51 protein-coding genes and 3 pseudogenes (1 of these 54 only partly in view) are annotated in these 57,126 nt (G+C 60.5%); 17 read left to right on the forward strand and 37 right to left on the reverse strand.

The genetic code is table 11. The features are described 5' to 3' along the window. Window positions 1–168: 168 nt before the first annotated feature. From G9X64_RS13755 to G9X64_RS13785, 7 genes are all read right to left on the reverse strand, one after another. A complete protein-coding gene (locus G9X64_RS13755) occupies window positions 169–1,914 on the reverse strand; it encodes a glycerol-3-phosphate dehydrogenase/oxidase (protein ID WP_168315745.1) in 1,746 nt (581 codons plus the stop codon). 42 nt (window positions 1,915–1,956) lie between these two features. After that, window positions 1,957–3,486: an FGGY-family carbohydrate kinase gene (locus G9X64_RS13760; RefSeq protein ID WP_171376713.1), complete on the reverse strand. Its 1,530-nt coding sequence runs from the start codon at window positions 3,484–3,486 to the stop codon at window positions 1,957–1,959. A gap of 37 nt (window positions 3,487–3,523) precedes the next feature. Further along, window positions 3,524–4,366 (reverse strand): DeoR/GlpR family DNA-binding transcription regulator, encoded by an 843-nt coding sequence (locus tag G9X64_RS13765; protein ID WP_062941572.1) that lies wholly within the window; start codon window positions 4,364–4,366, stop codon window positions 3,524–3,526. 149 nt (window positions 4,367–4,515) lie between these two features. Continuing rightward, on the reverse strand, window positions 4,516–5,463 hold the full coding sequence (locus G9X64_RS13770) for a D-ribose ABC transporter substrate-binding protein (RefSeq protein ID WP_003550839.1): 948 nt from the start codon (window positions 5,461–5,463) through the stop codon (window positions 4,516–4,518). 112 nt (window positions 5,464–5,575) lie between these two features. Further along, window positions 5,576–6,628 carry an ABC transporter permease gene (locus G9X64_RS13775; protein WP_168315747.1) on the reverse strand — a complete coding sequence of 351 codons (1,053 nt, stop codon included), beginning with the start codon at window positions 6,626–6,628 and terminating at the stop codon, window positions 5,576–5,578. Between the two features lie 22 nt (window positions 6,629–6,650). After that, window positions 6,651–8,195, reverse strand: coding sequence for a sugar ABC transporter ATP-binding protein (locus tag G9X64_RS13780; protein ID WP_168309062.1), 1,545 nt, complete (start codon window positions 8,193–8,195; stop codon window positions 6,651–6,653). Continuing rightward, entirely contained in the window at window positions 8,192–8,848 is a 657-nt protein-coding gene (locus G9X64_RS13785) for a DUF2291 domain-containing protein (RefSeq protein ID WP_168315748.1), read from the reverse strand. Before G9X64_RS13785 ends, G9X64_RS13780 begins: the two co-directional genes overlap by 4 nt. Window positions 8,849–8,897: 49 nt before the next feature. Between G9X64_RS13785 and G9X64_RS13790 the strand changes: the two genes are divergently transcribed. From G9X64_RS13790 to ligD (G9X64_RS13830), 9 genes are all read left to right on the forward strand, one after another. After that, the gene (locus tag G9X64_RS13790; RefSeq protein WP_246270951.1) at window positions 8,898–9,101 is read left to right on the forward strand and encodes a hypothetical protein; all 204 of its coding nucleotides are present in this window, start codon (window positions 8,898–8,900) and stop codon (window positions 9,099–9,101) included. 539 nt (window positions 9,102–9,640) lie between these two features. Next, window positions 9,641–11,215: an FGGY-family carbohydrate kinase gene (locus tag G9X64_RS13795; protein WP_246270952.1), complete on the forward strand. Its 1,575-nt coding sequence runs from the start codon at window positions 9,641–9,643 to the stop codon at window positions 11,213–11,215. 32 nt (window positions 11,216–11,247) lie between these two features. Next, window positions 11,248–12,759, forward strand: coding sequence for a glycerol-3-phosphate dehydrogenase (locus G9X64_RS13800; RefSeq protein ID WP_171376714.1), 1,512 nt, complete (start codon window positions 11,248–11,250; stop codon window positions 12,757–12,759). Window positions 12,760–12,770: 11 nt separating this feature from the next. After that, a complete protein-coding gene (locus G9X64_RS13805) occupies window positions 12,771–13,703 on the forward strand; it encodes a sugar phosphate isomerase/epimerase family protein (protein ID WP_171376715.1) in 933 nt (310 codons plus the stop codon). A gap of 69 nt (window positions 13,704–13,772) precedes the next feature. Next, a complete protein-coding gene (locus tag G9X64_RS13810; protein WP_171376716.1) occupies window positions 13,773–14,708 on the forward strand; it encodes a sugar-binding transcriptional regulator in 936 nt (311 codons plus the stop codon). Window positions 14,709–14,810: 102 nt separating this feature from the next. Beyond that, window positions 14,811–15,587, forward strand: a complete 777-nt coding sequence (locus G9X64_RS13815) for a DeoR/GlpR family DNA-binding transcription regulator (RefSeq protein WP_171376717.1) — start codon at window positions 14,811–14,813, stop codon at window positions 15,585–15,587. After that, the gene (locus G9X64_RS13820) at window positions 15,584–16,354 is read left to right on the forward strand and encodes a triose-phosphate isomerase (RefSeq protein ID WP_171376718.1); all 771 of its coding nucleotides are present in this window, start codon (window positions 15,584–15,586) and stop codon (window positions 16,352–16,354) included. Before G9X64_RS13815 ends, G9X64_RS13820 begins: the two co-directional genes overlap by 4 nt. A gap of 11 nt (window positions 16,355–16,365) precedes the next feature. Further along, window positions 16,366–16,821 (forward strand): D-erythrulose-4-phosphate isomerase, encoded by a 456-nt coding sequence (gene derI, locus G9X64_RS13825; protein ID WP_003562478.1) that lies wholly within the window; start codon window positions 16,366–16,368, stop codon window positions 16,819–16,821. A 351-nt stretch (window positions 16,822–17,172) separates the two neighbouring features. Further along, window positions 17,173–18,222, forward strand: a complete 1,050-nt coding sequence (ligD, locus tag G9X64_RS13830) for a non-homologous end-joining DNA ligase (protein WP_168315752.1) — start codon at window positions 17,173–17,175, stop codon at window positions 18,220–18,222. Window positions 18,223–18,248: 26 nt separating this feature from the next. Here ligD (G9X64_RS13830) and G9X64_RS13835 read toward each other — a convergent pair. The 3 pseudogenes from G9X64_RS13835 to G9X64_RS13845 form a co-directional block, all read right to left on the reverse strand. Continuing rightward, window positions 18,249–18,419: pseudogene (locus G9X64_RS13835) on the reverse strand (YciI family protein); the annotation flags it as partial. 10 nt (window positions 18,420–18,429) lie between these two features. Beyond that, window positions 18,430–19,033, reverse strand: a pseudogene (locus G9X64_RS13840) (iron-containing alcohol dehydrogenase); the annotation flags it as partial. 1 nt (window position 19,034) lies between these two features. Beyond that, window positions 19,035–19,844: pseudogene (locus G9X64_RS13845) on the reverse strand (amidohydrolase family protein); the annotation flags it as partial. 269 nt (window positions 19,845–20,113) lie between these two features. On the opposite strand from G9X64_RS13845, the gene G9X64_RS13850 reads away from it, so the two are divergent. Both G9X64_RS13850 and G9X64_RS13855 read left to right on the forward strand, forming a co-directional pair. Then, window positions 20,114–20,347, forward strand: coding sequence for a BrnA antitoxin family protein (locus tag G9X64_RS13850; protein WP_168309054.1), 234 nt, complete (start codon window positions 20,114–20,116; stop codon window positions 20,345–20,347). 28 nt (window positions 20,348–20,375) lie between these two features. Next, window positions 20,376–20,768: a hypothetical protein gene (locus G9X64_RS13855; protein ID WP_171376719.1), complete on the forward strand. Its 393-nt coding sequence runs from the start codon at window positions 20,376–20,378 to the stop codon at window positions 20,766–20,768. Between the two features lie 113 nt (window positions 20,769–20,881). On the opposite strand, the gene G9X64_RS13860 is transcribed toward G9X64_RS13855, so the two are convergent. From G9X64_RS13860 to G9X64_RS13885, 6 genes are all read right to left on the reverse strand, one after another. Beyond that, the gene (locus G9X64_RS13860; protein WP_168315755.1) at window positions 20,882–21,781 is read right to left on the reverse strand and encodes a carbohydrate ABC transporter permease; all 900 of its coding nucleotides are present in this window, start codon (window positions 21,779–21,781) and stop codon (window positions 20,882–20,884) included. Window positions 21,782–21,821: 40 nt separating this feature from the next. Then, the gene (locus tag G9X64_RS13865; protein WP_064650712.1) at window positions 21,822–22,754 is read right to left on the reverse strand and encodes a carbohydrate ABC transporter permease; all 933 of its coding nucleotides are present in this window, start codon (window positions 22,752–22,754) and stop codon (window positions 21,822–21,824) included. Between the two features lie 83 nt (window positions 22,755–22,837). Next, entirely contained in the window at window positions 22,838–24,142 is a 1,305-nt protein-coding gene (locus tag G9X64_RS13870) for an ABC transporter substrate-binding protein (RefSeq protein WP_168309052.1), read from the reverse strand. A gap of 148 nt (window positions 24,143–24,290) precedes the next feature. Beyond that, complete coding sequence (locus G9X64_RS13875) at window positions 24,291–25,358, reverse strand: ABC transporter ATP-binding protein (RefSeq protein WP_168315757.1); 1,068 nt, start codon at window positions 25,356–25,358, stop codon at window positions 24,291–24,293. Window positions 25,359–25,525: 167 nt separating this feature from the next. Continuing rightward, window positions 25,526–26,512 carry a D-erythronate dehydrogenase gene (gene denD / locus G9X64_RS13880; protein WP_168309050.1) on the reverse strand — a complete coding sequence of 329 codons (987 nt, stop codon included), beginning with the start codon at window positions 26,510–26,512 and terminating at the stop codon, window positions 25,526–25,528. A 21-nt stretch (window positions 26,513–26,533) separates the two neighbouring features. Continuing rightward, window positions 26,534–27,262 (reverse strand): FadR/GntR family transcriptional regulator, encoded by a 729-nt coding sequence (locus G9X64_RS13885; protein WP_168309049.1) that lies wholly within the window; start codon window positions 27,260–27,262, stop codon window positions 26,534–26,536. A gap of 328 nt (window positions 27,263–27,590) precedes the next feature. Between G9X64_RS13885 and G9X64_RS13890 the strand changes: the two genes are divergently transcribed. After that, window positions 27,591–27,887, forward strand: a complete 297-nt coding sequence (locus G9X64_RS13890; RefSeq protein ID WP_168315759.1) for a PRC-barrel domain-containing protein — start codon at window positions 27,591–27,593, stop codon at window positions 27,885–27,887. A 73-nt stretch (window positions 27,888–27,960) separates the two neighbouring features. After that, complete coding sequence (locus G9X64_RS13895) at window positions 27,961–28,596, forward strand: hypothetical protein (RefSeq protein WP_168309100.1); 636 nt, start codon at window positions 27,961–27,963, stop codon at window positions 28,594–28,596. Between the two features lie 352 nt (window positions 28,597–28,948). Here the strand turns inward: G9X64_RS13895 and G9X64_RS13900 are convergent, their stop codons facing one another. Both G9X64_RS13900 and G9X64_RS13905 read right to left on the reverse strand, forming a co-directional pair. After that, entirely contained in the window at window positions 28,949–29,428 is a 480-nt protein-coding gene (locus G9X64_RS13900) for an LBP/BPI/CETP family protein (protein ID WP_171376720.1), read from the reverse strand. A 323-nt stretch (window positions 29,429–29,751) separates the two neighbouring features. Continuing rightward, complete coding sequence (locus tag G9X64_RS13905) at window positions 29,752–30,630, reverse strand: alpha/beta fold hydrolase (RefSeq protein ID WP_168309045.1); 879 nt, start codon at window positions 30,628–30,630, stop codon at window positions 29,752–29,754. A gap of 212 nt (window positions 30,631–30,842) precedes the next feature. Between G9X64_RS13905 and G9X64_RS13910 the strand changes: the two genes are divergently transcribed. After that, complete coding sequence (locus G9X64_RS13910) at window positions 30,843–31,397, forward strand: methyltransferase family protein (RefSeq protein ID WP_171376721.1); 555 nt, start codon at window positions 30,843–30,845, stop codon at window positions 31,395–31,397. Window positions 31,398–31,721: 324 nt separating this feature from the next. Here G9X64_RS13910 and ligD (G9X64_RS13915) read toward each other — a convergent pair whose 3' ends face one another. Further along, window positions 31,722–34,367, reverse strand: coding sequence for a DNA ligase D (gene ligD / locus G9X64_RS13915; RefSeq protein WP_171376722.1), 2,646 nt, complete (start codon window positions 34,365–34,367; stop codon window positions 31,722–31,724). A 143-nt stretch (window positions 34,368–34,510) separates the two neighbouring features. Beyond that, a complete protein-coding gene (locus G9X64_RS13920; protein WP_168315761.1) occupies window positions 34,511–34,822 on the reverse strand; it encodes a DUF982 domain-containing protein in 312 nt (103 codons plus the stop codon). Window positions 34,823–35,095: 273 nt separating this feature from the next. Between G9X64_RS13920 and G9X64_RS13925 the strand changes: the two genes are divergently transcribed. Beyond that, on the forward strand, window positions 35,096–36,862 hold the full coding sequence (locus tag G9X64_RS13925; RefSeq protein ID WP_168309041.1) for an SLC13 family permease: 1,767 nt from the start codon (window positions 35,096–35,098) through the stop codon (window positions 36,860–36,862). Window positions 36,863–36,923: 61 nt separating this feature from the next. On the opposite strand, the gene G9X64_RS13930 is transcribed toward G9X64_RS13925, so the two are convergent. The 7 genes from G9X64_RS13930 to araD form a co-directional block, all read right to left on the reverse strand. Then, on the reverse strand, window positions 36,924–37,985 hold the full coding sequence (locus G9X64_RS13930; RefSeq protein WP_171376723.1) for an Ldh family oxidoreductase: 1,062 nt from the start codon (window positions 37,983–37,985) through the stop codon (window positions 36,924–36,926). 70 nt (window positions 37,986–38,055) lie between these two features. Next, window positions 38,056–39,576, reverse strand: a complete 1,521-nt coding sequence (locus G9X64_RS13935; protein ID WP_171376724.1) for an ABC transporter substrate-binding protein — start codon at window positions 39,574–39,576, stop codon at window positions 38,056–38,058. Between the two features lie 184 nt (window positions 39,577–39,760). Continuing rightward, window positions 39,761–40,666, reverse strand: coding sequence for a 5-dehydro-4-deoxyglucarate dehydratase (locus G9X64_RS13940; protein ID WP_168309038.1), 906 nt, complete (start codon window positions 40,664–40,666; stop codon window positions 39,761–39,763). Between the two features lie 12 nt (window positions 40,667–40,678). Further along, window positions 40,679–42,196 carry an aldehyde dehydrogenase (NADP(+)) gene (locus G9X64_RS13945; protein WP_171376725.1) on the reverse strand — a complete coding sequence of 506 codons (1,518 nt, stop codon included), beginning with the start codon at window positions 42,194–42,196 and terminating at the stop codon, window positions 40,679–40,681. A gap of 60 nt (window positions 42,197–42,256) precedes the next feature. Further along, entirely contained in the window at window positions 42,257–42,967 is a 711-nt protein-coding gene (locus G9X64_RS13950) for a ribonuclease activity regulator RraA (protein ID WP_168309036.1), read from the reverse strand. Window positions 42,968–42,989: 22 nt separating this feature from the next. Then, on the reverse strand, window positions 42,990–44,180 hold the full coding sequence (locus G9X64_RS13955) for an L-talarate/galactarate dehydratase (protein ID WP_171376726.1): 1,191 nt from the start codon (window positions 44,178–44,180) through the stop codon (window positions 42,990–42,992). A 9-nt stretch (window positions 44,181–44,189) separates the two neighbouring features. Then, window positions 44,190–45,926: an L-arabinonate dehydratase gene (araD, locus tag G9X64_RS13960; RefSeq protein ID WP_168315769.1), complete on the reverse strand. Its 1,737-nt coding sequence runs from the start codon at window positions 45,924–45,926 to the stop codon at window positions 44,190–44,192. A gap of 143 nt (window positions 45,927–46,069) precedes the next feature. On the opposite strand from araD, the gene G9X64_RS13965 reads away from it, so the two are divergent. Then, on the forward strand, window positions 46,070–46,789 hold the full coding sequence (locus G9X64_RS13965; protein WP_168309033.1) for a GntR family transcriptional regulator: 720 nt from the start codon (window positions 46,070–46,072) through the stop codon (window positions 46,787–46,789). 24 nt (window positions 46,790–46,813) lie between these two features. Here G9X64_RS13965 and G9X64_RS13970 read toward each other — a convergent pair whose 3' ends face one another. The 7 genes from G9X64_RS13970 to G9X64_RS14000 form a co-directional block, all read right to left on the reverse strand. Continuing rightward, on the reverse strand, window positions 46,814–47,761 hold the full coding sequence (locus tag G9X64_RS13970) for a 2-hydroxyacid dehydrogenase (RefSeq protein ID WP_171376727.1): 948 nt from the start codon (window positions 47,759–47,761) through the stop codon (window positions 46,814–46,816). Further along, complete coding sequence (locus G9X64_RS13975) at window positions 47,758–49,392, reverse strand: ABC transporter ATP-binding protein (RefSeq protein WP_171376728.1); 1,635 nt, start codon at window positions 49,390–49,392, stop codon at window positions 47,758–47,760. Before G9X64_RS13975 ends, G9X64_RS13970 begins: the two co-directional genes overlap by 4 nt. Continuing rightward, window positions 49,385–50,311, reverse strand: a complete 927-nt coding sequence (locus tag G9X64_RS13980) for an ABC transporter permease (protein WP_027664341.1) — start codon at window positions 50,309–50,311, stop codon at window positions 49,385–49,387. The genes G9X64_RS13975 and G9X64_RS13980 overlap by 8 nt, the downstream gene beginning before the upstream one ends. A 3-nt stretch (window positions 50,312–50,314) precedes the next feature. Beyond that, a complete protein-coding gene (locus G9X64_RS13985; RefSeq protein ID WP_003550760.1) occupies window positions 50,315–51,229 on the reverse strand; it encodes an ABC transporter permease in 915 nt (304 codons plus the stop codon). Window positions 51,230–51,383: 154 nt separating this feature from the next. Next, complete coding sequence (locus G9X64_RS13990) at window positions 51,384–52,250, reverse strand: DMT family transporter (RefSeq protein ID WP_168309098.1); 867 nt, start codon at window positions 52,248–52,250, stop codon at window positions 51,384–51,386. 274 nt (window positions 52,251–52,524) lie between these two features. After that, window positions 52,525–52,806 (reverse strand): hypothetical protein, encoded by a 282-nt coding sequence (locus tag G9X64_RS13995; RefSeq protein WP_130670486.1) that lies wholly within the window; start codon window positions 52,804–52,806, stop codon window positions 52,525–52,527. A gap of 172 nt (window positions 52,807–52,978) precedes the next feature. Then, the gene (locus tag G9X64_RS14000) at window positions 52,979–53,443 is read right to left on the reverse strand and encodes an NUDIX hydrolase (RefSeq protein WP_171376729.1); all 465 of its coding nucleotides are present in this window, start codon (window positions 53,441–53,443) and stop codon (window positions 52,979–52,981) included. Between the two features lie 425 nt (window positions 53,444–53,868). On the opposite strand from G9X64_RS14000, the gene G9X64_RS14005 reads away from it, so the two are divergent. Then, window positions 53,869–54,549, forward strand: coding sequence for a peroxiredoxin-like family protein (locus G9X64_RS14005; RefSeq protein WP_171376730.1), 681 nt, complete (start codon window positions 53,869–53,871; stop codon window positions 54,547–54,549). Window positions 54,550–54,643: 94 nt separating this feature from the next. Here the strand turns inward: G9X64_RS14005 and G9X64_RS14010 are convergent, their stop codons facing one another. The 3 genes from G9X64_RS14010 to G9X64_RS14020 form a co-directional block, all read right to left on the reverse strand. Then, window positions 54,644–55,717: an ABC transporter ATP-binding protein gene (locus G9X64_RS14010; protein WP_171376731.1), complete on the reverse strand. Its 1,074-nt coding sequence runs from the start codon at window positions 55,715–55,717 to the stop codon at window positions 54,644–54,646. Window positions 55,718–55,784: 67 nt separating this feature from the next. Then, a complete protein-coding gene (locus G9X64_RS14015) occupies window positions 55,785–57,083 on the reverse strand; it encodes a D-tagatose-bisphosphate aldolase, class II, non-catalytic subunit (protein WP_171376732.1) in 1,299 nt (432 codons plus the stop codon). Next, window positions 57,080–57,126: the end of an SIS domain-containing protein gene (locus G9X64_RS14020; RefSeq protein WP_171376733.1), read on the reverse strand. 907 nt of this gene lie beyond the right edge of the window; the window shows 47 of its 954 coding nt (coding positions 908–954); its start codon lies beyond the right edge, outside the window; the stop codon is at window positions 57,080–57,082. The genes G9X64_RS14015 and G9X64_RS14020 overlap by 4 nt, the downstream gene beginning before the upstream one ends.

Here is a 57,126-nt window from a genome sequence, read left to right on the forward strand (position 1 = left end):
AGACAGTCTTGAATCTGATTTGCTCAGCTTTGGGAATCCCAAGAGTCCACGGCTCCTAGAGCATGATGCCGAAAAGCGTGAGCGTCTTTCGGACGACATCAAGCTCTAACTATATAATGTAGAACAGGATTCAGATTTTAGGCCGACCGGGCCTAAAATCATCCTGTTCTAGCCCAACGCCGGGCGGGGTGTCTTTTCCGGCTCGGCGGCGGCAGGCGTGCCCGTCAGCGTCTGGCCATGGAAACGGCTTAGCTGGCTGACAACCTCCTGGATTTCGCTTGCCGTGCGTTCGGCACTCCAGCCGAGCGCCGCCTCGGCAACGGCGGCGATTTCCCGCAGGCCTTCCAGCGTCAACCGGCCCTCGATCGCAAGCGTCGTGCGGCGCATCACGATGTCCGACAGATGGACAACGAGTTCGTTCCGGGCGATCCAGTCGATCTCCCGGAGACTATAACGTGCAGCACCCGTCAGACGCTGTTCGTCGGAATAGCTTGAAGGGAAAGAGAGCAGGGCCACAGCCGTCGTGCCATAGCGGCCGAGCAGTTCGCCGGCACGCTCGGCAGCAACGCCGCTGCGCGCCGCGGCATCGCCGATCCAAGCGTTACGCTGCTCGGCATCCGCCGGAAAGGCCTTGCCGCCGCCTATCGCCAGATAGCGTGTCGACTGGCTGCGGCGGCGTTGCAGCCGGGAGAGAACGGTGTCGGCGACCTCTTCCGCAAAGCCGCGGAACGTCGTCCACTTGCCTCCGACCAGCGAAATGACCGGAAAAGGTCTGCCGTCCTCGGGTTCCTTCACCGGCGCGGAGTGGTCGCGGCTGATCAGCCCCGGTGCGGTTGCATCCGAAGCCGGTAGCGGGCGGATGCCGCTATAGCTGTAAACGATCTGATCGCGATCGAAGCGCAGCGTCGGCAGCAGCGAGCGGATGCTTTCGAGGAAATACTCGGTTTCCGGCTCCTCGCAGGAAACATTGTCCGGATCACCTGCCGGAATATCGGTCGACCCGACCAGTGCCAGCCCGAGATAGTCGTAGACCAGGCAGATGCGGCCGTCGTCGGCCTCGAAGTAGATCATGTGGCCGTTGAGGCTTCGCACCAATTCGGGATGGTCAAGCAGGATATGGGAACCCTTTGTGCCGCCGATCAGCCGCGATGGAGCGCCGAGCAAAGTGTTGACCTGATCGATCCAAGGACCTGCCGCATTGACGACCAGCTTGGGAGCGACGCTGAACTCGCGACCGTCGGGGTGCCGGAAGGTCAAACGCCCTTCTGAAACGGCAGCCAGTGTCGCGAAATTTGCCGCGAGGCTCCTCGCATTCGTATCGAGACCATCGCTCACGAGCTCATAGACGAGCCGCTCCGGCCTGCTGATCTTGGCATCGTAATAGATGCCGCCGGCGACGATGGCGGGGGTAATATGCGGCATTTCCCTGCGCGCCTGTTTCTTCAGGATCAGCCGATGACGCGGCATGACCTGGTCGCGCGAACCGAAGAAGTCGTAGAGCCGAAGCCCGATCTTGATCAGAACCGCGCCACGGCTGCGTGGCGCCGTCTTCGACCCAAGGAGCGTCCGGATCGCCGCCCAGATGCCGCGGGTCCAGGAAAAGACCGGAATGAAAGTCGGCAGCGGTTCGACGCAATGCGGCGCATTCTTGAGCAGGAGGTTGCGCTCAAGCGTCGACTGCGCCACCAGTCCGAATTCGCCCGTCTCCAGATATTTCAGGCCGCCGTGAATGAGCCGCGATGGTGCGGCGCTCGTGCCGGAACCAAAGTCGGCCTTGTCGACGATCAGGCAATTGACACCCTGTAGCGAGAGGTCGCGGAACAGACCGGCGCCGTTGATGCCTGCCCCGATGATCAAAACGTCGATATTGTTCTCGCCGAGGTTCGAGAAGCGTTGCTGCAAATCGGGGGTCATGCTCGTCGTCCTAAATCGCCCGCCGCAGCAGGCATTGTCTTTTCAGTTTGCCGATTGCTCCGGCGCAAGCGCGGCAATCTTCGGCCAAAGGGGGATCATCGCATCGGCAATGTCGCGGAATACCCGGTAACGCTTTTCATAATCCGCGCTGCGCGCCGCATCCGGCCGGCAAGTTTTCGCGATGGAAGCCGTATCGCGCGGATCGCTCTGCGGATCGGCAAAGATACCCGCGCCGGACCCGGCGCAAAGCGCAGCACCCCAGGCCGCCGCCTCATCCGTCTCGGTTACCGTGACCGGCATGCCAAGCACATCGGCAAACATCTGCACGACGGCAGGATTTCGCGAGACGCCACCGGCGAGCCGCGCCTGATCGAAGGCAAAGCCGTCGCGAAGCGCGTCGACATGGATGCGATGATTGAAAGCGATGCCTTCAAGCACGGCGCGCAGCATGTCGCCGCGGTCGTGCCATCCACCGAGCCCGAAGAAGCCGGCGCTGGCGGCTGCGCCATAAGGCGAGCCGAACAGATAGGGATGGAAGAGCGCCGTCGAGGGGCGCTTGAAAGCGGCGTCGATCTCGGGCGCCAACAGGGCGTGGATCGAGTTGCCTTGCACGTCGCCATTCGTTCGCTCGGCAGCGCAGAGCGTGTCGAGAAACCAGTCGTAATTGGCCGTCGATGCCGGGGAGATCGACATGCTGTTCCAGACGCCCGGCGCAATCCCGTTGCGGCAGAACCAGCGCCGATCGACACGCGGTTCCGACGAAAGCGTCTCGTTGATCGAATAGGTCCCGGCAATGACTGCGACAACGCCCCTGGCATAGCCCCCTGCCCCGAGCGCCGAGGCGGTGACATCGTGCAGACCGGCAACGACAGGCGTTCCTTCGGCAAGGCCCGTCCGCTGCGCGGCTTCACGGGTCACGCGCCCGACGACCTGGTCGGAGCGCGAGGCTGGTGGCAGGGCGTGGACGAGATCCTGCAATCCAAACAGCCGAAGGGCGTCCTCGCTGTAGTTCTGCGTTTTGACATTGGTGAAGGAGGTGCTGGCCTCGGTGCGGTCCGTACCGATGATCCCGGTCAGGCAGTACCGCAGCCAGTCCTTGCAGCTGCAGAAATGGCCAATGCGCTTGTAGCGCTCAGGCTCCATTTCGCGGATCCAGGCAAGCAATGCCGATGGCGCGGAGACATGCGGGATCTGCCCCGTCAGCTCGATCGCCAGGTCGGCGACATCGCTCTCCATCCACCGGTCGACGATCGCCCCTGCCCGGCTGTCCAGCGAGAGAATGGCCCGGCCGAGCGGCTTTTGGGCGTGATCGAGCAGGTAGATGCCGTCTCCATGCGCGGTAGCGGCAATGCCCTCTATGTCGCTCGCCGGCCGTCCGCTAAGGGAAATCGCTTCGCGGATGGCATCGGCCGTCGCGTTCCACAATTCATCCATGTCACGCTCGATATGGCGGGCCTTCGGAATGAACTGCGTGACGCGGCGGCGCGCGACTGCAAGCGGCGTGCCGTCGATATCGAAGATGACGGCCTTGGTGACTGTCAAACCACTATCGATCCCGAGCAGTGTCGGCATTTAAATTTACCTCACGAGGAGCAACAGGCCGGCGCCGTCAGGAGCGCCCTCCGGCGCCCTTGGCGATGACCACGTTAATATCTCTGGACCGCATGCGGTCGATGTGCACCGGCTGGGTCTTGTCGTCGACGATGACGACATCGAACTCATCCAGTGCTGCGAAACTGTGGAGCGCACGCCGTTCGAACTTGGTATGATCGGCAAGCAGGATGCGTTTTACGGAACAATCGAACATGGCGCGCTTGGTATCGACTGTTTCAGGAGACTGGTGCAGCACCGTGCCATCGCTGATCGCCGACATCGAGATGAACGCGACATCGGCCCTGAGAGCCTTGATCTCGTTGATGGTCATGCGACCCATGAAGGCATTGCACCAATTGTAATACTGGCCGCCGAGGGCGAGCAGCGTCACATCGTGCAGGCCCGTCAGCGCATTCATCAGGGTCAGGGAATTGGTAATTGCGGTGACCGGCGCCTTCGAAGGCAGATGTGCCGCCATCTGAAGAACCGTGGTCGAGTCGTCGAAAAAAATTGCCTGCCCCGGTTCGACGAATTGCATTGCCGCCTCGGCGATCAGCTTCTTTTCGGCTGACTGACGGTTCGAGCGGTAGACGTCGCTGGATTCGATGAGATTGGTCGCCGCCGCCGTGACGATACCGCGCGTCTTCCTGAAGAGGCCGCGGCTGACAAGTTCATCGACATCGCGGTGAGCCGTCATCAGGCTGATCCCAAAGCGGTCCGTCAGGTCTTCAATCCGCATCGAGCCTTCACCCATCACGGCCTCTGCAATCATGCGGCGGCGCGCGATCTGGCGCGTCTGCCGGCTGTCGCTGGTGAGCTGGTCCAACAGATCGTCGTCCCGGCTGGTCTTCTGTGTCACGGGTCACCCCTGTCGCTGAATTATGGATCCCAGCTTCGTACAGTGATTGCCGCGCCAAGGCAAAAAGGCGAAGCGCAACCGGCGGTTGGACCGCCGGCCATCGCTTCCAGCATGAAAATGAGGGCGCTCTTGCGAGCGCCCTCTACCGTTTACTGCGCCAGAACGAACGGGCCAGTGTACTTGTCGATGTTGTCCTTGGTGATCAACAGGCAATCGAAGAGCTGCTTTTCGCTCTTGGCGCCTGTGTTACCCGTCTTGATCAGGTTGTCGGCCTGCTTGACGGCTTCCTCGGAGAAGACGGCAACCGGTTGGAGGACGGTGTATTGGAGTTCGCCCGCCTTGATGGCGGCAACGGCATCCGGCGAACCGTCGAAGCCGCCGACCTTCACATTGGCGAGCTTGCCGGCTTCCTTGAGCGCGGCGATCGCACCGAGCGCCATTTCGTCATTGCCCGAGATGACGCCGACGATATCCGGGTTGGCCTGCAGCATGGACTGCATCTTGTTGTGGCCCTGGGTGCGGTCCCAGTTGGCAACTTCCTTGGCGACCTTCTTCAGATCCGGATACTGCGAAAGGACGGTCTCGTAGCCATTCGAACGCGTTGCCGCGTTGTTGTCGGACGGCGCGCCGAAGAGTTCGGCATAGTTGCCCTTGTCGCCGATCGCTTCGACCCATTGCTGCGCGCCGAGGGCGGCACCCTGTGCGTTGTTGGAAACAAGCTGCGCCTTCGCCAGGCCTTCCTGGTTGATTTCGGCATTGACGAGGATGACCGGGATGCCGGCAGCAACGGCCTTCTTGACCGCGCCGACGGAACCGTCGGCGTTTGCCGGGTCGAGGATGATCGCCACCGACTTGTTAGTGATCGCCGTATCGATCAGGTTGCTTTCGGTATTGGTGTCACCCTTGTGGGCGTTGACCGAGGCCGTGTAGCCCAGCTTTTCGGCGGTTGCCTTGGCGACATTGCCTTCCGTCAGCCAGTATGGATTCGACGGATCGTTGACGATGATCGTCATCATGCCCGCTGCCCAAGCCGAGCTTGCAAGAAGCGGTGCTACGGCCGCGGCGGCCAGAAGTATGCGCATGCCTTTCTTAAACATAGTCTCTCTCCCATTCGTGAGCTCAGTTATTGCCGGTGATCCGGCGTTGCTTTCCCCAATCGGCTTTCCTGGACTCCAGCCTGCCGTCGTGGATAAGTTTCGGTCTCAGCCGTCAGGACGATTTGACCCGGCGGCCGTATTGGATGCTGTTCATGAGGACGGCGAGAACGATCACAGCGCCGGTGAATACGGTCTGCCAGTAGGCCGAGACGCCAATGATCACGAGGCCGTCCGAAAGGAAGCCGATAACGAAGGCGCCGAGCATGGTGCCGCGGACCGTACCGCGGCCGCCGGTCAGCGCCGCCCCGCCGATGACCACGGCTGCGATCGCCGTCAGTTCGTAGGTTGTGCCAGCCGTCGGACCGGCTGAGGTCAGCTGCGAGGAGAGGACCAGGCCGGCAATCGCAGCGCAGACGCCCGAAAGCACATAGACGACGATCTTCACGCGCTTGACCGGGACGCCGGAAAGGTCGGCGGCCCGCTCGTTACCGCCTGAGGCGTAGAGCCAGCGGCCGAAGGCAGTGCGGCTCAGCACGATGCCGCAAATGATCGCGAGAACCGCAAGCACGATGACGCCGATCGGAATGCCTGCGAGCCGGTTGAAGCCGAGCCAGTCGAAGCCGGTATTGCCGAGTTCCGGACGGCCACCGAGATTGTTGTAGGTCAGGCCGTTGGTCATCAAGAGCGCGATACCGCGGGCCACGTAGAGCACGCCGAGCGAGGCGACGAAGGCCGGCACCTTGAGATAGGCGATCAGCACGCCATTGACCGCACCGACCAGTGCACCGAGCGCACATGTGATGACGACGACGGCCCAGACCGGCGGATAGAGGATGACGCCGAAATAGGTGAGCGTGACGCCCTGCATCAGGAAACCGGCGATGCAGCCTGCAAGCCCAAGCGTCGAGCCGACCGAAAGGTCGATGCCGCCATTCAGGATGACGAGCAGCATGCCGATCGCCAGAATGCCGAAGATCGCAACGTGCGACGCCATGATCAGGAAGTTGTTCAGCGTGAAGTAATAGGGCGACAGGAACGAGAAGACCGCGATGATGACGATCAGCGCGAAGAAGGCCCGGCCCTCCAGAATGAGACGCACGATATTGGTATTGCGCTTCTGCCCACTGGAAACTGATTTCTTTTCGGTGATATTCGTGACTGACATAATCAGTGCTCCATAATCCAGGCTAGTGCGCGACCACGGCTTCGCCGGAGGCGGCCATGATCTTTTCCTTGGTGACATCCGAGCCGAACTCGGCCGATATCCTGCCGCGATGCATGACGATGATGCGGTGCGCGATGCTCAGGCATTCATTGACTTCGGACGTCGAATAGATGACCGCCAATCCCTGCTTGGCGCGCTCCGCGAGCAATTTGAAAACTTCCGCCTTGGCGCCGATGTCGATGCCGCGGCTTGGCTCATCGAGCAGGATGACCTTCGGCTGGGTTGCCAGCATCTTGCCGATGACGACCTTCTGCTGGTTGCCGCCGGAGAGCGAGCCGATCGAAGCCGCACCGCCATCGGTTTTCACATGCACGCGCCGGATCGCGTCATTGACGAGATCGCGCTCCCGATGGCCGGAGGTGAAAAGCCCTTTGGTGAAGGCGCGGATACTCGCAAGCGACAGATTGGAGCCGACCGTCATCGTCTGGACGAGACCGTCGCGCTGGCGATCTTCGGGCACGAGCACGAGACCGCTGGTAATGCGCCCGGCGATGCTGAGCCCACTGACGTCCTGTCCTTCGAGCAGAACCTGTCCGCCACTTGCGCGCAGACGTCCGGCAACACACTCGAGCAGTTCCGTGCGTCCGGCGCCCATCAGCCCGTAGATGCAGACGATCTCGCCGGCACGCACCTTGAGAGACAGACGATCGACTGCATTATAGGCAGCGCCGGAGGGACCGGGGACACTGAGATTTTCGATGGAAAGCGAAACGTTTCCGAAAGTATGACCTTCCGGCGGGCTGCCGAGGTCGAAATTTTCGCCGACCATGTTGCGGACGATCCATTCGAGATCGATATCCTTGCGCTCGGCGTAGGCCGTCATGTTTCCGTCGCGCAGAACGACGGCGTGATTGGTGATCTGCAGCGCCTCTTCCAGATGATGCGAGATGTAGACGATCGACACGCCTCGGCTCGTCAGGTCGTGGATGACCTTGAAGAGCACTTCCACCTCGGTCGCGCTCAGCGCCGAGGTCGGCTCGTCCATGATCAGGATGCGCGAATTGACGGAGAGCGCCCGGGCAATCTCGACGATCTGCTGCTGGCCGAGGCGAAGATCCTCGACGCGCGTCAGCGGATCGATGTCTTCCTCGAGTTCCTCCATCAGCGCGCGGGTCTGACGCGCCTCTTCAGCGAAGTCGACGACACCGCCCTTGATGATCTCCCGGCCCATGAAAATATTGTCGCGCACACTGAGATTGGGTGCGAGGCTGAGCTCCTGGTGAATGATCGAGATCCCGCACTCGCGGGCATGGGTCGACGAGGTAAAGCTGATCGGCGAGCCGTCGAGAATGATCTCGCCGGAGCTTGGCTGCGCCACACCCGAAAGGATCTTCATCAGGGTCGACTTGCCCGCGCCATTCTCCCCGAACAGGGTTGTGACCTGGCCGCGATGGATGTCGAAGTTCACTCCCTTGAGGGCGTGAACGCTGCCGTAGGATTTTGCGATGTTGCGGGCAGCGAGGACGACCTCGCCTTTCGCCCCGTTGCTGCGTTGCGGCTGGTTCATTTGAGCTCGACCTTCACCGGCGTGACGAGCCAGTTCTTCGGGTTGATGAGCTTGAAGACGCCGACCACGGTCGCCTGCTTTCCGTCCAGGGCGTCAGCATCCAGGCCCGCGAAAACCGCCTTCTTCATCTCGTTATTGATGGCCGAGCCGGCATCCTGATACTGGATCTGGTTGGTAAACTGGCCGAATTCGATGGTGCCGGTTGCATCGCGGAGGTCCGTGCCGTTGACCGCAGGGCCGGTCTGGACACGGACCACCGTCTCGGGAGGCAACCCATCGATCTTCATTTCGTTGGTGTTCGACTTGCGGGCGCCGAAAACGCCGGTCAGCGTGACGGGAATGACCGGGCCGGTGCTCGTCGCGGTACCGTATTTCTCGGCCGCCGCCTTCTTGTCGGCAGCAATGGCGGCCGCGAGATCGGCCGCCGCAACGGCCCGCTCCTCGACATTCGCCTTGATCTTCGGGAACTGCTCGGCGCCGAAGGTTTCCGGAGAGAATGCCTGCTGCCGGACATCGTTTTCGGAACCGATCCTGACGACCGTCGTATCGAACACGATCGCCGCAACGACGACGGCCGCCAACGCCGCGCTGACAAGGAGCGTGCGATTGCCGCTGCTCGGCTTTGATGCTGGATAATCGGGCGAGGTACTCATGTCCGGACGGCCTTTGGCTTGGAATGGCGAGGTGGAGAAGGCTAGCGCGATGATGATCGCAGACGCGCTGAAGCATTGCGTCGCACCGGAACAGAAGCCGGCGGACCGCTCGCAAGAGCGCAACTCTGGACGAAAATTCGCATTGGAAGCCTCCTCAACAAGACCGGCGGCTGTCTCCTCCAACCGCCTGGGCCTGCAAATTCTCCATCAGGAAGCCCACTTCCGTGATAGAAGTATGTTATTTATGTCGTAAATGATGTTATATATTTTATAGGCTGTCAACGGCACTTTCGCGGTAACTCGACTGAAATGCACGACCTCACATCTTGTTTATCACGCTGCACTGCAGCAAAAAGGGGTAGAAAATGCAGACGCTTTCACACTTGTCATTCTACCGAGCGCTGGCGCCATCTGTCTGTTTTGAATGCAATATCTCACAGATTGAATATTGCGCATACTGCGGCTTTTGATGCCGCCCGCTGATGGCGTGGCGGGGCGGAAGCAAACTCCTCACTCTTCTATTTTAAATGAAAAAAATTACATCGCTAGAAAAATCTTACTGGCATTATGGTATCTTTATGTTATCATTTCGAGTGAAGCTAGGGAGGTTTCGGCTGCGCGCCAGATCTGGGATTTGCCAACGGCGGCGCGATTGCCGTCATCCGTGAAAGGACCGACGTTGGCAGCCGGATGCATCATCCCAGAGAGTTTAGGGATCGGGAGGACTTCGGATGAATTTGTTGCGCGTATTGCCCGCCGCGGCGCTTGCGATGGTGGCGAGATAGGCCTGCGATGACATCGACCCAGAAGATCATCATTGGCATAGATGCCGGCACCTCGGTCATCAAGGCTGTCGCCTTCGATCTGTCCGGACGCCAGATCGCCACGGCTTCCGTTCGCAACCGATACGCCACCGGAGACGATGGCTCGGCAACGCAGTCGCTGGATCAGACCTGGCTCGATTGCGCCAGCGCGTTGCGTGGCCTCGGCGAAAAAGTCCCTGATCTTGCGTCCCGCACCGCAGCCATCGCCGTCACCGGACAGGGCGACGGCACATGGCTCGTCGGCCGCGGCAATAGGCCGGTTGCCGATGCCTGGCTGTGGCTCGACGCGCGCGCCGCGCCGACAGTCAACTCGCTCGCCGGCGGAACGCAGAACCGTGCCCGCTTCGAGGCAACAGGCACCGGCCTCAACACTTGCCAGCAGGGCGCGCAACTCGCCCATATGGACCGCTTCACGCCGGATCTTCTCGATCGGGCGGAGGCGGCGCTGCACTGCAAGGACTGGCTCTATCTCAACCTCACAGGCGCGCGAGCAACCGATCCATCGGAGGCAAGTTTCACCTTCGGCAATTTCAGAACACGCCAGTATGATGCCGTCGTGATCGACGCGCTCGGCCTTGACCACAGACGCGGGCTCCTGCCCGAAATCATCGACGGCAGCGAGATCAGCCACCCGCTGACATCGGAGGCGGCGAAGGCCTGCGGGCTTCTTGTCGGAACGCCGGTTTGTCTCGGCTATGTCGACATGGTGATGACGGCGCTTGGAGCAGGCGTGCGCAGCGGCGCTCGCAACGCCGCCTGCTCGACGATCGGCTCGACCGGCGTGCACTTGCGCGCCAAGTCCGTTGCCGACGTTCAGCTCAATCGTGAGGGCACCGGCTATGTGATCGCCCTGCCCATTCCCGGCATCGTCACTCAGGTCCAGACGAATATGGGCGCCACGATCAACATCGACTGGATCCTTGGTGTCGCCGCCTATCTGATGGCCGAGGCGGGCAAGCCTGCTTCGCATGCAGACCTCATTGCGCGCATCGACGGCTGGTTTGCAGAAAGCCGGCCGGGGTCGGTGCTTTACCATCCCTATATTTCCGAAGCGGGCGAACGCGGGCCTTTCGTCAACGCCAATGCGCGCGCGGGCTTCACCGGGCTTTCGATGCGTCACGGCTTCCCCGACCTGCTGCGCAGCGTGGTCGAAGGGTTGGGGTTTGCCACCCGCGACTGCTACGCGGCGATGGGCGCGATGCCCGAAGAGTTGCGGGTTACCGGCGGGGCAACACGCTCCGTCGCCCTTCGCCGTTCACTTTCGGCCGCCGTCAACGCACCGATCCGTCAGTCGCGCCGCGAGGAGACAGGGGCGGCCGGCGTGGCGATGATGGCCGCGGTGGCTGTCGGCGTCTATTCCAGCATGGACGATTGCATTGCCGACTGGGTGACGCCGCTGCTCGGCGATCCGGAGATACCGGATGCCAGCGAGACCCATCGGTTCGACCGGCTCTTTTCTGCCTATACCGATGTACGCCAGGCAATGGCGCCCGCCTGGGACAAGCTTGCCGAAGCCGCAACGACGTCGCCACTGGGCGCGTAATTCTGATGCAGCAGGCATCGAAGGAGCATGACATGACCGAACCCGAACTCCTGGATCTCTTCGTCATCGGCGGAGGCATCAACGGCGCGGGGATAGCACGCGATGCTGCGGGCCGCGGCCTGAAGGTCGTGCTGTGCGAAAAGGACGATCTGGCCCAGGGAACCTCGTCGCGCTCGGGCAAGCTGGTGCATGGCGGCCTGCGTTACCTCGAATATTACGAATTCCGCCTGGTGCGTGAGGCATTGATCGAGCGTGAAGTGCTGCTCAATGCCGCGCCGCATATCATCTGGCCGATGCGCTTCGTCCTGCCGCACAGCCCTGAGGATCGCCCCGCATGGCTCGTGCGGCTCGGCCTCTTCCTCTACGATCATCTCGGCGGGCGCAAGAAGCTGCCCGGGACCCGGACGCTCAATCTGCTCCGCGACCCGGAAGGCACGCCGATCCTCGATCAATACACACGCGGCTTTGAATATTCCGATTGCTGGGTCGACGACGCCCGCCTCGTGACCTTGAATGCGGTCAGCGCAGCGGAAAACGGCGCTCTGGTGCTGACCCGCTCGCCGGCCGTGTCGGCCCGTCGCGAGAATGGCGGTTGGACCGTGGTCACGAAAAGCAACGCCACGGGGGAGACGCGAACCTTCCGTGCCAAATGTCTGGTGAACTGCGCCGGCCCCTGGGTGATGGACATCATCAATCGCGTCGCCGGTTCGAACTCCGGCCGCAACGTCCGCCTCGTCAAGGGCAGCCACATCATCGTGCCGAAGTTCTGGGCGGGCGCCAATGCCTATCTGGTGCAGAACCACGACAAACGCGTCATTTTCATCAATCCCTATGAGGGCGACAAGGCGCTGATCGGGACGACCGATATCGCGTACGAAGGCCGGGCCGAGGATGTCGCCGCCGACGAGACGGAAATCGAGTATCTGCTCAAGGCGGTCAATCGCTATTTCAAGGAAAAGCTGCGTCGCCACGACGTGCTGCACAGCTTCTCCGGCGTGCGCCCGCTGTTTGACGATGGCAAAGGCAACCCGTCGGCCGTTACCCGCGACTATGTCTTCGATCTCGACGAGACTGGCGGCGCTCCGTTGCTCAATGTCTTCGGTGGCAAGATCACCACATTCCGCGAGCTCGCCGAACGCGGCATGCAGCGCCTCAAGCACATTTTCCCGAACATGGGAGGCGACTGGACTGAGAAAGCGCCGCTGCCCGGCGGCGAAATTCCGAATGCCGACTACGAGAGCTTCGCCAACAGCCTGCGCGATATCTATCCCTGGATGCCGCGCGAACTCGTGCATCACTACGGCCGTCTCTATGGCGCCCGCGCCAGGAATGTGGTTGCCGGCGCGACAGGCATGGAAGGGCTTGGGCGGCATTTCGGCGGACAGCTCTATGAGGCCGAGGCCCGCTATCTCGTCGCCACGGAATGGGCCGAGACGGCCGAGGACATCCTCTATCGCCGCACCAAACATTACCTCCATCTGAACGAAGCGGAACGCGCGGCCTTTGGCGAGTGGTTTGCTTCCACCCGCCTTGCCGCCGCCTGAAGGATGCCGCCATGCCGCTGACCCTTTCGCTCAATACCAATCCGCTGGTGAACCGCTTCGCCGACCCAGACGATCTGATCGACACGGTTGCGCGTGATTTGCGGATCCGCGACCTCCAGTTGACCCACGAGTTCATCAATCCGAGCTGGCAGGCGCCGGTCATCCGCCGCCTGACGCGCACGATGAGCGCCGCGCTGAAGCGCACCGGCGTGCGGGTTACCTCGGGCATGACCGGCCCCTATGGGCGCCTCAACCATTTCGGACATCCGGATGCCGAGGTGCGCCGCTACTACGTCGACTGGTTCAAGACCTTTGCCGACGTCACCGCCGATCTCGGCGGCCATTCGGTCGGCACGCAATTTGCGATCTTCACCTATAAGGACTTCGACGATCCGGCCAGACGCGAGGAACTGATCAAGATCGCCATCGACTGTTGGGCCGATGTCGCCGAGCATGCGCGCGCCGCAGGCCTCTCCTACATGTTCTGGGAGCCGATGAGCATCGGCCGCGAGTTCGGCGAGACGATCGGCGCCTGTCAGTCGCTGCAGGAGCGGCTGACATCCGCCGGAATGGCCATCCCGATGTGGATGATGGCGGATATCGATCATGGCGACATCACCTCCGCCGATCCCGACGACTACGACCCCTATGCCTGGGCACGCGCCGTCCCGTCGGTATCGCCGATCATCCACATCAAACAGAGCTTGATGGACAAGGGCGGGCACCGGCCCTTTACCGCCGAATTCAACGCCAAGGGCCGCATCCAGCCGGCACCTCTGCTGCAAGCGCTGGCCGAAGGTGGGGCGAAGGACAATGAAATCTGCCTGGAACTCTCCTTCAAGGAACGCGAGCCGAACGATCGCCAGGTCATCCCGCAGATCGCCGAAAGCGTCGCTTTCTGGGCGCCGCACATCGACACCGGCGTCGCCGACTTGAACATCTGAGGCGGAGATCTTTAAAAGGCAGCACTGCATACGGCGGAATCGCCGCATGACCTTCGAAAGGGAGCCGTGATGACGGACGCCGATGATACGCTTGCCGTGCGTGCTGCTTGGCTTCACTATGCCGGTGGCCTGACGCAGTCCGACGTTGCGCGCCGCCTCGGCGTGCCGTCGGTAAAGGCCCATCGCCTTATCGCCAGAGCGGTCGCCGATGGCGTCGTCAAAGTTACCATCGACGGGGATATCGTCGAATGCGTCGAGCTGGAGATGCGGCTTTCGGAACGGTTCGGGCTTCAATATTGCGAGGTCGCACCCGATCTCGGCGAGGAAGGCTTGCCGCTGCGCGCGCTCGGCCATGCAGGCGCCGGCTATCTCAAGCGCGAGATCGAGCGCGGCGACAATACAGTCATCGGCCTTGGGCATGGCCGCACGCTTTCCGCCGCCGTCCAATATATGCCGAGGGTGAGCGCGAAGAACCTGCGCTTCGTCTCGTTGCTTGGCGGCCTGACACGAAACTACGGTGCCAATCCCTATGACGTGATGCATCGCATCGCCGAAAAGACCGGCACCCATGCTTATGTCATGCCGGTTCCCTTTTTCGCCAATACCGGCGAGGACCGCGAAGTGCTGAAGGCCCAGCGTGCCGTCAAAGAAGTCTTCGATCTTGCCAATAATGCCGATCTGAAGCTCGTCGGCCTGGGCACTGTCGATGCCGAAGCGCAACTGGTTTTGTCCGGCATGGTCGAACCCGGTGAAATCGACGACATCGCTGCCGCCGGCGGCGTTGGCGAAATCCTCGGACATTTTTTCGACGCCGACGGCCATATCCTCGACACCGCGCTGACGGCGCGCACGCTGTCTGCGTCCTTTCCCAAAACCAAGAAGGAGCGGCTCGTGGCGCTGGCGGGCGGACAGTCGAAAGTGCCGGCCATCCGAGCAATTCTGAATAGCCGCCGCCTTTTCGGGCTGATCACCGACGAACGAACCGCGCAGGCACTGCTGAACTAGCTACCGGAAGACAACAACATTTGATCGCAAAATCACATAATAAATGTTGATTATCACGCATACTCCGTTATCTTAACATCAACGATGGGTGGGATGACCGGAATGAGGCGAGAAGAGCGGCAGCAGTTGATCGTCAACCTGCTCGTCGAAAACAAGACCGTCGATCTCGACGACCTTGCCGATCGCTTCACCGTGTCAAAGATGACGATCCATCGCGATCTCGACGATCTCGAGCAGGCGGGCGTCCTGCGCAAGGTTCGCGGCGGCGCGACCATTGATGCCGGAACGCAATTCGAAAGCGACTTCCGTATTCGCGAGCGCCAAGGCAACGAGGCCAAACTGGCAATGGCTGAGACCGCGCTGGAACTGGTCGAGCCGGGGATGACGGTGATGGTAAACGACGGCTCGATGGCGGCCGTGCTCGGCGAAATGCTGCTGCAGAAACGGCCGCTGACCTTGATCACCAACAACGCGGCGATCATGGAGCGGCTGAAAGGCGAAACCGGCATCACGCTGATCGGGCTCGGCGGCATCTACTCGGCCAAATTCAATGCCTATCTCGGCGTTGTGACCGAGGAGGCACTGTCGCGGCTGAGAGCCGACATCGCCTTCATTTCGACGCCCGCCGTCAGCGGCGGGCGCGCCTATCACATGGACGATAACGTCGTGCGCGCCAAACGGGCGATGATCGCGTCGTCGACCAGGACCTGCCTTCTGGTCAACCATCAGCGCATCGGCCACACCGCCCTGCATGTCATGGCGGATCTGGCCGACTTCGACGCGATTATCACGGACAGCGCACCGGATGCTGCTGTCCTCGAGGAATTCGAGCAGGCGGGCATTACGCTCACCATTGCATCAACGCAGGATCCGACATGACCGAAAAGCCGCGCTTCTGGATTGGCACCAGTTGGAAGATGAACAAGACGCTTGCTGAAGCAGCGCATTTCGCCAGCGGTCTCGAAGCTGCCGATGCCGCGCGCGACCCGCGTATCCAGCGCTTCGTGATTCCGTCTTTCACGGCCGTGCGCGAGGTCAAGGCGATGCTTGCCAAGACCTCGGTAAAGGTCGGCGCTCAGAACATGCATTGGGCCGACCAGGGTGCCTGGACCGGCGAAGTCTCGCCGGTAATGCTGAAGGACTGCAATCTCGATCTTGTCGAGCTCGGTCATTCCGAACGGCGCGAACATTTTGGAGAGACCGACGAGACTGTGGGTCTGAAGACCGAAGCGGCCGTTCGTCACGGCCTCATTCCGCTGATCTGTATTGGCGAGACGCTTTCCGATCGCGAAAGCGGAAAGGCTGCCGACATCCTCGCGACCCAGGTGCGCGGTGCGCTTTCGAAACTTTCGGGCGCCCAAAAGGCTGCCGAAATCCTGCTCGCCTATGAACCGGTCTGGGCGATCGGCGAGAAGGGCATCCCGGCGACCGCGGATTATGCGGATGCCCGCCAGTCTGAAATCATCGCCGTTGCCGAAACTGTGCTGGGCCGGAAGATCTGCTGCTTGTACGGCGGGTCGGTCAACCCGCAGAACTGCGAAGAACTGATTTCGAGCCCGCATATCGACGGGCTCTTCATCGGCCGTTCGGCCTGGAATGTCGAAGGCTACCTCGACATTCTGGCCAGATGCGCCGCCAAACTCTGAGGAGAAAGACAATGAAACTTGCCATTGCAGGAGACAGCGCCGGCGAAGGCCTCGCCAAGGTTCTGGCCGACCATCTGAAGGACCGCTTCGACGTCTACGAAGTCTCGCGCACCAGCGCCGGTGCCGATCCTTTCTACGCCAACCTCTCGGACCGCGTCGCCTCAGGCGTCATCGACGGCACCTACGACAAGGCGATCCTCGTTTGCGGTACCGGCATCGGTGTGTGCATCTCGGCCAACAAGGTTCCGGGCATCCGGGCCGCCCTGACGCACGACACCTATTCCGCCGAGCGTGCCGCGCTTTCCAACAATGCGCAGATCATCACCATGGGAGCCCGCGTCATCGGAACGGAGCTTGCAAAGTCGATCGCTGATGCGTTTCTGGCCCAGACCTTCGACGAGAACGGCCGCTCTGCCGGTAACGTCAAGGCCATGGATGATCTTGACGCGAAGTACAGCGCCCGCTGAAGAATGCTGATGAGGATGCCCGAGCGGAGTGTGTTCAAGCCACTGAGGCCGCACCAGGACGACAACGCGACGGCTGCTCGGCCCGATCCAGATCCGGCAGCGAATTCGGGACTTGAAATATGGGAGGCATCTCCGCGTTAAGTCTTTGAATTGAGATTCGTTTCGACTCGGAACAATCGGCCGAATGATTCGGTTGAGTCGCGTTGTTGCCATCGAAGCGAAGAAAAAGCAGATGAAAAAGCCGAGCAGGGAAAAGCAAGGGGCGGCACCCAGCAATGTCATCAGAATCATGAGTGCTCGGCGCAAGTCGGTTGACGCCGAAAACCACACGGGGAGGCGTCAGACCTATTCATGAAGCGCTCGCGTCGCCCCATTCTGCCCTTGCTCGACGAATCTCGCTCAACGCTGCAGTCTCGTCCGATCCGCAAGCGCGACCCTGACCAACCCAGTCTGCCCTTCGATCCGATGCCGTCGCGCGTCGAGCCCTGCCTTGCACTGCTGAAGCCTACTGTGCCCGTGGGGCCGGATTGGCTCTATGAGGTGAAGTTGGATGGCTATCGATTGGCAATCCACATTGAGCCAAAGGGTGTGCGGGTCATCACCCGCGGCGGCCATGACTGGACCCATCGCTTCCCCACCATCGCCGCCGCAGCAAAAGAGCTTGGCGTAACGACCGCCATTCTCGATGGCGAGGCAGTTGTACTCGATGACCATGGCCGATCGGACTTTGGCGCCCTGCAGCGCTCGCTCGGCGGGCGGGGCGGCAAGCGAGTATCGACCGAGTCGATCCTCGTCGCCTTCGACCTTCTCTATCTCGATGGACACGATCTGACCGGCACCGAGCTTGACGTACGCCGGCACCTGCTTGAAGACCTGATACCGGAAGGCGACGATCAGACGATCCGCATCTCCGAGGAGATAGAGCTGCCGGCGGAAGATCTCCTCGAGCACGCCTGCCGTCGTCATCTGGAAGGCATCATCGCCAAGCATCGCGACCGGCCCTATGGCAGTGGCCGTACGGGCGACTGGCTGAAGATCAAATGTGTCCAGAGCGAGAGCTTCATGATCGTCGGTTATGAGCCCTCGGCATCCGCCCGCGGCGGCATCGGCAGGCTACTGCTGGCCGGTAGACAAGGGCTGGACTGGATTTACGTTGGCTCCGTCGGAACCGGTTTCGGTGCCAGCGATGCTGAATACCTGAAAAAGACGCTGGACCGGTTGAAGACGAGTCGGCCGGTTGTTCCCCTGAAGGGCAAGCGCCTCGTCCTCGTGCAGCCGACGCTGATCGCCGAGATCGAGTTTCGCGGCTGGACGGATGACGGCAATCTCCGCCATGCCTCGTACAAGGGGCTGCGCGAGGTTCAGGACAACGCCGCTGTCTACGATATGACCTATATCTGATCGCTTTCAGCAGGTCAAAACGCCGATCAGAGGCTCTCTAGAAGAAGCCCAAAACTGGGCCGCCATTCGAATACATCGACGCTCGCGTAAACACCGGAGCGGACGAAGGGATCTCCTGCGCTGAACGCCTCGAACTCGGCGAGCGTTTCGACTTGCGCCATCACGACTGCGGTAGAACCCTTGCCCTCCGCCGGCGGTGGCAAAGCGCTGCTTCAGCGCGCGCAAGCCTTCGACCGCCATCATTGACAAATTTGGATTGCGATCCTGTGCTTAGAGACCTTCGACTGCATGGGCCATCGCATTGAGCCCGCTGCTGACGCTGATGTTGACCGGCAATCCCAATGTCAATTCCGGGTCGTAGATCACCACTTCGGGCAGGATGCCGGGCCTGCGGACCGTCGTCTTCTACCCGTTCTCTGTCTGGCCGAGGATCGGTGTAACCTCCGACCCCGCATAGGTCGTCGCCACCACGATTTGTGGCGCGTCGTTGCGATAGGCGATTGCCTTGCCGAGACCGATCGTCGATCCGCCGCCGATCGCGACGACGCAATCGGCGCCGGCTGCGTTATATGCCGCCATCGCGCGCTCGGTCACATCGACCGGCGTATGCATCGTCGCATCGTGGAACAATCCCGCCGCAAGCGGACCGAGGGATGCGGCGATCCGTTCCGCCTCCGCCTTCTGGTGCGGGGTCGAAAGGATCAGGGCGCGCTTGCCACCCTGCCCTGCAATCGCCTCGGCGAGACGGTTCAACGAGCCGCTCCTAGAAGACCTGGGCCGCGCTGGCCGTGTATCTGAAAGGTGCAACCATGCTATCGATCAAGTTTAAAGAGTGAAACCGCGTTGGTGCGACCGATCTTCAGACGGTCGGCTTCGGAGATGGTCGTGCTGTCGAACCAGTTTGCAGCATGGTCGACGTTCTCGAATGGCCAGTCCGTCGAGAACAGAATTCGGTCTGCGCCAATTTCCAGCATAGCATCGATCAGCGATTGCGTGCGGAAGTTCCCCGACGTCGTGATGTAGAAGTTCTCGTTGAAATAATCGGCAATCGGGGCGTTTGGCCGGATAGTACTTTTCCACCTTGACCCACGCATTCCGGTTGTCAATGCGCCACATCATGTATGGAGAGTCCCTCGCCCATGTGAGCAACGATGATTCGAAAAGCCGGATGTTCGTCAAACAGGCCGGATCCCATCAACCGCAGGGCATGAACTGCGGTCTCCTGTGCGAACGCCCATGTCGGCCCCATTAGCCAGGAATGGCCAGCATAGATCCGGCTATCCTGCGGCAGCGGGTTTCGTGGATGCAGATAGAAGGGAACGTTGAGTTTTTCGACTTCGGCCCAGAACGGACGGTATTGCGGCAGGTCGTAGCAGAGCGGCGTCGTTCCGTCGCCTTCCTGCGCAGCCGCATCCGGATCCTGCAGGGGCAAAGCGGCAAATCCCAGGAAACGGTTCGGTTCTTAACGCATTGCTCCGCCAGAAAGTCGTTGGCGCGTCGGGAAATCTCCAGGGCCTTTGCCTTGTCAGGGATCGCCTGCACGGCCGGAGCGTTCAGCGACAGGATCATTTTCTCGATGCCGTGGGGGCATCCATCAGCCGCAAACGCTTGTCCTGGATATCTCCAGATTGCCGGCAGGTCTGGCATCCCGAGCCTGCCGGCAATGCGAATTTGTGAAGTCAATGTCTGATCATCGCCGACGGCTTTTGCGCGTTCACCGAGGCGAAAGACCGGAAGCGCAAGGACAAGTGGTTGCTGCCGCCGGCACGCTGGCGATCGAGCAGGTCGGCTAAATCCCCGTGTCGTAAAACAAGATAAACAGTCGACGAAGCAGCCGAGATCCCGTATGCCGCTCATACGTCGATCCGACAGGCAATAGAAAGTCATAACGATGGCAAACTCGCCCCGCAGACCTGTCAATCCAATGGATGCTGCCGAAGCATTGTTCAAACCCGCGAAGAAAAAGCCGGAGCAAGCTGTTGAGCGGCGGGCGCTGCCGAATACAAAGGAGCTTGTTTCGCTCAAGATCGACAGTGATGTGCTTGCCTTTTTCCAGGAAGATGGCCCTGGCTGGCAGGATCGGATCAACGATATATTGCGCGCCGCGATGAAGAATAGGCTCTGACCCTGTTGCATCATCTTGTCCGCCACGGGTGGTCGCTGTGAGGCCGAATGCACTGCATCGGCTTCTCCGCAGCGGCGTTGTCCATGTTCTCTTCGCCTTTTTGGCAATGGGCAGCTGGGCGCTCTTCGCCAATCGCGCGCACGCCATGCCATTGCCGCTCTATGCCGGCCTTGTGCAGGGTGCGATATCCGCCTGCCTGACGCTTTTCCTGAAGTCTGTGATCGACTGGCTTTCAAAGCGCTTCGTCGGATCTGCGCGATTTTGGGCGCCGCCTCTCATTGCTTGCCTCGGCTCAGCCAGCATCCTCGTTGCAATCCATGCGGCGACCGGCACACCGGAAATACTCAAGACCACCGCATTTCCGCTGCTCGTATCGACGAGCTATGCGGCAATTTACAATTATTCGATCTCCGCAAGATGAGGTTTCGATACATGATGGCAAGGCCCCTGATCCCATCTTGCGGACACTCCTCCTGCGCACGGTAACAAGCGGTCGCAACTGCTGCAGGAGCAAGGGCGTGTCCGCGGTAGATGTCACTCCTTTACCGCCCCGGTCATCGATGAGACGTAGTAGTCGACGAAGAACGAGTAGAGGATGACCACCGGGAGCGAGCCGAACAATGCGCCCGCCATCAGTGCCCCCCATTCGAAGACGTCGCCGCGCACCAGTTCGGTCAGTACGCCCACAGGAATGGTTTTGTTTTCCGACGACTGGATGAAAGTCAGCGCATAGATGAATTCATTCCAGGATAGCGTGAAGGCGAAGATGCCAGCCGAAATCAACCCGGGTACTGCGAGCGGCAGAATGATCTTGGTGAGAATCTGCCATCTGTTGGCGCCGTCCACCAGCGCGCTTTCCTCCAGCTCGAATGGGATCGACCGGAAATAGCCCATCAGCAGCCAGGTGCAGAAGGGAATGAGGAAGGTCGGATAGGTGAAGATCAGCGCCAGCCGCGAGTCATAGATCCCGAGCTTGAAGACGATGAAGGCAAGCGGGATGAAAAGGATCGACGGCGGCACGAGATAGGCGAGGAAGATGACGAGGCCGACCGAACGGGAGCCGGTGAAGCGCACGCGCTCTATAGCATAGGCGCCGAAGACCGAGGCTACCAGCGAGAGAAAGGTGGAGCAGACCGCGATCAGCATCGTGTTCCACAGCCAGCCCGGATAGGAGGTCTCAAGGAACAGATATTTGATGTGCGCAAGCGTCGGGCCCACCACCCAGAAGGGGCTGTAGTTGCTGTAGTCGGTCAGCTGCTCGTTCGGCTTCACCGCGGTGATTGCCATCCAGTAGAACGGGAAGAGCAGCACGAAGACGAAGACGGCCATCGGCAGATAGAGCATCACGATCCGTCGCGGCAAGCGGTTCAGATAGCTCATGCCTTCGGCATTGTCGGTCACGACCTGATCGGCGGCGTTTGAATTTATCGACATCATCACTCTCCCTAACCCCAATTTGGCTCTAACCCTGGCCTTAATCTTGGCCGCCCTGTTGCCATTTGCGCCGCTGCAGACCGAAGAAGCTGAACATGATGGCGCCGAGCAGGAAGGGAACCATGGCGACCGCGATGGCCGCACCCTCGCCGAGCTGCCCCCCTGGAATGCCGCGCTGGAAGGATAGCGTCGCCATCAGATGCGTCGCGTTGACCGGCCCGCCCTTGGTCAGCACGTAGATGAGCTGGAAATCGGTGAAGGTGAAGAGCACCGAGAAGGTCATTACCACGGCGATGATCGGCGTCAGCATCGGCAGCGTCACATAGCGGAAACGCTGCCAGCTCGTGGCGCCGTCGAGCGAGGCGGCCTCCTGCAGCGACGCTGGAATCGTCTGCAGGCCCGCAAGCAGCGAGATCGCCACGAAGGGAATGCCGCGCCAGACATTGGCGATTATGACGGATATGCGCGCATTTATGGGATCGCCGAGAAAGTTGATCGGCCCGCTGATCAGCCCGAGCTGCATCAGCGACCAGGAGATGATCGAGAACTGGGAATCGTAGATCCACCAGAAGGCCAGCGCCGAAAGCACCGTCGGCACGACCCAGGGAAGCAGTACGATTGCCCGGAAGAAGGACTTGAACGGCAGATGCTGGTTGAGCAGCATGGCCAGCCAGAGGCCGAGCGCGAATTTCAGCACCGAGGCAACGGAGGTATAGAGAATGGTGTTGAAGACCGACAGCCAGAAGACGCTGTCGTCCATCAGGAACTGGTAGTTCTCCAGCCCGATGAAGATGCCGTCGCGGCCGATCCTCGTATCGGTGAAGCCGAGCCAGACGCCGAGCCCCAGCGGATAGGTGAGAAAGCAGACGAGGAACACCGCCGCCGGCAGCATGAACAGGAAGCCGAGCACGTTGTTGTTCTGCAGGAGCGAAGAGATCGGTCCGCGTCTATCCTCCGGATTCACCATCGACATTGCTTATCTCCAGATTGCGTTTTGAACTCGCAGAGTGCTTGCGGCATGCCGAAGCCGGCATGCCGCTTGCTTTGAAGCGCGGCTCAGACGCGATAGTAGCGGTTTGCCCGGCGTTCCGCTTCCTTCATCGCATCCTCGGGCGACATCTGGCCGGTGACGGCGGCCGCATACATGTCGACCAGAACGTAGTCGGCCATGGTCGCTGCCGAGGCATAACCGAGCGGGCCGGCATAGCCGTTCGGACGCAACTTTTCCGAGGCGCGCGCATAAGGCGCGTGGATCGGGTCGGAGGTCCAGATCGGGTTCTGGGCGAAAGCCTTGAGCGGCTGGCAGCAATAGGCGCTTGAGCCCTGGATCCAGGCATTCATCTGGTCGGCTTCCATCATGAACTTGAGGTAGGCCTTCGCCGCCTCCGGATACTTCGTATGCTTGAAGAGAAGCAGTGAGCTCGTCTGGAAAAGCTCGACGCTCTGGCCAACCGGGCCGACGGGGAAATTCGTCGTGCGGATGTCCTTAGCGATCTCGGCGAGCTTCGGGTCGTTCTTGGCCGTGTAATAGACCGAGACGCCGTTGGCGATCAGCGACACCTGGCCGGCGAGGAAGGCGCGGTTGTTATTGACGTCCTGCCAGCTTTCCGTGCCCGGAATGAAGGTCGCATAGAGCTCCTTGGCATAGTTGATCGAGGCCAGCGTTTCCGGGCTGTTGATCGTTACCTTGCCGCCTTCGTCGACCATCTTGCCGCCGTGGCTCCACAGCAGCCAATGGGCGTAGTTGTTGCCGTCGCCGACGGCCTTGCCGTGTGGGAAGCCAGCCGGCGTGCCCTTGGCTTTCATCGCCTTGCAAAGCTCGAGGAAGCCTGCCGTGTCTTTCGGGAACTCGCTGAAGCCGGCTGCCTTCACGTGAGTGTCGCGATAGACCACCGCATTGCCGATTGCGGCCAGCGGCATGGCGATGAAGGTATCGCCGCGCGCGGCATAGCCCTTCACACCGTCATACCAGCCGCCATACTTGTTTCCGAGATAGTTGGCGAGCTCGGTCAGATCGACCAGCTTGTCGGGATACTGATGAGCGTCGTCGAACCAGCACATGATGAGGTCCGGGCCGGAACCGACATTCGCCGCGACGGCAGCCTTCGGGCGGATATCTTCCCAGCTTTCCTTGTCGATGCGCACCTCGACGCCGGTCGCTTCGGTGAACTTCTTGGTGTTGGCAAGCCATGCCTCCTCGTCGCCCTTGACGAAAGGTGTCCAGCGCAGCAACCGCAGGCTGGCGCCGCTTTCCGGTGTGTAGGTCGGTTCGGCCTGCGCGAAGGTCGGCCGAATGCCGAGGCCGGCGGCGCCGGCAACGGCAGCCGAGGCGGCAAGAAAGTCACGTCTCTTAAACCTCATGATATTCCTCCTCTTCAAAAAAAGCGGGTGCGAACTCCCCGCCATTCACCTCCCGCTTGGTGAACGACGGTCCTTGCATCCCTGAAACGGGGTGCTGCCGGCCTGCGGGCGACGGGGGCTCCTCCGCCCGCGCAGCCGCTGGACGGCGTCAGTCGGTCAATCTCCGGCCGCTCTCGGCATCGAAGAGATGAACATGCGCGGCGTCGATCGCAACGCGCAGGGTCTCGCCCGGCCGCGCGCTGACGCGCTCACGGAAGACGCAGCTGAGGTCGCTGCCGCCGAGCCTGAGGATAAGATGCGTCTCATAGCCAGTCGGCTCGATCACCACGATCTCGCCCGGCAGGCCGTTGGCATCGAGCAGAATGTATTCCGGGCGAAGCCCGTAGACGAGATCGCGACCAAGGGCGTCGGGAGGCGGGTTGGAAACCGGGAGCGCCGTGCCGTCCGGCGCCTTGAAACTTTTAGGGTTTTCGGGGTCGAGCCTACCCTTGATCATGTTCATCGCCGGCGAGCCGATGAACCCGCCAACGAAGAGATTGGCCGGCTTGTCGTAAAGTTCGAGCGGCGTGCCAATCTGCTCGACGACGCCGTCATGCATGACCACGATCTTGTCGGCCATGGTCATGGCCTCGATCTGGTCGTGGGTGACGTAGACCGTCGTCGTTTTCAGCCGCTGGTGCAGTTCCTTGATTTCGGCGCGCATGGCGACGCGCAGCTTCGCATCGAGGTTGGAAAGCGGTTCGTCGAATAGGAAGACTTCCGGATCGCGGACGATGGCGCGGCCCATGGCGACGCGCTGGCGCTGGCCGCCGGAAAGCTGGCGCGGATAACGGTCGAGCAATTTGTCGAGACCGAGGATGCCGGCGGCATATTTCACTCGCTTCTCGGCTTCCGCCTTCGGCGCCTTGTTCAGCATCAGCGAGAAACCCATGTTCTCCTGTACCGTCATATGCGGATAGAGCGCATAGTTCTGAAACACCATGGCGATGTCGCGGTCCTTGGGCGGCAGCGTGTTGACCACGCGTCCGCCGATCTTGATCTCACCGCCGGAAATATTCTCAAGTCCCGCCAGCATCCGCAGCAGCGTGGACTTTCCACAACCCGACGGGCCGACCAGGATCACGAACTCCCCGTCGGCAATGTCGATATCCACGCCTTTGATGACCGGAAATGACCCGAATGATTTCCGCACATCCGCGAATTGAACGCCTGCCATACCCACTCCTCCCAGAAATCGAGCGCTACATGCTATGTATTCGTATTTTCGTATATCTTGCCGGCGACCTTATCTTCTCAAGTCCTTCTGCCGCTGCAATCCCGCATATGCGGGTATGCCCAGGCAATACTCTCCTCCCTACGGGGCGGTTTTAGCCCAGCCCAATCTCATCTGGACGCACCCGGAGCGTCTTCGGCGAGGTAGACCTCGATCAGCTCGTCCACCGTGGTTTCGGCGACGAAACCCAGTTGCGTCGCGCGTTCGGGCGCAAAGGACTTCGGCCATCCGGCGACGATCCCTTCAATGACCTCGTCGCGGCGACGATCGATCAAGTCCGCCGCCTCGGGACCGGCGGCACGGCGCAAAGCGGCAATCTGGTCGGCAACGGTGGCGGCGACGCCCGGCATGGTGAGCGTGCGCCGGACACCCAGCGCCGCCGTGTCGAGCGTCGCAGCATGGATCAGGAACTTGATGGCGGAACGCGGGCTTGCCAGCCAGTGCTTGACCGTTTCCTCGACCGGAAGAACAGCCCGCTGGCCTGCAAGGGGTTCACGCAGGATTCCGGAAAAGAAGCCCGATGCCGCGGCATTCGGCGCACCAGGCCGGATCACGATGGTCGGCAACCGAATTCCGACGCCGTCAATGAAGCCGCGCCGTGAATAGTCGGCAAGCAGAAGCTCGGACATCGCCTTCTGGACTCCGTAGCTGGTGAGAGGTGCGAGCACGTAATCGTCGGGAATCGGATCGGGAAACGGCGATCCATAGACCGCGATCGACGAGGAGAATACGAACCGGGGAACATAGGCTTGGCGGCTTCCTTCCCGGCGGATCGCTTCCAACAGCGATCGTGTGCCGTCCAGATTGACCCGGTAGCCGAGTTCGAAATTGCGCTCGGCTTCGCCGGAAACGATCGCGGCGAGATGGAAGATCACGTCGGCCCGGCGAGCCGCCAGGGCTTCCGCCGCACTGCTTTCGGAAATATCGGCAGCCAACGCTTCCACCGGCACGGAGGCGCCGGCCGGCACCGGCGGAGCCACGACATCCGCGAGCGTTATGCGCGTGATTGCATGATCGCCGAGGGAACCGCTGCGCCCCAGTGTGGCGGCGAGCTTCCGGCCGATCATTCCTCCCGCCCCGATAATGAGAATATGCATCGTGTTTCGCCTCCCTGCGAACTACGAGAAGAGTAACTTGGTCGTCGTATAAATACGGGTTTCGTGGATCGCGAAGGCAGCGCATGCGGCGTCCGGATCCCGCGTCTCCAAGCCGGCGAGGATCATCCGGTGATCGGCGATGCTCGTGGCGATACTCCCGGGCTGTGATACGACGCGCCTTCGGTGGCTCAGAAGATAGGAATAGAGGTCGGCGGCCATGTCGGCCAGCACCGCGTTGCCGCTGGAACGGTAGATAGCGGTGTGAAATTCCCGGTCACATATCAAAAAACGAACAGGATCGTCGCAGGCGGTCTCCTGTGCTGCGATCGACTTGCGGAGATAATCAAGGGTTGACGGCTCCATCTTGACCGCGGCAGCCCTGACGACCTGTGCTTCGATAAGGAGCCGCGCCTCATGAACATGGTCGAGACTGTAGGCGGCGATGTCGCGATACCGCGCAGCCTGGATGGCCAATTCGCCGACATCCTCCGATGCCACCACCGTGCGCGTTCCGTGCACGACCGAGAGAATCCCATGCGTGGAAAGGATAAGGATCGCCCCACGGACGGTCTCGCGGCTGACCGAGAGTGCGGAGGCGAGTTCACGTTCGCTTGGCAGCGGATCGCCCACCTTGAGAATGCCGGTGGCAATGAAGGTCGCAATCTTCTGGACGACGAAGTCTTTCATTGACTTCTTCGGCGCTCCACCGAGCGCCGCAACCTCGTCTTCGAGCATCGCTCGAACGTCCATTGCTTTTCCCCTCCCCCCTCTCAGGTCTACTGGTCCGGTAAGTGGACCAGTAGACCTGAGCAAAAGAGGATTGTCAACGCATGATGGCGCGCGATCTCCCCAACCGTTATTTGGAGCAGTTTTGTGAATGGCAATATCAGCTCACCGCGAAAACCAGCTGATCACAGCGCCGGCCGGACTGTAGTCCGATAACGCTCAAGCCGCTTTGGAGACTTTGCCGAAAGCTTATAGACTTGGTGAGAAGATGAGCGGATCTGATTATCAGGCAACAGCCGGAACATTCAGTTTGCGCTTCGATTACCCCTCCTCCACAAAGGAGGAAACGATCATGGATCACACCAACCACGCACGCTTGACGACTTCAGAACTTACCCCTGCCGTCCTCGAAGGTGCCACCATCTATGGAGCCGACGATCAGAAGGTCGGCAAGGTCGATCATATCCATGGCGCGGGCGCCGGCGGCTCCGCGGTCATCGACGTCGGAGGCTTTCTGGGTATCGGCGCGAAGCCTGTTGCAGTTCCGATCTCGGATCTTGAGTTCATGCGCGATGAAGACGGCGACGTTCATGCCGTTACGAGCTGGACCAAGGACGAGCTCAAGCAGATGCCCGAGCACCGCGACTGAGCGTAATCAGATGATGCCTTCCGTCCTGGCGTCGTCGTTGACGCTGCAGAGCGGAAGGCCCATCTACTCGTACATGGCAAAACCCAAGACCATCGACGATGCGGAACTGATCAAGGAGTGGCCCCTATCGACCTCAGCCACGCTCGGATCATCCGTTCGCGCGAAGGGGATTCTGCTGGAAATTCGCGCACGTCTGCCTTTGGCGGTGAGAAAGTCGCTCGAAATCGAGGCGGGTGCTCTGACATTGGCGATGGCTGAAACGGCTAAGAGTGCGTTCCATGCTGCTTCCTCAGTCGTTTCCAACGCGCTCGAAGACATCGAAAGCCTGCCTGTGATCCCGCGTGAAATCCAGGATATCCTGACGATCTCTGCTACCGAGAGACATCGCTGGCTCAGCGACGGGCGCTTGCCCAGTGCAGGAACCCGCACGGTGAAGCTGCGTGGGCGGGCGAGGAAAATTACCTTCCACGTATTCGACCCGCGCGTGGTGGAGGACATCCTCGACCGAGACCTGGTGACAGTCTGGCGCGAAGAGGATGCTGAAGCTAGGGCCGAGAAGCGACGACGGGCAGCCTTGAAAGCGAAGTTGACGCGTTCGTTGAAGACCAAGGCCAAGACCCCTTCGAAACCTGATGCCGACCACAACGATGCGTCACGTTCGAAACCTCTCGGCTGGGAAGAGTTCAGTCGCGATGGGTTGCTCCGCTAAGGCGGCGGAACCTCTGCAACGCAGTCCTCGATCCCTTCCCAATAGTCGCCGAAGGCATTTCGGGACCGTAAAGATCGGGTCGGCATCACAGACGTGGAGGCCTCCACCGGCATGCTGCCATACAGCTCTCCGGAATTTCTTCTTCGCGAGGAGGACGAGACAGACTGTCACCAAGGGACTTCCGTCTGATCGGCGACGTGCGGACGCCGATGAGGGATCCACATTCCCTGAATGCAAATCTTCGAATCCGGCGACAGCTCTCAGCGGAATTCGCTTCGTCAGGGTCCTAATGCTGGAGAAACTTTTTGGCGGCGTCATTCCGCAACTCTGTCTAACGGTGTCGATCCACCGGTCACTTCTCGCAAAGCTTGGCCAAGTTCTTCTCCAGGCTTCGCCGGAGGGCGCTAGAGATTTCAGTCTCAAGTCCCTTGACGATGTCGCCAAACCGACCGCCGGTCTTCACGATCTCGATGGAGGTGTCGGTCATCTTGCAGCTCGTAAGGTCGACCTTCAGCCGAACCTCAGCGGTCGCTGAAAACCCTCCCTCTACCAGCGCTTCGTCCGAGGTCTTGCAAGCAAGCGTGCCGCGGGCGCTCGCCTCCGCGGTGTTGCCATTCACCGACAATTGCAGGTTTTCGATCTTCACGGAATCGAGCTTGTCGACGCCTACGTCCACGCTGATGCCGAAGCTCGATACCTTGGTCTTCAACGACCTGCATGGCTGCGCATCTCCGATGGCCTTCTCCAGGGCATTCGGTGCCTGTGCGTTGGCGAAGGAGCATAGCTGGAGGAGAGAGACTCCTGCAGCTAGCAGGCCTAAACAATTCCGCATCGCTCTCCCATCTCTCTGGATTTCATGCAGGCGCCTCTGAATGAAAGGGCGGGATCGGTCTGCGGGAAAGGCAATGACGGTTGCCCGACCATAACCGTCGCACAATGAACTTAGACGTCAAGTATTGTTTTACGACCGATGGAAACTACGTCGTTTGCAGGACGAGTTCGTGGCCGCGGCGAACGGCGAGCCACATCCCTCGAATTCCGATCCGATTACCCGCCCTGAAAGATCCTGTGTCGTCTTTCGAGCCACTCGTCGATCTTCCCGCGACATGTTTCGGAAACTGTAAGCACAGGAGACCGCAGCTCCGCGGATCGCTCTTAGAACACTGATCCGTTCGAAAGAAAGTGATGATCTTTCAGACCGGTATTGGCTTCATGAGCGGCGACTGTGTTCAGGAACCGGTCGAGCATCGAGTTGAAGCTCTCCGGCTTTTCCCAGAAGGGCGCGTGACCAGCACCTTCCATTACATGCGCTTTGCCTTCGAAGAGCAACTGGATGTTCAGGCCCGAAAAATAGCTGAGTTTGACAAAGGGGTCATAAAATCCATTCACAAAAGCAATGGGTATATCAGCCTGTTCGACGGTGCGGCGCTGATCCACCCCCTGCCCCCGCAACATTGCGCGAGAAAAAACGCTCCTTAGTCTCCCGTCAGCACGCGCTATAGCATCGCGAAAGGAGGGGTTGCTCGTGTCTCCAAAGCAAAGAGACTGAAACCGCTCCACGTCACGCGATGTAAAGTTCTCTTTTGATGCCAGAAGAATATCAAATGATGGATGGAATCCCCGCAGCATTCCGAGGAGACCGCTGGGGACCGGTGGCGTGCCGCACAACATCAGGCCCGAAATGCCGTTGCCGCTGCCCGCCATCTCAATCGCGACGTGACCGCCAAGCGACCATCCCAGCACGGGAAAACGATTAAGCCCCAGGCGGGCTGCCACCTCTCCTATGCAGTCGGCAAGACCGGTGACAGTATAAGTCGACTGCGGATCTCGAGCGTCGCTCGATTCGCCATGTCCCGGAAGATCGAGCGCAATCAGACGCCAATTCCGGGACAAATGGCTGTGTAGTTGCCGTGAAAAGACCGTCCGTGAGCTGCCGGAACCGTGTATCATAACCAGTGGTGCAGCGCCATCGATAGTGTCACTGATGCGCACAGCGCCGTGGCTGGTGTCGATTGTACAGTGAAATACGTCCATAAGCTGCGACCCCTAAAGCCCAGCCAAAGTCTTGCACGAAAATATCTACGGCAGGTGCATGATCATCGTAAACCAGATCTAAACCAGATCGTGCAATCATGACTCGTTTCAGTGCGGTTGCGTATCATACATCAATCATTTGCCTTGGCGTTTTATACGGGTTAGGTCTGTCGCAGCAGCAATTGTGCCAACCTTTCAAGCTGGGTATCGAGATGAAATTTCTTCTGGACTTCATTATTTCGATTACCAGCCTGACTATCGTCGGGTCCTACGCGTGGTCGTTGCGAGGCCACTTCAACTCACCGAAGATGGAAGCCGGAGCAAAGCTGATCACCGTCGGCGTCATCGCGACGACGGCGTTTTTCCTGTACCTGGTTTGGTCCGAGACGCAGATGCTATGGGTACAGGTAGTAGGACTCGGATTTGAAATCGGGTCGGCGGGCTTGTTCTGGTGGGCGGTGTCGGCGTCGCGAGAGGCCAGGTTGCGCTTTGTGTTCACCCTCGATCATCCAGATAGTCTTGTCACCGACGGTCCCTATCGCTACCTGCGGCACCCTTTTTACACCTCCTACCTGCTCTTCTGGTCGGGGTGGGCGCTGGCATCTTGGTCGATATGGTCGATCCTGCCGGTCTTATTTTTTACGGTTGTCTACGTGATTGCAGCCCGCAATGAGGAGAGGAAGTTCTCCCTATCACCGTTGGCTTCCGAATATGAAGCCTATCGGCGCAAGACGGGCTTGCTGACACCGTGGTTCGATTGGCGGTAAACCCGCCTTCGAGGGAAGCACGCATGGTGGAACCGCGTCAGACGCGATGAAGTTGTACCACGAGGCAGCGGCCCGATAGGCGACTGACCTCTCGACGATGCGATAAGGCAGTCAGCGTCGAAAGCCTCCGACCGATGGACTTTTCGGACTGCTTCACGGAAACTGTTGATCGTGGCCAGGTGAGTGTCGTTGCCTGCAACAAATCCAACTTCAACACCGGCCCGGCTGTCGCCACGGTGGATCGCCGGCCGGGACCCGAACTCCCAAAGCAATTCCGGTTCGGGCTAACTATCACCTCGAACCGGTCCGCGGTAAGCCCCTCAATCAAGCCGCGACCCGCGCCTTAGCGAGGCGCTTGATCGCCTGTTCCAGTGGTCGTCGGCCGTCGCAATAGTCTTCCCAGGCCGACGATTTCGCCAGAAGCGCAGGAACGGTCCGGATGGTGAAGCGCTTGGGGTCCAGATCTGATTTGACCTGGGTCCAGGTCAGTGGCATCGAGACGGTGGCACCCGGCCGGGCGCGCGGTGACAAAGGCGCCACGGCCGTCGCCATCCGGTCGTTGCGCAGATAGTCGAGGAAGATCCGGCCGTTCCTCAGGCTCTTTGTCATTTTGATCAGATAGAGATCGGGATTGTCGCGCGCCATCTGCTGGCAGACATCGTGCGCAAAGCCCTTCGCTTCGGCCCACGAAAGCGGCTTGCGCTTGTTGACCGCAAGCGGAGTGACGACGTGCAGACCCTTGCCGCCAGTCGTCTTGCAAAAGCTGATCAGGCCGAGCGCGTCGAGATGATCCCGCATTTCGCGGGCTGCCGAAACGATCGCTGAGAATGGCACGTCCGGACCTGGATCGAGGTCGAAGACGAGCCGGCCGGGCACCTCAGGCTGATGCGGTTCGCAATTCCAGGGATGCAGCTCGACGGCGCCGACCTGCGCGACGGCAGCCAAGCCTTCGACCCGGTCGATTTGCAGATAGGGCTTTTTATCGCCGAAGACCTTGATCAGTTCGAGAAGGTTCGAGGTGCCGGGCATCGCATGGCGCTGAAAAAACTGCTCGCCGCCGATCCCGTCGGGCGCGCGGATGATGGAACATGGCCGTCCCTTGATGTGCTCGATCAGCCAGGAGGCGACGGCTTCGTAGTAGCGGGCCAGCTCTTCCTTGGTGACGGGTTTGCCGTCATTGGCATCCGGCCACAGCGGCTTGTCCGGGTTGGAGATCAGCACCCCCATGACCTCCGCCTTGGCGCCTTTTTTGCGGGTAGGTCTGGCCTTTACCTCCATGACCGGCTGTGGCACGTCAGTTTGCGCGGGCTTTGCCGGCCGTTCGGCCTTGACCTCTTGGGCCGGCTTGTCGTCCCGCAAGCCCTTGAAGGCCGCCTGCCGGACAATACCGTCGGCGGTCCAGCCTGCGAATTCGATTTCCGCCACGAGCTCGGGCTTCAGCCACGTGACCTCGGCCTCCTTTTTCGGCGCGCCGATGCCCGTGAAAGGTGATTTTGCCGTCTCGAGCGCTTTCAATTTCGGCAGCAGCGTTTCAACCTTCTTCGCGCCATATCCTGTGCCGACGCGGCCGACATAGACGAAGTGGTCGCCACGGTAGACGCCGACCAGCAGGGATCGGAATTTCCCGTTGGTCTTGGCATAGGCGCCGATCACCACCTCGTGGCCGGCGCGGCATTTCGACTTCGCCCAGCTTTCGGTACGGCCGGATTGATAGGGGGCATCCGCCTCTTTCGAGATGATGCCTTCCAGCGAGAGCTTGCAGGCAGACCGGAGAACTGCATCGCCGCCGGTGTCGAAATGCTCGACGAAACGGATGCGCGGATCATTGCCGGCGTCGGACAGAAGGCTTTGAAGCCGCGTCTTGCGCTCGACGAGCGGCAGAGATCGCAAGTCCTCGCCACCCTCATAGAGAAGATCGAAGGCGAAATAGACGAGCTCGCCGGTCTTGCCTTCCGAAAGGGCCGCCTGCAGGGCCGCGAAATCAGGAACGCCATTATCGTCGAGGGCGCAGATCTCGCCGTCGATGATCGCATCGGGCAGTGTCGATGCCGCCTCGGCGATCTCGGGATATTTTGCCGTCCAGTCGAGCCCTTTCCTGGTCTTCAGCGTCGCCTCGCCATCCAGCACCCGCATCTGGATCCGATAGCCGTCGAACTTGATCTCGTGAATCCAGCCGGTCCCGGCCGGAGGGCGTTCCAGGGTCCGGCAGAGCTGCGGCGCAATGAAATCCGGCAGATCGACCTTTGTGGCCGGTCTCGATTTTCGACCGCCTCCGGCGTCCTCTTTTCGCTCTTCGGCAGCCAGTCCGTGATTGCTATCCCAGACGGCATCAGCCTGAACGTCGCCACCCTCGACCATGAAAGGCTTGGGCTTTCGTCCCTTGCCGGCGGCAATCATCTCCATGGTTCGGCCGGAGGCGACAGAGGTGTCGTTCTCCTCGAGGATCGCTTCGCCATTGTTTTCGACAGAGAACTCATCATGGTGTTTGATGAGCAGCCAATTTGTCCGGTTGCCGCCGTTGCGATCATTGCGCATCCGCACCAGCACGAAGCTGCCGTGCAGGCGCTCGCCTTCCAGCGTAAACTTGAAATCGCCTTTTGCCAGCGCCTGCTCCGGGCTATTCTTTCCTTCCGGTTCCCAATAGCCTCGATCCCACAACATCACCGTGCCGCCGCCATACTGGCCTTTCGGAATGGTGCCTTCGAAATCACCATAGTCCAGCGGGTGATCCTCCACCTCCACGGCCAGCCGCTTGTCGTGCGGGTCGAGGGATGGCCCTTTCGTGACAGCCCAGGACTTGAAGACGCCATCGAGCTCGAGTCTCAGATCATAGTGCAGTCGGGTGGCGTCATGTTTCTGGATGACGAAGCGACGATGGTTGCTGCGCGCGAGGCGTTTTTCACCGCTCGGCTCGGCCGTTTTATGAAAGTCGCGCTTCGATCGATACGTCGATAGTTTGTCGCTGGCCATGGTCGTTCCCCAAAGCAACCCCGACAGCGAAATGCCGGCCGGCGGCTGGAAGTTCCATCACGGCCTTTATCCCGGCGCTCATCGGGAAAACGCGCGCTTCGGCAAGACTTCGCCTCATCGGAGGCGAGGTCATCATTGATACCCTAGATGGCCGCGTGACGGGCTGGCCGGAGCGGATGCGGAGCGGGCCTCCTCTTCCAGGGGGCCAGGACGGCAGGCATGCCGGCTTCGAAACAGGCCGCCACGAAAGCCTCGCGGGCGATGATGGCGGGAATGGCCGCGTTGAGGGCACCACGGCACGTCTTCACCGCTCGATCATGGCGCTCTCCATGACGCAACGGCCACTCGTTCTCGAGAAAATCCAAGGCCTCGTAGACGCTGGTGAAGGTGCGCTCCAAACCGCACTGCAGCCGGATTCTCACCGGCCGGGTCCATGGAACATCGTTCAGCGGCATCTTTTCCTCCTTTCATGCCACCAATGGTCCTGATGAAAATGATATTGTGGGTGATGGCGGACCGTTCAAGAGCAGCCGATTACTCCGTTGAAGATTATCGTACCGTTGCGCTCCTTCGCGCCTGACTGATCCCGCGGCACAGTCATCATTCGCTTCCATTGTCTCCCCAAAGAACTATCAGATAGAGAGGCGGACACCGGCGAGAAAAAAATCAACGTCTCGCCGCATCGTTATCTTGCTTCAAGCGTTATTTGCCACCACGGGGATGCAAAGATGCGCTGGGATCAATGGCTGTCCGTTCTCGTCATCACGCTGATGATGGGTGCGTTTCTATGGGGTCGTTATCGATATGATATCGTTGCCGTGAGCGCACTTCTCATTGCGATCATTATCGGGGTCGTCCCCGCCAAAAATGCTTTTACCGGCTTTTCGGATGACATTGTTATCATCGTTGGCAGCGCGCTCATCGTCAGTGCGGCGATATCCAGATCGGGGATCATGGACGTCGCCTTGCGCAGATTTTCTCCCGAACGACGCGGGCCACGCATGCAGCTGATCATTCTGGTTGCCATTGTCGCAGCCCTGTCGGCTTTCATCAAAAATATTGGTGCGCTGGCGATCATGATCCCGGTCGCTGTGCAAATGGCACGGAAATCACGCGTATCACCGTCGATGTTCCTGATGCCGATGTCTTTCGCCTCTCTGCTCGGAGGGCTTATGACGCAGATCGGCACGTCGCCAAACATCATCGTTTCCCGGGTGCGCGAGGATATCACCGGGCAGCCGTTCATGATGTTTGACTATACGCCTGTCGGCCTGGCGCTCTCGGTCGCCGGCGTTGTCTTCCTGGCGCTGTTCTACAAGCTGCTGCCTGAAAGATCACGGGTCGAAACGTCGATGGATGAGGCGGTGGCGATCAAAAACTATACCACCGAGGCCAAGGTCACCACGCCATCAGGGGCGATCGGGCGGTCCGTCAGCTGGCTGCAGAAGCCGGCGGGCGGCGATGCGATGGTGACTGCGATTATCGGTGGCAACGGCCAAAGACGAACGCCCCTTCCCGACACGGTGCTCAAGGATGGCGACCTTCTTATTATCGAGGGGGAGCAGAGCGCCCTCGACAAGATCGTTAGTGAAGCCAAGCTTCAACTGTCCGACCGTAAACACCAGCCTGAGACACGCCAAGACATCAGTTCTGTTGAAGCTATCGTTGGCGAACATTCCCGATTGATCGGCGTCAGCGCAAAAGACGTTTCTCTCTTCCACAATACCGGGCTCAACCTTCTTGCCGTCAGCCGCCGCGACAGGCGCTTCACCGAGCGTCTCGGCGAGATTAAGATCCGCAATGGCGACGTCGTGGTCTTGCAGGGCGACTTGCAGAAACTACCGGATCTTCTACGCGAATGGGGATGTTTGCCGCTGGTCGAACGAGATATGAAGCTCGGCAACGCCCGCAATGGCGTGATCCCCGTCATTATCCTGATGGCAACGATGGGGGCGACAGCCTTCGGGGGCATTCCCGTCGCGACAGCGTTTTTCGCAGCCGCTTTTCTGATGGTGGTCACCGGATCCGTTCCTCTGCGGGAAGTTTATCAGCATCTCGATGCGCCCATTCTGATCATGCTGGCCGCTCTCATTCCGATCAGCGACTCGCTTAGGACCACAGGAACCACCGACATCATCGCGGACCTCCTCTCGCGGATCGCCGAAATGCTCCCGCCCTTCGGTGCTTTGGCTCTCATCCTGGTTGCGGCCATGGCCGTAACCCCGTTTTTGAACAACGCAGCGACGGTTCTGGTCATGGCCCCGATCGCCGCGACCTTTGCCGAGAAGCTGGGCTTTAGACCCGATGCTTTTCTGATGGCGGTGGCAATTGGAGCCGGCTGTGACTTCCTCACGCCCATCGGACACCAGTGCAACACGCTCGTGATGGGACCGGGCGGATATCGATTTGGTGACTACGCCCGATTGGGCCTGCCGCTCTCGCTCATTGTGGTGGTCGTCAGTGTGCCGATCCTGCTATTGGTCTGGCCGATCTGATTGCAACCGACACCGGGCATTGCGGCGACCGATAAAAAGTCTCGAAGCAGAGATGTGTTCCTCACGCGGCGACGTTGGGAATAGGCAAGCCTAGGATCTCGGCATGCTTGCAAAGCTTCTGCCAAGCTGCATCGCCGACCGGCACGCCCTCTTCCAACGCCGAGCGGCGCTTTCGTGCGGCGCTGTCGCCCGGCATGCGAACGGGGCCATTGTTCCAGGGTGCCGGAGGATTGCTGCGGCATGCGGAGGCGAGAAAGTCAGACTGCGCCGTAAAGGCATCCAGCCCGGCAAAAAAGGCGGGATCGATGACCTGAAGGAAAGCGCTTTGCGAAAAGACACCGGACGGCGTGTTGGCCCGTCCCTTGCCGGAAAGCCCCTGCCCCAGCAATTCGACGATCAGCCCGAGCCCAAAACCCTTGTGCCCCTTCAACTGGCCGCCAAGAGGCATCATTGTCCCGCCCCGTTCGGTCACTTCGCGTGGATCATCGGTCGGCTCGCCTGCGGCGGTGAGAGCCCAGGCCTCAGGAAATTTCTTGCCGGCCTTCGCCAGGTTTTGCGTCATGGTCGTGGTGGTGATCGAGGCCGAGACATCGATCAGGATCGGATCCTTAGACGTCGGGAAGCCGGCCGCCATCGGATTGGGCGTCAGGAGCGGTTTCGTGCCGCCATAGGGCGCAACGCGGCTTGCCGCGGGATGCGAGACCGACAGCTGCACGATGAGGCCCCGGTCGGTCACCTGCCGCATGAAGGCCGAAAGAGCGCAGGTATGATGGCAGTTGCGGATCGCGGCGGTGACGACGCCATGATCGCTTACGCGTTCGCAGGCTTGCTCGATCGCCTTGGTCAGCAGCCATGCACCGGGCAAGGATTTGCCGTCCCAAACAAAGGCTGCGCCGCGGTCATTGACGACCTCATAGCTGCCGGACTTCGCCAGTGAGCCGTCTTCCAACGCCTCGACATACCAGTTCAAAAGGCTGACGCCATGGGTTTCGTGGCCGATCATGTCGCCTTCCACCAGGACGGCGGCAGTGGCTTCGGCCTTGTCGATCTCCATGCCGGCGCGGGTCAATATCTGCTCGGCGAATTGAGTTAGGGCAACGCGATCAATCAGAGGCATAGGCATCTATCCGTCATGTCATGGAAAGCACGGGCCGCCATTGGCGGCGGCCCCTGCCTAAATTCGACAGACCAGCCTACTTGAAGCGGATCTGCGCCAGCTGCAGTTCGGAATTCGTCGCGATCGTCGGCTTGAAGTCGAGACGCGGCGAGACGCGGGTGAAACCGACCATGTGGAACATCGGGATGTCCGCGATGATTTCGGTATTCACTTTGGCGAACAGCTCCTTCCAGAGTTTTGTGCGCTCGTCGCCGGTGGCAGACGTCGCCTTGGCGATCAGCGCGTCGACGGCGGGATCGCGAACCATGGAGTGGGAGCCGTCGGTCGCGTATTTTACGAATGCGGTGAAGACGGGATCGCCGGTCGCATTGTCGTGCTGCGACTGGGTCAGCGTCGGACCGGAATCGGCGACGAAGGGTGCAACGAAGTAGCCGTTCCACACGGAGACGTCATACATGTCGAGCTTTACGTTCAAGCCGACTTCCTGAAGCATCGCCATCATAGCTTCCATCGCTTCAGTGGCATTGGGATATTGCCCATTGCGACCGATGATGCGGATCTCGCGGTCAACCGGCACGCCGTCCGCTTTCGCTGCTGCGACCAGTTCCTTTGCTTTTTCGGGATCAAAGGGCCAGGCGGGGATATCGGCATTGTAGCCGATCGTGGTCGGCACGACGAGCTGTGTAGCGATCTTTGCCTGTTCGGGGAAAAGCGTTCCGAGCATCGCCTGACGATCGATGGCGAGGTTCATCGCTTCGCGGATGCGCCGATCGTTAAGGGGTGCTGCGCGCGTATCGATGCGCAGCGATGTGGTCTCCGAATTCGGGTAGGCGAAATCGGTTTCCTTGTTGGTGGCATCCTGTACGGATACGGCCGGAACGATATCGGCTTCGCCGGCATCGACCATCGCGGCAGCAACGGCGCTGTCGGAGCGGAACAGATAGGTCGCCTGTTCCACCTGTGGCTTCTCCCCCCAATATTCCGGATTGCGCTTCAGCACGATCGACTGGCCGATATCCCATTTGTCGAACGTATAAGGGCCGGTGCCAATCGGCTTGCGGGTGAATTCGTCGGCTGGTGTGGCCTCAGCCGATTCCACAGCCATCACCGTCATCAGAAGCGGAAGAATCGGCTGCGCCGGTTTTGTCGTGATGCGGATCGTGTTGGCATCGGGCGTTTCGAAGCTGAACTCCGTGCCGCCGAAATATTTGCCGCCGGTTTCGCAGCTGAGCTTCTTGTTCTTGTTGCGCTCGATGGTGAATTGGACATCCTTGGCGGTGAACGGCTTGCCATCGTGCCATTTGACATTCGGGCGCAGCTTGAACTCCCAGGTGTCATCGTCGATCTTCGACCATTCCGTCGCCAGGCGGGGCTTGAGGCCGCCATTGACGTAGTCGAACTCCACCAGCATCTCATTGACGTTTTCAGAGATGACCCGGCCGACGTCCTGGCGGGCAGCCATACAGGGCTCGACGACATCGACGGTTTCGGCAAGCACAACAGTGACGTTGCTCTTGGCATCCTGCGCCTGAGCCGAGCCGAAACTCAGCGCGAGCACCGTTGTTGAAAAGCAGGCAGCTAACAAATGCAGTTTCATTTCGTTCTCCTCCCATGCGCCTTTGGCGCTCCTCACAGTCAATCTGCGTCCCGTTTCCGGTGCTCCGGTGCCATCTCCTCATGGTTCTGCAAAGCACAAGTGCACTAATATACTAGTTAATGACGACCTTCAACCCAGGCGCTCCGAACCGCGGAGGCCTCAACCGTGTCTGGAACGCTTTATTTTAGCTTGCCGAAGCAATCAGTTCGCGCATCATCTCGACTTCCTCGTCGGTAAGATCCGTCAGCGGCGCCCGCACCGGACCGGCCTCAAATCCGCGCAACCGCACGCCTGCCTTGACCGCAGAAACAGCATAACCGGCCTTGCGATCGCGAATACGGGCAAAGGGATAATAGAAATCGCGCAGCATCTGTTCGCAGGTTGTGTCGTCACCGGCAAGGAATGCCTTGTGGAATCTCAGTGCCGTTTCAGGCACGAAATTGAAGACCGCCGAGGAATAGGTCGGCATGCCGGCTCCGCGATAGGCCTGGGCAAACAGTTCGTGTGTCGGCATGCCGCCGATATAGGAAAGTCGGTCACCGAGCGCGATCGTGACACGGCGCACCGTATCGATGTCGCCGGTACCGTCCTTGAAGCCGATCAGATTTGGGCATTCGTCGGCAAGCTGAGCAAGCTGCTCGGCCGAAACCCGCGCCTGGCCACGATTATAGACGATAACGCCCATATTGGTGGCCTTGCAAACGGCTCGTACACGCGCGGCAATCCCATCTGCCGGCGCCTCGGTCAGGTAATGCGGCAGCAGAAGAATGCCGTCGCCACCTGCCGCCTCGATCTCGCGCGCCATGTCGCACGCAATGCGCGTGCCGTAGCCGCATCCGGCAATAACGGGTGCATCGCCGGACACGGCGCGGGCGGCCTTTACCACCTCGACCACCTCACCCGGCGTCAGCGAGAACAGCTCGCCGGTGCCGCCGGCAACGATCAGGCCGGCAACGGGGTAGGATGACAGCCATTCCAGATGCGCTGAAAACGGCCTGGCGGCAAACCGGTCCTCGGCATCAAAAGGCGTGACAGGGAAGGACAGCAGGCCGTTGCGAATGATCTCGCGAAGTTCAGTCGGGGCAATCAATTTGGCACTCCTTCAATTGCGCAGGTCTTGGGGCAACAGGTCCGCGGGGAAATTCTGGTAGGCAACGGGGCGCAGAAATCTGCGGATCGACATGGTCCCGACGCTTGTTGCGCCGAAGTTGGTCGAGGCCGGGTAGGGTCCGCCATGCACCATGGAATCGACAACCTCGACGCCGGTTGGGAAGCCATTGACCAGCAATCTGCCCGCCTTCCTTTCGAGGATCGGCAGCAGGTCGCGGGCAAGGCCAAGATCGGCGTCGTCCATATGGATCGTCGCGGTCAGCTGTCCCTGGAAGCTTTCGGCAAGGGCGACCATCTCTTCAGGCGAGCCGACGCGCACGACGAGGCCGAGAGGGCCGAACACCTCTTCGCTGAGGGAGTGATCGGCAAGCCAGGCCGAGCCCTTGGTCTCGAACAGGTTCGGCGCGGCGTCGCGGCCAGCACTCTTTGCAGCGAGAACCGGCGCGACGGCATTGCTCGCCCGCAGGCGGTCGGCACCATCGTGATAGGCCGTGGCGATGCCGTTGGTCAGCATCGTCTGCGGCGCCACCTTTTCAAGAGCGGATTTGGCAGCACTGGTAAACTTGTCCGCCTCCGGCCCGTCGACGACGACGGCGATGCCGGGCTTGGTGCAAAACTGGCCGGCACCGAGCGTCAGTGAACCGGCCCAGCCGGAACCGATTGCGTCGGCCCGGGCAGCGGTAGCGGCCGGCAGCAGGAACATCGGATTAACGCTGCCGAGTTCCCCGAAAAAGGGGATCGGCTCAGGGCGCTGGGCGCAAAGGTCAAAGAGCGCCCGTCCGCCGGCAAGCGAGCCGGTGAAGCCAACGGCTTTGATGGCCGGATGCGTCACCAGAGCCGTTCCGACATCACGGCGGCCGCCCTGGATCAGGCTGAAGACGCCGGCCGGCATTCCGGTGCGCTCGATAGCGGCTGCAATCGCCTCGGCAATGATCTCACCTGTGCCGGGATGGGCCGAATGCCCCTTCACCACGACCGGGCAGCCCGCGGCAAGCGCGGCTGCCGTATCGCCGCCGGCCGTCGAGAATGCCAGCGGAAAATTCGAAGCGCCGAAGACGGCGACGGGGCCGATCGGCCGTTGCACCAGACGGATCTCGGGGCGCGGCGCCGGTTGCCGATCGGGTTGGGCCGCATCGATACGCACATCAAGATGCGCGCCCTTGCGGATATGGTCGGCAAACAGTCTGAGCTGGCCGGTGGTACGAGCGCGTTCGCCGTTGAGCCGGCCCTCTGGAAGTCCGGTTTCCTGCGTTCCGATGACGGTTACGGCCTCGCCGCGCTTGTCGATCTCCTCGGCGATTGCCTCGAGGAAAATGGCGCGTTCCTTGCGTGTCGTTGCCGAAAATGCTGCAAAAGCAGCTTCGGCAGCGCGGCAGGCGCGGTCGACCAATTCCGTTGTGCCGACAGCGAAGTCGTGTGCCTGCCCATGCGCCGGCTCGGACCGAAATGTCGTCGTCCCGGCAATCCATTCGCCGGCGATGAAATGTCTGCCTGAAGGGGTCCAGCTCATTGTTAATCTCCTCGGCGGAGCTTTGCTCCGTCCTGATTCCGTTGTTCAAGATGCGCCGCCTTAGCGGCCATTCACCTTCCGCCATTCGGCAAAGAGCGTCAGATTGCTTTCGTCGGTGGCCGGGTAGAGGCCAATGATCGTATGACCTTGCTTGACGCGTTCCGTGACGAAATCCTCGTAAGCGGTCATCTCCACCGCTTCATCAGCGATCTCGTCGGCAATCTCAGCCGGGATGACGATCACGCTATCGTCGTCGCCAACCATGATGTCGCCCGGGAAGACCGCAACATCGCCACAGCCTATCGGCACATTGATGTCGATTGCCTCGTGGAGCGTCAGGTTCGTCGGGCTGGAGGGACGGTTGTGATAGGCGGGGATATCGAGGCCGCCGATCGTCATGGCGTCCCGGAAGCCGCCATCCGTGACGACGCCGACGCCGCCGCGCATCATCAGACGAGTAACTAGGATGTCGCCGGCAGAGGCTGCGCGCGGATCCTTGCGGCTGTCCATCACCAGAACAGAGCCTTCCGGGCACGTCTCGATGGCAAGCCGTTGCGGATGTTTCGGGTTCCGAAAGACGTTCATCGCGTTGCGGTCCTCGCGCGCCGGCATGTAGCGCAGCGTGAAGGCCGGTCCGACCATATTGCGGCCCTTCGGCTGCACCGGCCGCACATCCTGGATTGTCTGGTTTCTCAGGCCGCGCTTGAACAGCGCAGAACAAAGCGTCGCGACGGAGACACCCATCAGTTTTTCACGGGTTGCGGGGTTCATATTTCCTCCTCCTCGTTCTCATTCAGACACCAAAGCTGCGCGTTTCCACGGTCCAGTCGCGGGCTTTGCCGGTCAGGCTGCAACCGAGCCCCGGACGTGCCGGCACGATCATCCGGCCGTCCTTGATCTCGAGTTGTTCGTTAAACAGGGGCGCCAGCCAATCGAAATGCTCCACCCACGGCTCATGCGCATAGGCGGCCGCCAAGTGCAGATGGATTTCCATGGCGAAATGCGGGGCCAAGCGCATACGTTTCGCCTCGGCGTACGTGCAGATGCGCAGGAAGGGCGTGATGCCGCCGACACGCGGCGCATCCGGCTGAATGAAGTCGACCGCATCGGCCCGGATCAGCGCCATGTGCTCGTCGGCGCTTGCCAGCATTTCGCCGGTGGCGATCGGCGTGGCGAGTTCCCGCGCCAGTGCCGCATGACCCTCGGCATCATAGGCATCGAGCGGCTCTTCGATCCATTCAAGATTGAGCGGTTCGACCAGCCGGCCGAAACGCAAGGCCGTCGTGCGGTCCCATTGCTGGTTTGCATCGACCATCAGCGGGACACGGCCATCGATATGGCTGGTCACCGCATCAAGCCGGCGCAGGTCGATCATCGGGTCCGGCTGTCCGACCTTGATCTTGATGCCGCCGATGCCGGAGGCGATCGAGTGATCGATGGCATCGCGGATTTCCTCGACGGTCGATGACAGGAAGCCGCCGGAAGTGTTGTAGCAGGCGACACTGTCGCGATGGGCACCAAGCAGTTTTGCAAGCGGCAAGCCGGCGCGTTTCGCCTTCAGGTCCCACAGGCAGATGTCGATGGCGGCGATTGCCTGCGTTGCAATGCCGGAGCGGCCGACCGAGGCTCCTGCCCAGCAGAGCTTGTCCCAGATGCGCGCGGTATCGTTGGGGTCTTCGCCGATCAGGTTGTCGGCAAGCTCGCAGGCATGTGCATAGAGGGCAGGTCCGCCTGCCCGCTTCGAGTAACTGAAACCGAGGCCGCTATGGCCAGCCTCGGAGACGATCTCGCAAAATAGAAAGGCCACTTGGGTCAGCGGCTTCTGGCGGCCCGTCAACACCTTGGCATCGCTGATCGGCCGCGCCAAAGGCAGGTAAACGAGCGACAGGGTGACCGATCGGATGGCGTCCAACGTGGACGGACCGGCAGCGAAGCCGGCCTTGGGGGGCTGTGCGGGAATCGTACGTCGATTGGGATCAAACATCGTAGCGCCTCAGTTGATAGCCGGTTCCGGCGTCTTGCCACCGAATTCCGTCGTCAGGAAATCAAAGTCGCAGCCTTTGTCGGCCTGCTCGATATGGCCGGAGAACATAAAGCCGTAACCGCGCTCGTAATGCCGCGTCGGCGCGACCCAGGCGGCCCGCCGCGCTGTGATCTCTTCTTCGGAAACCAGCATATTGAGACTGCGTGCCGGAATATCGAGCTCGACCATGTCCCCCGTTTTCAGCAGCGCAAGAGGCCCGCCAACATAAGATTCCGGTGCAACATGCAGCACGCAGGCGCCGAAACTGGTTCCGGACATTCGGGCGTCCGAGATACGCACCATGTCGCGCAGGCCGAGCTTCAACAGCGCCTTCGGCATCGGGATCATGCCCCATTCCGGCATGCCCGGTCCGCCCTGGGGGCCGGCATTGCGGAGCACGAGAACGGTGTCCGGCGTCAGCGGATAGTCGGGATCGTCGATGATCTTCTTCATCTCCGCATAGCTGTCGGCGACCAGCGCCGGGCCACAATGGCGATGGAATTTAGGGTCGCAGGCCGCCGGTTTGATGACCGCACCGTCGGGACAGAGGTTCCCCTTGAGCACGGCCAGCGAACCTTCGTGATAGACCGGGTTCGACAATGGCCGGATAACGTCGTCATTGTAGATCTTAACCCGGTCGAGGCCGTCCACCAATGGATTGCCCGTGATGGTAATCGCGGTTGGATTGAGCTTGTCGCCGAGCTGCTTCATCAGGGCGCGCAAGCCACCCGCATAAAAGAAGTCCTCCATCAGGTAGATCGAACCGGAAGGCCTGATGTTGGCGAGAACCGGCGTCGTGCGACCAATGCGATCGAGATCATCGAGCTCCAGCGGAACGCCGGCGCGCCGCGCCATGGCGATCAGGTGAATGATGGCATTGGTGGAGCAGCCGGTCGCCATGGCGACCGTGACTGCGTTGTCGATGGCCGCGGGCGTGATGATCTGGTCCGGCGTCAGATCCTCCCACACCATATCGACGATGCGGCGGCCGCAGGCCGCCGACATGCGCTGATGGTTGGCGTCGGCTGCGGGGATCGAGGATGCGCCGGGCAGTGTCAATCCCATAGCCTCGGCGATCGCCGTCATCGTCGACGCCGTTCCCATGGTCATGCAATGGCCGTAGCTGCGGGCGATTCCGCCTTCGATGCCCTGCCATTCCTCCTGGGTGATCGTGCCGGCGCGGCGCTCGTCCCAGTATTTGAAGCCGTCGGTACCGGAGCCCAGCGTCTTGCCGGCATAGTTGCCGCGAAGCATCGGGCCGGCAGGGAGATAAATGAAGGGAATGCCCATGCTGACTGCGCCCATGACAAGGCCTGGTGTCGTCTTGTCGCAGCCGCCCATCAGAACGGCGCCATCGACAGGATGGCTCCGCAGGAGTTCCTCGGTCTCCATCGCCAGCATATTGCGATAGAGCATCGTGGTCGGCTTGACGAAGTTTTCGGAAAGGGAAAGAGCGGGCAGCTCCATGGGGAACCCACCCGACTGAAGAATTCCCCGCTTCACCCATTCAACGCGTTCACGGAAATGCATGTGGCACGGCTGCGCATCGGACCAGGTGTTGATTACGGCAATGATCGGCTTTCCCTGCCAATCCTCAGGCGCGTAACCCATCTGCATGGTCCGCGACCGGTGGCCGAACGAGCGCTGGTCATCCGGCAGCATCCATCGGGCGGACCGCAATTGCTCGTAGGTTTTCCTCGGGGTCACGGCTTTCTCCCACCTTTTCGCTTGCTTATTTCAGCGTTTGAACAAACTGATATTTTAGTTTGACATATATATCAATGGAAAGTTTGCGTTCTTGTGCATTAGGTCGTGCAAAGCTATGAATGGAATCGAAAAGGACGCCTCACATGAATTCCCAATTCGCCTCTACATTCGGCCTGACCGCGCCCGGCTTTCCGGTCGTTGCCGGCAGTACCGTCCAGCGGGTCTATGATGATCTGCGAAAGCGCATCATCACCATTCAGCTGCCACCGGACACTACGCTGTCGCGCACCGAACTCACCGAGACTTATGAAGTCAGCCAGACTCCCATCCGTGACGCATTGCAGCTTCTCAAACAGGAGGGTCTGGTTCGCATTTATCCGCAGTCCCGCACTGTGGTGACCAGGATCGACGTCCTGCAGATTTACGAGGCGCATTTCCTTCGCGTTGCCCTGGAAACGGAAGTTTGCCGCCGCCTTGCAACCGATCCGGATCCGGATCCGAGCGTCATCACCCGCGCCCGGTCGATCATCAAGATGCAGTCGGCAGTCGCCGACGACGCCGATCAGATCGCGATCTTCCAGGAGCTCGACGAGCTCTTTCACCAGACATTGTTCGCAGGCGCCAAGCGCAGCAGTCTCCACCAATTGATACGCGAACGGTCCGGCCATCTCGAGCGCATTCGTCGCCTGCATCTGCCCGAGAAGGGCAAGATCATGAGCATCCTCGATGGGCACCATGCCATCATCGACGCGATTGCCGCCCGCGACGAACAGGGTGCCGTCGACGCGATCCGTGAGCATCTCAGCCAGACCGTCGCAAAAGTCGAAGAGCTCAGGAAGGAGTTCCCGGATTACTTCGTCTGAACCGGCCCGCGGGTTTTGCCGGGGTCAATTGACCGGCGTCAGGAGCGGCCGGCCTGCGAAGAAGGCGGCAAGGTTGTCGACCGTCAATTGCGCCATCCTGTCGCGCGTTTCCTCGGTACCGCTGGCATGATGGGGATAGAGCACAACATTATCGAGCGCTGCAAAGCGCGGGTCGGGATTGGGTTCGTTGAGGTAGACATCGATGCCGGCCGAGGCGATCCGCCTTTCCTGCAAGGCCTTGATCAAGGCCGGCTCGTCGACGACGGTGCCCCGGGCAATGTTGATGAAGCTGCCCGTCGGTCCGAGCGCATTCAGCACGTCCGCCGAAATCAATCCCTCGGTCGAGGGCCCGCCAGGGGTCGCGACGATCAGGATATCGGCCCAGCCGGCCAGTTTTACCGGCGTGTCGAAATAGGCAAAATCGTTGCCGGCTTTCTTCGTCCTCCCATAATAGCCGACCGTCAGCCCGACAGCTTCGCATCGCTTGGCAATCGCCATCCCTATGCGGCCGAGGCCGACGATCCCAGCCTTCTTGCCCGACGTCGATGTCGTCAGCGGCATCATGCCCTTCCGCCCCCAATCGCCGGAGCGCACATAGCGATCGCCTTCCGGCAGGCGCCGTCGTGCCGCCAGCATCAGAAGCAGTGCCATGTCGGCAACGTCGTCGCAAAGCACCTCCGATGTGTTGGTGAGCTTGATGCCGCGCCGTGTCATCGCCTCGACGTCCATCTGGTCGTAGCCAGCCGAGGAACAGGCGGCGAGCTTTAATGCCGGCAATTTCGAAAGCAGGGCCTCGTCGATCGTCACATGGCCGTTGCAGACCAGTGCGGAAGAGACCGGGCCGGCTTGCTGCAAGAGAGCTTCCCGCTCTTCGCCTTTGACAAGATCGAGCCGGTGCAGCGTGTAGTTTTCCTCCAGCATCGCCATCTGATGGGGCCGGAGCGGATAGGCGACGATAACATCGGGCTTCATGCGGAAACGAGTCCTTCCTGTAAATGGCGGGCAGCGCGTCGGGTGGCCTGGACCTCCGGATCGGGATCGAGGCTCGCGGCAAGAAGCGCCTGCGTGTAGGGGTGGGAGGGCGCGTTGAAGATCTGTTCCACCGGCCCCTCCTCGACAATCTCGCCGGCCTTCATGACGATGACACGATCGGCGAAATCGCGAACCACCGGCAGGTCGTGCGCAATGAAAAGGTAGGAAAGGCCGAATTCACGACGCAGGCCCTCAAGCAGGGCAATCACCTGTGCCTGGATCGACACGTCGAGTGCGGAAACCGCCTCGTCGCAGATGATCAGTTTCGGCTCCATCGCGAGCGCACGGGCAATCGCGATGCGCTGGCGCTGGCCGCCGGAAAACTGATGTGGATACCGGTCGGCCATATCCGGTTTCAGGCCGACTTTGACCAGCAACTCGGCCACTCTTTCCTTCCATCTTGCCTTCGGCAGGATATCCGGGTGAATGACCCAGGCCTCGGAAATCAAACGGAACACGCTCATCCGCGGGTTCAGTGACTGGGTGGGGTCCTGAAAGACCATCTGCAAATCGCGACGCAGCCCGAATATTTCTCTCGGGGTCATCGCAAGCAGATCGTTGCCGCGATAGAGAACCTGGCCCTCCTGCGGATCATCGAGGCGAACGATCGCCCGGGCAAGGGTTGACTTGCCGGAACCGCTCTCGCCGACAACGGCAACCGTTTCGCCGGGCATGATGACGAAATCCACGCCCTTCAGCGCCTGGAATGCGCCAAAACTCTTTTTCAAGCCAATGGCGCGCAGCAGCGGTTCGCCCTGCCGGTCACGCTCCTGGGCCATCGCACCCTTCCCCGGTGCGGCAGCAATCAGCTTCTTCGTATAGGCGTTCTGCGGGTTGCGATAGACTTCGGCCGCATTGCCGGTTTCGACGACACAGCCGGAATTCATCACCACGACCCGGTCGGCGATCTCGGCAACGACGCCCAAATCGTGGGTGATCAGCAACAGGCCCATGCCGGTTTCCTGCTGCAACTCCTGCAGAAGTTCGAGCACCTGCGCCTGCACCGTAACATCAAGCGCGGTGGTGGGTTCGTCCGCGATCAGGATATCGGGCTTGCAGGCGATCGCCATGGCGATCATCAAGCGCTGCCGCTGGCCGCCGGAGAACTGGAACGGATATTTTCGCATCGCCGCCTGCGGATCGCTTATGCCGACGCGCCCGATCAATTCGAGCGCCCTCGCGCCGGCGCGTTCCGCCGACTGGCCATGCGTCGTCATCATCTCGGTGATTTGCCAGCCGACCGGATAGACCGGATTGAGGTGGGCGAGCGGGTCCTGAAAGATCATGGCGATCTTGGCGCCGTTGATCGAGCGCCGCTCCTCGGTCGTCATTTTCAGCATGTCGCGGCCGTTGAGGAGAATGGTGCCGCTGGTGATCTTGCCGGGCGGCATGTCGATCAGGTTCATGATCGCCGAGGCCGACACGGACTTGCCCGAACCGCTTTCCCCAAGGATCGCCAGCGTCTCGCCGCGATCGAGATGCCAGCTGACATCCTGCACCGCCTTGACCGTTCCGCTGGCGGTGTGGAACTCGACCGAGAGGTCACGCACTTCCAAAAGATGTTCAGCCATTTTTCCTGCCCCTCATTTCAAGGCGCCAGCGTTGCGTCGGATCGAGTGCGATACGCAGCCAATTCGACAGAAGGTTCAGCGACAGCGTCGTCAGAATGATTGCAAGGCCCGGCCAGAAGGAAAGCCACCAGGCATTGGTGAGATAGGGCCGTCCTTGAGCAACCATAAGACCCCAGGTGATCTCAGGCGCCTGAATGCCGATCCCAAGGAATGACAGGGAAGATTCCGCCAGCATGACGAAAGCGAAATCCAGCGTCGCGATGGTCACCAGCGTCGGGAAGATCACAGGCAGGATGTGATGGAAGACAATGCGCCAATACGATGCTCCCATGACCTTCGCCGCCTGCACGAACATCCGCTCGCGCACTTCCAGCACTTCGGCGCGCGTGGTGCGCAGATAGATGGGAATGCGGGTGATCGCCAGGACGAGGACGATATTGGTGACCGAGGGCTCGAGCATATAGAGCACGATCACCGCCAGAAGCAGCGACGGAAAGGACATGATGACGTCGCCGAGGCGCATGATCCATTGAGCAGCAGAAGAGCGGCTGTAACCTGCCACCAGACCGAGCGCCGTACCGACGACAGATGATGCGAGCACGGCTGCCGCGGCCACCAGGATGGTGTTTTGTGCCGCCACGATGACGCGGGCAAGAAGCGGCCTGCCGAGCGCATCGGCTCCGAGGACATAAAGCAATCCGCGGGTGATATCGAACGGCGGTGCGTTGCGGCCCCGCAGGTTCTGCTTGGTGGCGATGGCCTCCAGCAGGAACGGGCCAAACAGCGCACAGAGCAGAACGATCAAGAGGAACAGAGCCGCGAAAAAAGCGAGCTTGTCCGCCCACAGCATCGTCAGCCAGCGCCCGATCGGGCCGCTTGGTTTTTTCTCGGCGAGGGTTTGTGTGTCGGCCATCGTCATCGCTCAATACCGGATGCGCGGATCGAGCAGCGCATAGGCGATGTCGATCAACAGGTTCATGATGAAGATCGCCAGTGCCGAGACCATGATGACGGCCAGAACGACGGCGAAATCGCGAAGCAAAATGGAATCGATCATCAGCTTGCCGATGCCCGGAAAGCCAAACACGGTCTCGACGACGACGGCACCGTTCAAGATGGCGGCCGCCTGGTCGCCGATGACTGTGATCACCGGCAGCATGGCGTTGCGCAGTCCGTGAATGAAGATGATTGAGTTCGAGCGGACCCCCTTGGCGCGGGCCGTCTTCACATAGGCGGAAGACAGAACACTGATCATCGAGCCGCGGACCACCTGCAGGATCAGGCCGAAAGGCCGGATGAACAGCACGCTGACCGGCAGGACCCAGTGCCAGAAAGTTCCCGTTCCCGATGTCGGAAGGACATGTAGTTTGACGGCGAAAATGACGATCGCCACGATGGCCAGCCAGAAATCCGGCGCCGCAGCGCCGATCAGCGAGAAGAAAGTGGCGAGGCGGTCGAAGACGCCGCCGACGCGAAACGCCGCGAGCGAACCGATGACGATCGCGGCGACCGTGACCAGCGCCATGGTGATGACTGCCAGCCAGAAGGTCCACACGAAAGCCTCCAGCACGACATCCATGGCCGGACGGGCCTGTCGCAGTGACTGACCGAAATTGCCTTGGGCAAGATCCGAGACATAACGGCCGAACTGGATGATCAACGGATCGTTGAAACCGTTCATCTCTCGGAATTGCTGGCGCATTTCCGTAGTCGCATCGATCGGCAGATAGAGGTCGGTCGGATCGCCCGTCAGCCGGGACAGGAAGAACACGATGACGATAAGCACCACGAGCGATACGCCACTGGCGATCGCGCGTTTGCCGATGAAACTCTTCATGCACTCCTCCCGAGTGAACCCCATTGGGCCGTGATGTCCGTTCGTCCGGCTGCCCGTCATACCCCGCCGGCAACAGGCCCGGCTCGACGACCGGCGTTATAACTGAAATATTAGTTCATCTAAAATTTTTGTGAACCCCAAAAATGATCGGGGCTTATCGCGGTGGTTTGCGTCGCCATGTCATGTCGCGGGTTCCAATAATGGCCGCGCCGATGATCACGACCGCGCCGATCCAAGTCTGTGCGGCCGGAACTTCCGAGAAAAATGAGAAGGCCATAAGGGCCACGATGGGCAGTCGGAGAAAGTCAAGCGGTGCCAGGACGCTTGCGGCCGCCATGCCGAAAGCGCGCGTGATGAGCGTCATGTTGAGAGCGCCGAGTGCCCCTTGCATGGCAAGCAGTGCGAGTTGGTTCCAGGTCGGCATTGACCAGACCGGCAGCATGACGATCAGGCCAAGCGGCACCGTCGCTATCAGATTCCATGCAACCAACCGGTCGGCACTATCCTTCAATGCCATCCGCCGCAGCATCAATTGGCTGGCTGCCGTCAAGACCGCTCCTGCCAGCGCAAAAAGCAGCCATTGGTCGAAACCGGACGCTCCAGGGCGAATGATGATCATGACGCCGATAAAACCTGCGACAATGCCGGCCACGCTGGAGATGCCGACATGTTCCTTGAGCACCAGCCAAGCACCGAGAACGAGAAACATCGGCATGGTGAAATTGATCGCGGTCGCATCGGCGAGTGGCGCGTGCGCAAAGGCGACGAACAAAGCAACCAGTGAGGCAAGCTTCAGACCGGCACGCACGACATGCAGAACACGATAGGGAGAGGATTTCAGGTCGACCCGGGACACGATCCAGGGCGTGACGACCAGAAGTCCAAAAAACGACCGGAAAAAGCCGATCATCAATGGATGCACCTCGCCGGCCAGCAAACGCACGATGACTGCGTCGAGACTATTTAAAAATGCGGCGGCCACCATCATGCATACGGCAAGGCCTGTGCGACCAGGCTGCATCACGCTTCTCCTGATCGAACAAAGGTGAACCCTGCTGTATCGGCCATTCGATACAGCTGCGCGTTGAACCGGCAATCCATGAAAAATAAAGCCTTCCTGGCGTGTCTGCTAATCTCCCGGCTCACAACGGTCTGCCGCGTTTGAGACCGCTCGTTCTCAACAGGGGTCGGCAGCATCCGTTATCTTCGGCGCGGATTAACGGCTTTATCTCAATCCATCAGCCGCCGTCCACAGTGACACAGCGGATTGCTGACAGGGCCGCCTTCGTCCACGACTAGTGGACCACTCCGTTCGTTTTCGCCCGGTTCGAGAACTGGTGAACGAGCATGATGCCCTGCTCAAGAAGCAACTCGGCTGCCTGCAGATCGCGCGGCGTGAGATCGCCGGATAGTCCGCGAATCGTATTGGCGACGCAGATGGAGTTGGCGACGAAGCGGGTGTCGCCCTCACCTTCCGCCTCCTCGGCAGTTGCTTCCAAGGCGTCGGCGACGGTGTCGAGCAGGCTCGAGCGTTCGACAAGCGTCATGTCGTTCAGGGTTTTGGAAATGCCGTTCATGATTGTCTCCTCGCGCGTGCCCAAGGCGGATCGCAGCTCCAATTTCTCGATTTCAGTCACATGGCGGTGACTGTCAGATAGGATGGTTGTCTTAAGAAGCAACTCATGGCTGCCGCGCACCTGACGCATAGTGCAGCCAGCTGGGACGGCTCAATCAATAATTTCGGGCCGATCATTCCAGATGTGTCAGGAGGTCGGCAAGCATCGGTCGCTGCCCTTTCAACAGCTTTATGGCTGCGTGGGGCAGGGAAAACCACCCCGCACGATCGACCTCCGGAAAGCTCTTTACCCGGCCTGACCGGGGCGGCCATTCCATTTGAAATACGGAACTCTGTATCGCATTCACGTCCAGTACCGGATCGGCTTCGATCGACCACACGACGACTATCTTACCGCCGGGTTGTCGGTATTCGCCCAATGGTGTGAACCTGCCATCGACTGCGACACCCAGCTCCTCGGCAGTCTCCCTGATTGCGGCCGCGAGCTCGTCTTCGCCGGCCTCGATCAGCCCCTTCGGGATCGACCAGGCAGCCTCATCTTTCCTAGCCCAGAAAGGACCGCCCGGATGGACGAGAAGGACTTCGTTGTCCTTGGAAATGCGCCGGTAGATGAGAAGTCCGGCGCTGCGGATGACCATCGCGTTGTGCCCTTCTTGTATCGATCACGAGGCCAGGCACTCCTCACAGATGCCGCACCCATCGTCGTCCATCCACCGACGCCGCCGCTTGCAGCAAAGGCAAGCACGACTATCCGGCTGCTCTTTTGTGTCTTCCGGAGGAATGATCTCGATCGTCGTGTCGAATAGAGTGTCAGCTACAAGCTCCGCCATCTCGTTGCTCCATCAGTCTGTTCTAAATAAGATAGGAGCGGTGATCGATACCGGCAAGCTCTCGACGACGTCAGGCGGTTCAATGAAGGGTCAGCTTCGACGCCGGTCAGAGCGGCAAATCGCGTTCCGACCAGATTCGGCGATCCCAACATCGAACGCTGGGCCTTCTTGCGACAAGTGATATAGTTGAATTTCGGTCGTCCACCTGGACGATACGACAAAGGAATTATTCCATGGGAGACCAGAATCGCCCGCTGCAACCAGGAGAAACCGCCCCCGCCTTCGCACTAGCCACGGCCAACTTCGATGGAACGGTCTCATTCGCCGATTTGAGCGGTCGCCCGTTCTTGATCGGGTTCTTTCGCGGGCTACACTGCCCGTTCTGTCGGCGCCAGGTCGAACAGCTTGCTGGCATACAGCCCAGCCTGCGCGCCTCCGGAGTGGAGACCGTGGCCGTTATCAACACACCAGTAGAACGCGCTCGCCTGTATTTCCGCCACCGTCCGACGCCAGTAACGCTGCTATGCGATCCCGACTGCCACACACATCGGGCCTATGGTGTGCCCCATGCTGAGTTCCTGCCCGATGGGAGCAGCAAGCAGCCCGAATGGCCTTATAGCGCGACGATGGCGCAGTTCCAGGCGGCGCGCATCAACCCCACGGGCGAGTTGCCGGAAGTGCTACAGCCGATGGAAGCCAATACGATACTCAACGCCAAGGACCGCTTCGAGCTTGATGAAGCCGATATGGCGATCTTCTCGAACCACGCCACCCAGCTCGTCGGGCACTTCCTGGTCAATGAGAACGGCACCATCGCCTGGTCGCAAATTGAGGCGCTGGACGGACCGAACAGCCTTTGCATCTTCCCGACTGCGGCGGAGATAATCGCCGCCGCCGGCAGCCTTGAACGCTGACCTTCAGCGAACCATTGGCCAGCGTGGGCGAACTCGTCTCCGAGCTGCCATCAGTTTGACCTCCACGTTCTGCCAGTCCGAAAAAATAGTCACATTAGCTAGACAGACTCCACCGTTGTTCGGTTTTTGCATCGAACAGATGCAGTTTGCTGAGGTCCGGGCTAATGACGATTTGGTCGCCGGCGCGGAGATCAAGGCGCTCTCTTACCGTCGCAACGAGATGATTCTCACCAAACTTCGTGGTGACCTGGATCTCAGCACCGGTGGGCTCGACGAGAACGACCTCAGCGGCCACAGGACCTTGTCCGATTGTAAGATGCTCAGGGCGAATGCCGTAGATAAGCTGTGCGCCGCGTTCCAATGGCGCTGCTTCGGGCAGCGGCAGCTTACCTCCGCCGTCCGCGATCAACTCCAGCGGCCCCGAGGTGCTGACCTGGCCTCGAATAAGGTTCATTGCCGGCGAACCGATGAAGCCCGCCACGAAAAGGTTTGCCGGCCGGTCGTAGAGATCGAGCGGAGAGCCTATTTGTTCGACGAAGCCGTCCCGCATCACAACAATCCGATCGGCCATTGTCATGGCCTCGACCTGATCGTGGGTGACGTAAATGGTCGTTGTCTTCAGTCGCTGATGCAGTTGCTTGATTTCCGAACGCATCTGCACCCGCAGCTTCGCGTCCAGGTTAGACAATGGTTCGTCAAACAGGAAGACCTGCGGATTTCTGACGATGGCACGGCCCATCGCCACACGTTGGCGTTGGCCACCCGACAGGTTTTTCGGATATCTGTCGAGCAGATGCTCGAGCCCCAGAATTTCAGCGGCTGCTCGAACACGCTGCTTGGTCTGTTCCTTGGGTGCTTTCGCCAGCTTCAGCGAAAAACCCATATTCGCCTCGACTGTCAGATGGGGGTAGAGCGCATATGACTGGAAAACCATCGCGATATCGCGTTCTTTTGGCGCGACATTGTTCACGACCTTGCTGCCGATCGATATCCGGCCGGCTGAAATCTCTTCGAGGCCGGCGATCATCCGCAACAATGTCGACTTCCCGCACCCGGACGGACCGACCAGGATTACGAATTCGCCGTCTTGGATATCAATATCCACCCCATGCAGAACTTCGAAGTGACCGTAGCTCTTGCGGGCATTCGCCACACTTACTGACGCCATAACTTTCTCCGGCTGAATGTTGGTATCTTCGGGACGCGGCCGCTCGTCTGACACGGCTGTCGATTGCTCACCGGCTTGCCGTGGCGGCTGAATAAGGCGCCAGTACCGCGTCGACCGCAGCAAGGCAGAGTTCGCGTGCCTTCGGAGCGACCTGCTTTGACACCACGCCGGAATAGAGTCGGCCGAGATATTGGCTGATCAGAGTTTCGGGAATTTCATCGGGGAGCCGGCTGAACAATTCGCCGACCGCGGCGGATGCGCGAGGATCCGGCCAGTAATAGCGAATTCGATCACTATAGCTGAAATGCCTTTGCAATCGCTCCTCATCGGGACTGCCGCCATAGTGGGCCGCCCAGCTTGCCGGTTGCTCAACCATGATCTTTTCCATGGTCGCCACCAGTCCGGTTCGCGGCGTCCTCCCGGCAAGCACGTCAGCGATCGCATCGAGACCGTACAGCGCTTCGCGTAGCGCGAAAGTCAGCCCCGGTCCGACCTTTAGGATTGCAAAGCCGCCGTCGACGAGAGCAGACAAGGCTTCGGCCGGCTGGTAGTCGGTGGAATGTGCTTCGAAAATCAAGCCCGGCATGTCGTCCAGCGAACGAATGAGGCTCTTGGCCCGTTCAGGCTTGTAGAGCGCCACGTCCGTGTTGCCAAATTCCACGCCCGGCTGAACCACGATCCCAATGACCCGCTCCATTGCCGACGCCAAACCTGCTTCGGCAAACGACGCCCGGTGAACCGCCAGCGTTTTCATCGCCGCATCGGCCCGGGTAATTTCGATGTCTTCGAGTGCGTGCGTTGCACCACCTGGAGGCGGCACCTCGGTTCCGATGATATAGACCGGCGGACGGCGGCCTGAACGAAGAGCGGTCTCCTCAGCGGCCTTTGCCAATCGAGCGGCCCGCGCCGCGGTCAATTCGTCATCGAGCGCCGTTGGTTCACCGGCACAGCCCATCGACGTGTCCAGGTGAATCTTTTCAAACCCTGCCTCGACATAGGCCGTCACCATAGCCGCGGCGCGCAGCATTGCCTCCTCGGCCGCCAACTTTCTCCAAGGGTTGGGGCCGAGGTGATCGCCTCCGAGGATGATGCGTTCGGCTGGAAAGTCAGTCGCTGCGGCGATGTCCTCGATGAACCGGCGAAAGTCCACCGGCGTCATCGCGGTATAGCCGCCCTCCTGATTGACCTGATTGCAGGTGGCTTCGATGAGGACCGCCCGGTGCTCCATGCCGGCACGCCGAAGGGCTGCCTCGATAACCAGCGGATGCGCCGAGCAGACCGAAGTGACGCCATGGGGAAAAGGCAGGTTTCGGGCACCGAAAAGCTTTCGCAGCGCGGTCTGCCGGTTCTCTTCGATCGACGTCATGCGAGCGTCACAACCTTCGTCAGGTGACGGGGAGAGACAGTGT

The organism is Rhizobium sophorae (genome assembly GCF_013087515.1).
GTDB classification, from domain to species: Bacteria; Pseudomonadota; Alphaproteobacteria; order Rhizobiales; family Rhizobiaceae; genus Rhizobium; species Rhizobium sophorae.

What these genes read in the sequence shown, in the direction of transcription:
- G9X64_RS13945 (WP_171376725.1), bottom strand. Translation starts at nt 42,196, where the DNA reads ATGAGCTGGACCCCTTCAGGCAGACATTTCATCGCCGGCGAATGGATT.
- G9X64_RS13770 (WP_003550839.1), bottom strand. Translation starts at nt 5,463, where the DNA reads ATGTTTAAGAAAGGCATGCGCATACTTCTGGCCGCCGCGGCCGTAGCA.
- G9X64_RS13975 (WP_171376728.1), bottom strand. Translation starts at nt 49,392, where the DNA reads ATGGCTGAACATCTTTTGGAAGTGCGTGACCTCTCGGTCGAGTTCCAC.
- G9X64_RS13815 (WP_171376717.1), top strand. Translation starts at nt 14,811, where the DNA reads ATGAGGCGAGAAGAGCGGCAGCAGTTGATCGTCAACCTGCTCGTCGAA.
- G9X64_RS13785 (WP_168315748.1), bottom strand. Translation starts at nt 8,848, where the DNA reads ATGAGTACCTCGCCCGATTATCCAGCATCAAAGCCGAGCAGCGGCAAT.
- G9X64_RS13950 (WP_168309036.1), bottom strand. Translation starts at nt 42,967, where the DNA reads ATGAACCCCGCAACCCGTGAAAAACTGATGGGTGTCTCCGTCGCGACG.
- G9X64_RS13850 (WP_168309054.1), top strand. Translation starts at nt 20,114, where the DNA reads ATGGCAAACTCGCCCCGCAGACCTGTCAATCCAATGGATGCTGCCGAA.
- G9X64_RS13965 (WP_168309033.1), top strand. Translation starts at nt 46,070, where the DNA reads ATGAATTCCCAATTCGCCTCTACATTCGGCCTGACCGCGCCCGGCTTT.
- G9X64_RS13925 (WP_168309041.1), top strand. Translation starts at nt 35,096, where the DNA reads ATGCGCTGGGATCAATGGCTGTCCGTTCTCGTCATCACGCTGATGATG.
- G9X64_RS13895 (WP_168309100.1), top strand. Translation starts at nt 27,961, where the DNA reads ATGGCAAAACCCAAGACCATCGACGATGCGGAACTGATCAAGGAGTGG.
- G9X64_RS13970 (WP_171376727.1), bottom strand. Translation starts at nt 47,761, where the DNA reads ATGAAGCCCGATGTTATCGTCGCCTATCCGCTCCGGCCCCATCAGATG.
- G9X64_RS13890 (WP_168315759.1), top strand. Translation starts at nt 27,591, where the DNA reads ATGGATCACACCAACCACGCACGCTTGACGACTTCAGAACTTACCCCT.
- G9X64_RS13860 (WP_168315755.1), bottom strand. Translation starts at nt 21,781, where the DNA reads ATGTCGATAAATTCAAACGCCGCCGATCAGGTCGTGACCGACAATGCC.
- G9X64_RS13775 (WP_168315747.1), bottom strand. Translation starts at nt 6,628, where the DNA reads ATGTCAGTCACGAATATCACCGAAAAGAAATCAGTTTCCAGTGGGCAG.
- G9X64_RS13930 (WP_171376723.1), bottom strand. Translation starts at nt 37,985, where the DNA reads ATGCCTATGCCTCTGATTGATCGCGTTGCCCTAACTCAATTCGCCGAG.
- G9X64_RS14000 (WP_171376729.1), bottom strand. Translation starts at nt 53,443, where the DNA reads ATGGTCATCCGCAGCGCCGGACTTCTCATCTACCGGCGCATTTCCAAG.
- G9X64_RS13900 (WP_171376720.1), bottom strand. Translation starts at nt 29,428, where the DNA reads ATGCGGAATTGTTTAGGCCTGCTAGCTGCAGGAGTCTCTCTCCTCCAG.
- G9X64_RS14010 (WP_171376731.1), bottom strand. Translation starts at nt 55,717, where the DNA reads ATGGCGTCAGTAAGTGTGGCGAATGCCCGCAAGAGCTACGGTCACTTC.
- G9X64_RS13980 (WP_027664341.1), bottom strand. Translation starts at nt 50,311, where the DNA reads ATGACGATGGCCGACACACAAACCCTCGCCGAGAAAAAACCAAGCGGC.
- G9X64_RS13760 (WP_171376713.1), bottom strand. Translation starts at nt 3,486, where the DNA reads ATGCCGACACTGCTCGGGATCGATAGTGGTTTGACAGTCACCAAGGCC.
- G9X64_RS13810 (WP_171376716.1), top strand. Translation starts at nt 13,773, where the DNA reads ATGACGGACGCCGATGATACGCTTGCCGTGCGTGCTGCTTGGCTTCAC.
- G9X64_RS13795 (WP_246270952.1), top strand. Translation starts at nt 9,641, where the DNA reads ATGACATCGACCCAGAAGATCATCATTGGCATAGATGCCGGCACCTCG.
- G9X64_RS14005 (WP_171376730.1), top strand. Translation starts at nt 53,869, where the DNA reads ATGGGAGACCAGAATCGCCCGCTGCAACCAGGAGAAACCGCCCCCGCC.
- G9X64_RS13755 (WP_168315745.1), bottom strand. Translation starts at nt 1,914, where the DNA reads ATGACCCCCGATTTGCAGCAACGCTTCTCGAACCTCGGCGAGAACAAT.
- G9X64_RS13985 (WP_003550760.1), bottom strand. Translation starts at nt 51,229, where the DNA reads ATGAAGAGTTTCATCGGCAAACGCGCGATCGCCAGTGGCGTATCGCTC.
- denD (WP_168309050.1), bottom strand. Translation starts at nt 26,512, where the DNA reads ATGCATATTCTCATTATCGGGGCGGGAGGAATGATCGGCCGGAAGCTC.
- G9X64_RS13995 (WP_130670486.1), bottom strand. Translation starts at nt 52,806, where the DNA reads ATGAACGGCATTTCCAAAACCCTGAACGACATGACGCTTGTCGAACGC.
- G9X64_RS13885 (WP_168309049.1), bottom strand. Translation starts at nt 27,262, where the DNA reads ATGGACGTTCGAGCGATGCTCGAAGACGAGGTTGCGGCGCTCGGTGGA.
- G9X64_RS13805 (WP_171376715.1), top strand. Translation starts at nt 12,771, where the DNA reads ATGCCGCTGACCCTTTCGCTCAATACCAATCCGCTGGTGAACCGCTTC.
- G9X64_RS13875 (WP_168315757.1), bottom strand. Translation starts at nt 25,358, where the DNA reads ATGGCAGGCGTTCAATTCGCGGATGTGCGGAAATCATTCGGGTCATTT.
- G9X64_RS13790 (WP_246270951.1), top strand. Translation starts at nt 8,898, where the DNA reads ATGATGATCGCAGACGCGCTGAAGCATTGCGTCGCACCGGAACAGAAG.
- G9X64_RS13920 (WP_168315761.1), bottom strand. Translation starts at nt 34,822, where the DNA reads ATGCCGCTGAACGATGTTCCATGGACCCGGCCGGTGAGAATCCGGCTG.
- G9X64_RS13905 (WP_168309045.1), bottom strand. Translation starts at nt 30,630, where the DNA reads ATGGACGTATTTCACTGTACAATCGACACCAGCCACGGCGCTGTGCGC.
- ligD (WP_168315752.1), top strand. Translation starts at nt 17,173, where the DNA reads ATGAAGCGCTCGCGTCGCCCCATTCTGCCCTTGCTCGACGAATCTCGC.
- G9X64_RS13820 (WP_171376718.1), top strand. Translation starts at nt 15,584, where the DNA reads ATGACCGAAAAGCCGCGCTTCTGGATTGGCACCAGTTGGAAGATGAAC.
- G9X64_RS13990 (WP_168309098.1), bottom strand. Translation starts at nt 52,250, where the DNA reads ATGCAGCCTGGTCGCACAGGCCTTGCCGTATGCATGATGGTGGCCGCC.
- G9X64_RS13910 (WP_171376721.1), top strand. Translation starts at nt 30,843, where the DNA reads ATGAAATTTCTTCTGGACTTCATTATTTCGATTACCAGCCTGACTATC.
- G9X64_RS13870 (WP_168309052.1), bottom strand. Translation starts at nt 24,142, where the DNA reads ATGAGGTTTAAGAGACGTGACTTTCTTGCCGCCTCGGCTGCCGTTGCC.
- ligD (WP_171376722.1), bottom strand. Translation starts at nt 34,367, where the DNA reads ATGGCCAGCGACAAACTATCGACGTATCGATCGAAGCGCGACTTTCAT.
- G9X64_RS13800 (WP_171376714.1), top strand. Translation starts at nt 11,248, where the DNA reads ATGACCGAACCCGAACTCCTGGATCTCTTCGTCATCGGCGGAGGCATC.
- G9X64_RS13955 (WP_171376726.1), bottom strand. Translation starts at nt 44,180, where the DNA reads ATGTTTGATCCCAATCGACGTACGATTCCCGCACAGCCCCCCAAGGCC.
- G9X64_RS13780 (WP_168309062.1), bottom strand. Translation starts at nt 8,195, where the DNA reads ATGAACCAGCCGCAACGCAGCAACGGGGCGAAAGGCGAGGTCGTCCTC.
- derI (WP_003562478.1), top strand. Translation starts at nt 16,366, where the DNA reads ATGAAACTTGCCATTGCAGGAGACAGCGCCGGCGAAGGCCTCGCCAAG.
- G9X64_RS13935 (WP_171376724.1), bottom strand. Translation starts at nt 39,576, where the DNA reads ATGAAACTGCATTTGTTAGCTGCCTGCTTTTCAACAACGGTGCTCGCG.
- G9X64_RS14015 (WP_171376732.1), bottom strand. Translation starts at nt 57,083, where the DNA reads ATGACGTCGATCGAAGAGAACCGGCAGACCGCGCTGCGAAAGCTTTTC.
- G9X64_RS13865 (WP_064650712.1), bottom strand. Translation starts at nt 22,754, where the DNA reads ATGTCGATGGTGAATCCGGAGGATAGACGCGGACCGATCTCTTCGCTC.